We start from the raw sequence: 55,587 nt of genomic DNA on the forward strand, positions 1-55,587 counted from the left end.
ACGACGACGACTGAGCCCACGACGACGACTGAGCCCACGACGACGACTGAGCCCACGACGACGACTGAGCCCACGACAACTGAGGCCTCGACCAACCCTTCGGCGTCGCAACGTCCGAGCAGCAGCGCTTCCCCTGCGACCAACGCAACTTCGCAGACTGAGAGTTCATCTAGCGAAGCAGCCTCCGAGACGACGCAGTCCCCTTCCGAGTCGCAGTCGAGTTCCGAGCCATCCTCGGAGGCCGCGGTTCCGCCGGCTGGACCGTCTGATCCGCAGGGGCCGTCAGCGGGCGGCGGAGCACGTGCACCCTCTGCCGGTGGACCGGCGAACGCTGCGCCGGGCGCAGTCGCAGCACCGTCCGCGCCCGAGGTTCTGGCCGCACCGGCACCCGTAGCTCCCCAGGTACCGTCGAACGCTCCGAACGTCGCGAGTCCCAGTGAGAACCCGCAGGCATTCCCGACGGCGTTCACTCAAGGCCTTCCGCCGATTCTCAACGCTGCCGCCGTCGCAGGCGGTGTGGGCGGAATGGCAGTCGTAGCGGCGGGTGCGGGAGCAATGACTTTCCGCGGAGCATCGTTGCAGAAGGCACGTTTGGCTGCCGCACGTGCCGAATTCCTGGCACCCGGATCACAGGGAGGTGCGTGAGTCGTGCCGGACAGACGTTCACATCGCCGCGTTCTGGCCGCGGTGGATGCCGTATGTGACGCAGCAGCGTCGTCGGAGGCTGTGTCACTGCTTACGGTGGTGCAGACAGTCGCCCGAGAGCGTGGGCGCCCGATCGAGATCGATCTGGAAACCCCGCTCGCCACCGGAGTGTGCGGTCAACGCCGGGCCTACGACGACCACGACGTCATCGTCTTGGCTCCCGGACTACCCAATGTCGAGCGGACTCTGGCACATGAGTTGGGGCACATAGTGTTTCGTCACGAAGGTGCCGAGATCGCCGAGGCGACGCTCGAGGTCAGTGACGATTTGATCGCCTACATGTTGAGTCAACGTTCTCTGCGGCGCAACGAACCCGTGCCGATGGATGACATCGCGGAGTGGGAAGCCGAGACGTTCGCGTCGATGTTGATCATGCGTCTGCGAACGATGAGTGGCCGTGGGACACCGCTGTCGGTGTTGCGGTACGACGAGGCGATCGGATGATCTTTTGGGCTGTGGCCCTTCTCGTCTGGGTTGCAGCCGGCGCGAGACTGGGTCGAGTTGTCGCGCGCACCGCGACGCCGTTGCGAATGTCGATGGTCTTCGCAGGCTTCTCGGTCGCATTGTCGTCGACGGTCATGGTGCCTGCGGTGTGGGACATCGTCGATCGAATTGCGCCGGAGCAACATGCCGCAGCGATGATCGTCATCGTCTTGTGGACCGCGTTGTCCGCGGCCAGCGCAGTCGGCGCCGTGTCTGCCTGGCCGGTGATGTCGCGTCCAGCCATGCGCGGTCTCGCCACGGTGCTGTACTCGGTGGGACTGCTGGTGGCGATCGCGGTTTTCTTCGGCTACCCAGCGCCGGCTCTGATCTTTATCATCGTCGCTCTGTCCCTTGTCATTTCGACGGGGCTACGGCACGTTGCCTGGGCGCCGTTGGGGCGCGGAATCGCATTGATCGTGACAGGTTCGTCGGTCTTGCTTGTCGTAGTCGTCGTGATGCTGGTCGAATCGATCGGTGGCACCAGCGCACTCGAATCGGATATCTGGACGGGCGCAGGGGTGTGGTTCATCGCTGCCTCGAGTGTTCTGATAGCGCTGGGCATCACGTGGGTGCTTCTCGAGACGTGGTTGCGCGCACGACGAGACTTGTATCGCCTACGGCGGATGCATGCGCTTCTGGTGAAGCGATTCCCCGAGGTTGTCGACGCGGACAGTGCCGGAAGTACGTCAGTACTCCGGGCATCGGACATGATCGCTCAGATCATGGATGCGATGTACATACAGTCCGGCGCCGGGATGTTCGACGTCGGTGGTCAGGAACCGCCCCGGGCAGTTACCGCCCATGCAGGAATACTTGCGGGGTGGATCGCGGATCCATTGGCCTCGGATGTGTTGGACACCAGATGGATTGCGCCGCCGGAGCGGATGTCGGCGCGCCGATGGGTCCTACTGTTGGCGAAGGAACTCGATGAAACGACAAAAGTAGGTCGACGTTCGTAGTCGACCTACTCCATGTCAATTCAGTGCTTCAGCACATTTGCATCAGCGTGACGCGTCGGGCGGAACCTCTGGCAAACCCTCACTCGCACGCAGCTTTTCAGCCATCGTGGTGAGCAGATTCTGCGATTCTTCCGACAGGTCGAATGCGCGGCTCGAGAGGCGGCGAAGGCCGTAACCTTGGAGCTGCGAGAGCAGTTCGAGGTCGTGATCGATCTTGGCAGCGTAGATGTCGTTGAAGAAGTAGTCGGGCTTCACCTTGAAGAACCGGGCGAACGCAGCGACTGTCTCGTCCGAGGGGTTGGTGCGCTGTCCCGAGCGGAGCTGCGAGATGTACGGCTTGGAGATCTGATGGCCGTCTTCGATGAGCGCTGCCGCAACCTCGGCGTTGGTGTGGGGTTTGCGCCCCGGAGGATGAACACTGTCGAACAGTTTGTTCAATCGTTCTGCAAAGTCAGCCATTGTGAACCGCCCCGTAATCCTCTCTAGCTAGCAATTGTCCGTTCAGTGAATCCTACGGTATCACGCGGATAACCGATCGGTAGCTCACCGTAGTCTGTTTAGTGGACCAGTTGTCAAATGTGTCCGAGATTCGATTCGTTCGGCCATTGAGTGCTCAGCTATGTCTCAGCGCACATTGAGTATCGGCCGCACGAAGATTGTGCAGCTACGGTCGCGCTATTCGAACCTTCCATTACTTGGTTAATGTGCCCAGTATCAAACCTTTTACCCGTTTTGGCGATATTAGCTAAGCGTTAGCCTGGTTTTTCATATGTGTTCCGAAAGGAAAACCGCAGTTCAGTGACGGTGTGGAGTGATGCGGTTGCAATTATGGCGACTGTTCGCGATGTTGCTCGAATCACTTCGGGGTTGAACCTTGAACGGTTTGCCGGAATGCAATCTGCGCTAGCTAAACCCCCTGCGTAGGTGCAGAATTGTGATATGAAACACACGATGAGCGATGACGAACTGCGCCGCGCGATCCGTGAAATCCAGGATCGAGCCCACGACGCACGCAAGCGTGGGGACGATGTAGCGGCGGAAGAACTCGACCGTACGGTCAGGGGCTATCAAGAGCAGATGGCTCAGCGTCTGTAGCTGACGGTGGGTTCGGCGACTGCCGCCGAGGTCGTGGGTTCTGGCATGCTCACGGCCGCAATGCGTGTTTCGGGGCGGCCGCACAACGCGTGCGTAGACTTTCCCGCATGTCCACAGTACGAGTGCGGGGGAGTGTCGATCCATGTCGGTAAGGTCGCTCGAGGGTAAGAAATGCCTGATCACCGGCGCTGGTAGTGGGATAGGACGCGCAACTGCACTGCGGGCATCCGAGGCCGGAGCCGAATTGTTTCTCACTGATATCAACGACCGTGGATTGCAAGAGACTGCCGCAATGGTTGGTGCCGGAGGCGGCACGGTCAGTTTGGCCAAGGCACTCGATATCTCGGATTACGACGAGGTTGTGAAATTCGGTACCGAGATTCACACTCAATTCTCTCCGATGGATGTCGTCATGAATATCGCCGGCATTTCAGCGTGGGGAACTATCGAGAACCTCGAGCATCGGCACTGGAAGTCGATGGTTGACGTCAACCTGATGGGACCGATCCATGTCATGGAGACGTTCGTTCCGCCCATGATTCGCGCCGGCAAGGGTGGGCACCTGGTCAATGTGTCTTCGGCCGCTGGGCTCTTGGCACTGCCGTGGCATGCCGCTTACAGTGCGAGCAAGTTCGGCCTTCGCGGGGTCTCCGAGGTGCTGCGATTCGATCTGAAGCGGCACGGAATCGGCGTCAGTCTGGTTGTGCCCGGTGGGGTGAAGACGCCTTTGGTGGGAACCGTGGAGATCGCGGGTATCGACCGGGATGACCCGCGGGTCAAAAAGCTCACGCATCGGTTCGAGAAGCGCGCGGTCTCCCCGGAGAAGGTGGCGTCGTGCATTCTGCGGGGAATCGAGAAGAACACGTACCTCGTGTATACGTCCAATGACATTCGATTCGGATACTGGTGGGCCCGCAAATTCGCCCCGCCTTACGAGTTCGTGATGCAAAAAGCGAACGACCAGTTCAGTAAATTGCTCAAGCGATGAGCATTAACTCCGACGGGACTTTTATCTAGTCGAATAGGGACCAAAGTCATGCCGAAGAGTTTTCACTTCGATATCGAATTCAAATATCCGATCGACGACGTGCATCGAACTTTGACAGACCCGAGTTATTGGAAAGTCCGACTCGGAGACCTTTATGCCACCTCGGACATCGAAGTTGGAGACGGATCGATCGAAGTATCCGTGTCCGAGGAAATCGACTCTGCCTCCCTCCCGACCCTGGTCGCCAAGGTTGCGCCGAGTCGACTGGGTCTGACACGGGTCGACCACTGGGGGCCTCTGTCTGACGGGAAGGCCGCAGGGTCGGTCACCGGGATCGCGCACGGACTGCCGATACGAATCGAGACGACGCTCGACCTCACCGCCGCCGAGTCCTGCACGCGACTGGTCGTCGACGGGACGGCCGAAGTGAAGATGCCGATTATCGGCGGCCAGATCGAGAAGTTGCTGAAGAAGACCGTCGAGGACTTGCTGGGGCGCGATCGGGACGCTGTCGAGTCATTTCTCGCCTGAGTCGGCGCCGAAATCCACCTCCAGAACGCGTGCACCTGGGCCGGCGGCAGCGAGTTGATCGTGAGGGTTTGCGAGGGCGCATCCTTCCAATGAGAGACACCCGCAACCTATGCAACCGGTGAGATTGTCGCGTAGTCGTTCCAGTTGCTCGATGCGGAGATCGAGGTGGCGCCGCCATCCGGTCGACAACCGTTCCCAATCTGCGCGGTTCGGGGTACGGCCTTCAGGAAGTGTGCCGAGGGCTTCCCGGATTTCCGACAGCGGAATGCCGACGCGTTGCGAGATTCTGATGAAGGCGACGCGTCGAAGCGTGTCTCGTTGGTATCGACGCTGGTTGCCGCTGGTCCGGCGACTGACGATGAGGCCTTCTCGTTCGTAGAAATGCAGGGCCGAGACGGCGACACCGCTGCGCTCGGAGAGCTGGCCGGGCGTAAGTTCCTTGGCTTTCCACGACGGCATCTCCATGGCGACTACCGGTCCGTCGCCCGGTGGAGGGTGGCGTGGAGATGATGCGTCAGCGGGGTGTCGCCGTGCGCCATCCACAAGTCGTAGGTCAGGGTCTCGCCTTGGACGCGCATGACTCGCCGGACGTCGTGAACCGGTTTTGCGTCGGGCGATGCTGCGAGCGTGAGACGGGTCAAGGCGAGAGTGCCTTCGGAGTCGACGGTGCCGCGATGGATCTCCACAAATCCGGTGGGCTGGCTGACCAGCAGTTCGAGCTCACCACCAGGTGTCGGGCGCAGGTATCCCGATTCCATGTGAAGTGGTCGGCCGTCGGGGAGCCCTCGAGTGCGCGACGAGTAGGTGACAAACGGTTTCGGTGTCGGAGCGAACTCGATCTCCTCGGAGTACTCGAAGTCGTCGATGGTGGGGAAATGTCCGGCTCCAGCGCCGACCCAGCGCCCGGTGAACCTGTCGATTCCGGCGCCGCCCAGCGCCGCCTGATCCGTGCTACTCATTGCGTGGTCCTCTCGCCTGCGTCGGATCAGACGTTACGCGGGAAGATATGGCAGCTGCTCATCCCTGCTGGGTGGGGCCTACGGGATTAGTGTTCACTCATGAACGCTTCTGGCTCCGTCCCCCTCGGTGTCGATTCCGAGGTGGGCCGATTGCGATCGGTCATTCTTCATCGTCCGGGCGACGAGTTGAAACGATTGACTCCGCGCAACAACGACGAGCTGCTGTTCGACGCGTTGCCGTGGGTGGACCGCGCGCAGGAAGAACACGATCAGTTTGCGACCGTCCTTCGTGAGCGCGGCGTCGAGGTACTGCTTTTGTCCGATCTCCTCACCGAGGCGCTCGAGGTCAGTGGCGCAGCGAGGATCCAGGGAATCGCGGCCGCCGTCGACGCACGCAAGATCGGCCACGCGCTCGGGCAACACCTGGCTGCGTACCTGCGAAAGGTAGAACCGAAGGAGCTGTCGTCGATCCTTACTGCCGGAATGACGTTCGACGAGCTGCCGATCGACGCCGGCTCGACCTCGTTGGTGCGCAGGATGCATCACGGCGGTGACTTCGTGATCGACCCGCTGCCCAACTTGCTCTTCACCCGCGATTCGTCGTTCTGGGTCGGGCCACGGGTCATCATCACGTCCTTGGCGTTGTCAGCGCGAGCTCGCGAATCCTCGATCACGGATCTGGTCTACGCGCATCACCCTCGATTCAAGGGAGTGCGCCGCGCGTACGAGTCGCACACGGCTCCTGTCGAGGGAGGTGACGTGCTGCTTCTCGCGCCTGGGGTGATCGCGATCGGTGTCGGTGAACGTACGTCACCCGCCGGCGCAGAAGCATTGGCGCGTAGCGTGTTCGACGACGGTCTCGCCCACACGGTGTTGGTTGTTCCGATCGAGCAACGCCGAGCGTCGATGCATCTCGACACGGTCTGCACCATGGTCGAGGCCGACGCGGTCGTCATGTATCCGGCCATTCAGGACACATTGGCAGCGTTCACCCTTCGCAAGGAAGACGACGGGGTGAGTATTCGCGGTGCGACGCCGTTCCTCGAAGCGGCAGCCGACGCCATGGGAATCGGAAAACTTCGAGTGATCGACACCGGACTCGACACGGTCACTGCCGAGCGTGAGCAATGGGACGACGGCAACAACACGTTGGCCGTCGAACCGGGCGTCGTCGTCGCTTACGAGCGCAACGTCGAAACGAATGCCAGGCTGGAGGCCTCGGGTATCGAGGTTTTGCGAATCGCGGGTTCCGAACTGGGCTCCGGTCGCGGTGGACCTCGCTGCATGTCCTGCCCGATCGCCCGCGATCCGCTGTGAGCGGTAGACGTCAGAGAATCTCTTCCACCTTGGCTGCCGGACGCGCGAGCACCGTGCCCTTGTCAGTGACGACGAATGGGCGTTCGATCAGAATTGGGTGCTCGATCATCGCGTCGAGGATCTCGGATTCGGAAGCGTCGGCGAGTCCGAGGTCCTTGTACTGCGTTTCGCGCTTGCGAACCGCTTGACTGGGCTCGAGGCCGGCGTCGGCGATGAGTTTTTCCAGCTCGGATCGGGTAGGCGGAGTATCGAGGTACTTGACGATGGTGGGTTCGATGCCGGCTTCCCGGATGAGCCCGAGAACGGTCCGCGAGGTGTTGCACCGTTGATTGTGGAAGATGGTTGCAGATGCCATGTTCGTCATTCTGCCTCTGCGTCCGAACTCGTGGGACAAACAGGGGAACAACGGGCCGCTCCGGAGTGCTGCACCTGAAGTACCGACGTGTGAGGAGAAAACGATGACGGAACATCGAAGTGTGGACGAACGACGCGTGGTCATTGCCGGTGGGCACGGCAAGATCGCGCAGCACCTGACGTACCTGCTGGCAGGACATGGTGATCGGCCGGTAGCGCTGATCCGCAACTCCGCGCACGAGGGTGCGGTCCGCACACTCGGCGCGTTCCCCGTGGTGATCGATCTGGAATCCTCCACGGTCGAGGAAGTTGCGAAGGTACTCGACGGTGCCGACGTCGCGGTCTTCGCCGCGGGCGCCGGACCTGGTAGCTCGATCGAGCGCAAGGACTCCGTCGACCGAGCTGCGGCGGTGCTGTTGGCCGATGCCGCCGAGAAAGCGGGAGTACGTCGGTTCATTCAGATCAGCGCCATGGGTGCTGGTGACGAAATACCGGAGAACACCGACGAGGTTTTTGCCGCCTACCTGCGGGCGAAGACGGCAGCGGAGGAAGACCTGAAGACAAGGTCTTCGCTGGATTGGACGATTCTTCGGCCAGGACTTCTGACGGACGACGACCCCACCGGTGAAGTATTGCTTGCGCAGCCGCCCGTCGATCGAGGCTCTGTGCCTCGAGCCGATGTCGCCGCGGTCGTCGAAGCGCTCATCGATGCGCCGTCCAGCGTCGGCAAGACATTGGTTCTGACCTCCGGCCCGCATACGATCCGCGAGGCGATCGAGGGCTTGTGACCGAGAAGATACGACGAGGGTGACGATGAAGATCGCAATCGAACACGATTCCTCCACAGCTCCGTACGACCAACTGCGGCAACAGATTATCGAGCAGGTTCACGGCGGCGGATTGATCGCGGGAACCAAGATCCCGACGGTGCGAGCGTTGGCCTCGGAGCTGGGATTGGCGGCCAACACCGTCGCGAAGGCTTATCGCGCGCTCAGCGATCAGGGCGTCATCGAAACGAGGGGAAAGCAAGGGACATTCATCGCTTCGGGGACCGATCCGGTGCAGGCGCAGGCCGAGCAGGCGGCGACCGCGTTTGCGCATAGGGTCCGCTCGCTCGGGTACTCCGACAGTGAGATCGTCGCCATGGTGGAGTCGGCATTGAGAGGTGCATGACACAATGTTTAAGTTGACGCTTCAACTTAAAGCTGTCAGTCTTGGCTCATGAATTCGTCGATTGCTCGTGACCTCGGACTCCTCATCGCCCGTGTCGGCCTCGGGATCATCTTCATCGCCCACGGTTGGCAGAAGTTCTTCACCTACAAGATCGCCGGAACGCAGGCCGCGTTTGAAGGGATGGGCGCCCCGCTCCCCAAGATTTCTGCGGTTGTGGCTGCATCCATCGAACTCGGCGGCGGAATCCTGCTCATCGCGGGTCTGTTGACCCCGCTCGTCGGCGCGCTGCTGTTCCTCGACATGGTTGGCGCGTTCTTCATCGTGCACGCGGACAAGGGTGTCTTCATCGACAACGGTGGCTACGAACTCGTCGTCGCACTCGGTGTCGGATCGCTCTTGATCGCTGTGATCGGCGCAGGACGCATCAGTATCGACGGATTGATCGGCAAGGGCAACGGTTGGGTTAAAACCCCAGCTTGATCGGGGTGAGAAGGCGGGTTCAACGGACGTTGAGCCCGCCTTCCGGCTTGCTTTTGGCCCATAAAGTGACGAACGTAGTCATCTATGGTGACGAAATCTGATCGATCCGAACAAGATTCCGGGGCCAACGAAGAGCGCCCGGAGACGGGCTTTACTCGAGTAGGCGTTCGGACCGACTACGTGGTGTTTTCCGTGGCGGCTGCCGCGGTGCTGGCTATTGTCGTGTGGGGCCTCGTAGCTCCCGACAACCTCGATTCGGTAACCGGAAGTGTTCTCGGCTGGTTGGTGACGAACATCGGCTGGCTCTTCGTACTCGCAGCTTCGGCTTTCGTGCTGTTTTCCATCTACCTCGCGGTCAGTCGATTCGGCGACATTCCGCTGGGCAAGGACGGTGAGAAGCCCGAGTTCCGAACCGTCAGCTGGATCGCGATGATGTTCAGCGCCGGCATGGGGATCGGCCTGATGTTCTTCGGTGTCGCGGAACCGCTTGCGCACTACGTGACTCCGCCTCCCGGCACCGACGGTGGCGTCGGAACTGCCATGGCCACCACCATGTTTCACTGGGGTCTTCATCCTTGGGCGATGTATGCCGTTGTGGGCCTTGCCATTGCATACGGGTCGTATCGCCGAGGACGCAAGCAACTGTTCAGTTCGGCCTTCATTCCGTTGCTCGGTCGCAAGGCCGAAGGGCCGATCGGCAAGGTCATCGACATCCTGGCGATCTTTGCCACACTTTTTGGTACCGCAGCATCTTTGGGGCTCGGCGCACTTCAGATCGGCTCCGGTTTCGAGGTAGTCGGCTGGATGGAAGAAGCCGGCGTTTTCCTGCTCGTGGCCATCGTTGCGGTGCTGACCCTGGCATTCGTCGCTTCGGCAGTTTCCGGTGTGGCCAAGGGAATTCAGTGGCTCTCCAACATCAACATGGTGCTCGCGCTGATCTTGGCCCTGTTCGTGTTCGTTCTCGGGCCGACCGTGCTGATTCTCAATCTGCTCCCGACGACCATTGGCGCATACGTTTCCGACCTCGCCCAGATGTCCGCCCGCACGGGTGCATCATCGAATCCTGAAACGGGCGCGTGGCTTTCGTCGTGGACGATCTTCTACTGGGCATGGTGGGTGTCTTGGACGCCGTTCGTCGGCATGTTCCTGGCACGCATCAGCCGCGGCCGCACGATCCGCCAGTTCATCGTCGGCGTCATCGCCGTTCCCACGACTGTCAGCTTGCTCTGGTTCGCGATCTTCGGCGGCGCGGGCATCGGCGAGGAACGTGACGGAATCGGCTTGTCCGGCCGAGGCTCGGAAGAGGCTCAACTGTTCGGCATGCTCGACAATCTGCCGTTGGCCGGAGTGACGACTGTCCTCGTCATGCTGCTCGTGGCAGTGTTCTTCGTTTCCGGCGCAGACGCTGCGTCGATGGTGATGGGGACGCTCTCGCAGCGCGGAACGCTCGAACCGAGTCGCTGGGTCGTGGTCTTCTGGGGCATGTTGACCGGTGGCGTCGCGGCGCTTCTGCTGTGGACCGGTGGCTCCGAAGCGCTCGACGGCTTGCAGACCATGACGATCATCGCTGCGGCGCCGTTCGTGCTGGTCATGATCGGACTGTGCTTCTCGCTGTACAAGGACCTTTCGCACGACCCGATCATCATTGCGGCGAAGGAGCAGAAACGTGCTCTCCTACGCCCGAGGCGGGGACGTCGCGTCGGTAAGCCGACAGAGTAATCGCGAAGCGAAGGAGGCACCGAACCAGGTTCGGTGCCTCCTTCGTCTGTCCCACTATTTCCAGCTAGGCAGCCACAGATGGTTCTGCCACGATTCCGGCGTGATCGGCATGGCGGTGAGTATCGGCCAGAGGTAGACGAAGTTGGCCACGACCAGACCGATGTACAGACTGACCGCAAGAAGTCCGGTGGTACGACGCTCGACGGACGCGCTCGCCTTGCCCAGAACATCGCCGAGGACCAGCGCAAATCCCATGACCATGAACGGGGCGAGTGCAACTGCGTAGAAGTAGTACATCTGGCGGTCGAGCGTCGCGAACCACGGAAGGTAAGCGGCGCCGTAGCCCGTCAGGACCACGGCGTATCGCCAGTCCCTGCGCACGAACGTCTGCCAGATCGCCCACGCCAACATCGGTAGTGCCAGCCACCACATCGCCGGTGTGCCGATCAGCATCACGGCCTTGACGCAGCTGGCGGCCCCGCAACCGGTGACCTGCTCGCCGTCGGCGTAGTAGTAGAGCATCGGTCGTAGCCCCATCGGCCACGTCCACGGTTTCGACTCCCACGGGTGGTGGTTTCCGGCGGAGTTGGTCAGACCGGCATGGAACTGGAGAACGTTTCCGCTGTAGTACCAGAGTGAACGCAGTGCGGAGGGAATGAAGCTCCACGTGCCGCCCTCACCGATCTCGTTACCGACGGCGTGACGGTCCACGCCGGTCTCGCTGGTGAACCAGGCCCAGTAGCTCGCGAGGTACACACCGAGCGGAATGACCACCAGCGCATACAGAGCTGGACCGATGTCGCGAACTGCGGTGCCGACCCAGGGGCGCTGCACGCGGTATGCGCGGCGCGCTGACAGGTCGAAGGCAACACTGAGCAATCCGAAGAACAGAATGAAGTACATGCCGGACCACTTGGTTCCGCATGCCAGACCGAGCAGGATGCCGGCGCCGAACCTCCACCACCGGAAACCCAGCCGTGGACCCCAGGCGGAATCGCCGATTCGACCTTCCTCGTACACCTTCGCCATTCGTTCGCGGACTTGATCGCGATCGACCACCAGACATCCGAGGGCGGCGAGGACGAAGAAGGCCAGGAAGATGTCAAGCATCCCCAGGCGTGAGGAGACGAAGGTGACGCCGTCCACGATGAGCAGGATTCCGGCAATCGCGCCGATCAGCGTGGACCGCGTCATGCGGCGGACGATCCGGATGATCAGTAGGACCATCAGCGTTCCGACCAGGGCTGACGAGAATCGCCACCCCCAACCGTTGTAACCGAAGAGTGCTTCGCCGATCGCGATCATCTGCTTACCGATCGGCGGGTGCACCACCAATCCGTAACCGGGATTGTCCTCGATGCCACCGCCGGTCAGAACTTGCCAGCCCTGCGGAACGTAGTGCTTCTCGTCGAATACAGGTGTGCCGGCGTCGGTCGGGTAGGCGAGCATCGTGAAGCGGGTGATCGCCGCGATGGCGGTGATGAAAGCGGTGACGATCCAGCCGCGCAATCTGTCGGTCGGGCCGAAATCAGGATCCGGTACCAGCGGGCCGGGACTACGCACTACCCGATCGCTCGTGGCGGGCGTTGGCCGCTCGTCCGTCTGCACAGTCACCTGGCAATCGTAGGCTGTCAGGTATGACTGGTCGTTTGGTACTCGCCGCAACACCCATGGGAGATGTCGGTGACGCATCCCCGCGTCTTCGGTCTGCTCTCGCAACCGCCGACGTCGTCGCTGCGGAGGACACACGACGCACCAAGTCTCTGGCGTCCGCGCTCGAGGTAACCATCACCGGGAAGATCGTCAGTTTCTACGATCAGGTCGAGATTTCGCGGCTGCCCGCGTTGGTCGCCGACGTGGCCGAAGGCAAGACCGTCCTGCTGGTCACCGATGCAGGCATGCCGTCGGTCAGTGACCCCGGATATCGCCTCGTTGCCGCCTGCGTAGCCGAGAACCTCGCCGTCACGTGTCTCCCGGGCCCGTCGGCGGTCACGACGGCGCTGGCACTCTCGGGTTTGCCGGTGGAGCGGTTCTGCTTCGACGGGTTCCCACCGCGAAAGCAGGGGCAGCGCAAGACCTGGCTTTCGGCCCTGGCAACCGAGCAGCGAGCGTGTGTGTTCTTCGAAGCACCCCATCGCCTTGCCGACTGCCTCGCAGATGCGGTGGAAGTTCTCGGGCCCGATCGCCGCGCGGCCGTGTGCCGGGAATTGACCAAGACCTACGAGGAAGTGAAGCGCGGCACTCTCGGAGAGTTAGCTACTTGGGCGGCCGAGGGCGTTCGCGGAGAGATCACGGTGGTGCTCGAAGGCGCAGTGCTGGTGGCATCTGATCCTGCCGATCTGGTCGACGAGGTGGAAAGGCTGGTTGAGGGGGGAGCACGATTGAAGGACGCGTGTGCTCTGGTCGCAACGGCCGGAGTCTCCAAGCGTGAGTTGTACGAGACGGTCCTGGCCGCTCGAAAGGACTAGCGGGAGCGGTTCACGGCGGGTGCGCCGGGACGCAGGTTGGCGTCGTCGGCTGCAGCCTGGCCGGCGTGCCAGCCTTCGGCGTCGACGGACCGTCCGCGAGTTTTGCGGGTTGTCGGGAACAATCGATCGAATTCGGCGTCGACGGCCTCGGAAGTGGTGGCCAGGATCGGCAGAAGATCCGCGACGTCCATCGATGCCGCGTCGGCCGCTTCGGCGGTGGCTTTGGTGCCGGCGTCTCGCAGACGGTGTCCGATGCGGCTGGCGAACCCGGCCAGGAATCCCTTGCGGAACGAGGTGGTGCGTGAGCCGCCACGATTGCTCGAGTCGGCGAATTGCATTGCACGGGTTGCCTGTACGAGCAAGGAAGTGAACAGCATGTCGACTTGCTGAAGGTCGACCGGAGTGCCGACGACGGTCGCGAGTGCGATGTCGCTGAACCAGACAGTCCTGACTCGATTCGATTCGCCGATCTCGGTCAGGAGGTGAACCTTTTCCTTCACGTACGGGTTCTCGATGTGAATGCGTCGGGCATTCACGGATGTGTCGGTGACCCCGGCGCGAGAGTGGAGCAGCGCGGAATCGATGGCGTACCGGGTCATCAACTCCTGAGCCTTCGCGGTGAAAATCTCGGCTTCTTCCGCGAAGTTGGTGGCTTCCGCTTTGGCGAGTAATCCACGAATTCGCTTGAGTACCTTGGCGTCGACCTCGGTATCGCCGACGCCGGCGTAGCTGGTGTCGGTCCGTTGCGACGGCCAGGTGGATGGTGGCGCGAGCAACACCGTCCACTGAGGTAGGCGCATCCACGATCGTGCGACGTCGACGATCTGCGAAACAAGGAAGTAGGGATCCTGGAACAGAAGGCCGGCCGCGAGGGAGCGAAAAACGTCGTCGTCCACGGTGATTCGAGAAGCGATGCGTCGAGACTTCGCATACTGCTCGCCGATCGTCTGCAACTGCCCCACCCATTCGAGCGGTGCGCGATCGGAGGCGCGCGACGCTTTCGCATCGAACAGGATGGTGGTGGCGGCGAGATCGGCGTCGGACGCTTCTTTGCTTCGACGCGCCAGATGAATCAGATCCGCCGGCTGCCATCCGCGGTCGTACGCTGCGGACAGTTCGGAAACGAGATCTCGCACCGCGGAAACGGATTGAGGGCTGACCTCCTGAGTGGACACCCGCGCTCCGTTCCATGGCAGTGTCTGCGCCGAAGCGCTGGTTCGAATGTATGTTCTATTCGTCGTCATGGCTGGAGTGTGCACGTGGGGTCCGACACATCCGCCTGTAACCGGATATCTCGGACCCCACGTGCGGCACTCTCGCTTAGCTCATTCCTCGACGAAGCGGGGGAAAACTGGCGCCGGAGCAGGCAGTTTCCGGTTGGCGTCGATGCGAACCGCGATGTCGGCGAACTGCCGGTTCTCTTCGCTCTGGCCGAGCAGATCGAGGATGCGTGACGCCGCGTCGGGCATCACCGGCTGAACGAGAAGCCCGACGATACGGACCACTTCGAGCGTCACGTACAGAACCGTCGCCATGCGTGCCGGATCGGTCTTACGCAGAACCCACGGTTCCTGCTTGGAGAAGTACCGGTTGGTCTCGCCGAGAACGCCCCAGATGGCTTCCAGTGCGAGATGCAGAGCCTGCGCGTCGAACTCGCTGCGGCACTTGGCAAGCAGGGCATCCGCCGATGCCAGCATCGCCAGGTCGTCCTCGGTGAACTCGCCGGGGGTGGGTACCTGGGCGTCGCAGTTCTTCGCGACCATCGTCAGCGAACGCTGCGCGAGATTGCCGAGTTCGTTCGAGAGATCAGCGTTCATGCGCGTCACGATCGCTTCGTGACTGTAGCTGCCGTCCTGACCGTACGAGATCTCGCGGAGCAAGAAGAAGCGGACCGCGTCGAGGCCGTACTGATCGACCATCGCGATTGGGTCGACGACGTTGCCGACGGACTTCGACATCTTCTCGCCCTTGTTGTACAAGAAGCCGTGGACGAACACCCGCTCCGGCAGTTCGATGCCGGCAGACATGAGGAATGCCGGCCAGTACACGGTGTGGAACCGCGTGATGTCCTTGCCGATGATGTGCAGGCTCGCGGGCCAGAACTTCTTGAACTCCTCCGAGTCGACGTTCGGGTATCCGACGCCCGTCAGGTAGTTGGTGAGGGCGTCTACCCAGACGTACATGACGTGGTCCGGGTCGCCCGGCACCTTGACGCCCCAGTCGAACGTGGTGCGCGAGATCGAGATGTCCTTGAGGCCGCCCTTGACGAAGCTGACGATCTCGTTGCGGCGAGTCGTGGGGGCGATGAATTCGGGGTGCTCTTCATACAGCGCGAGGAGACGCTCCCCGTACGCCGAGAGACGGAAGGTGTAGTTCGACTCCTCGGTCCACTCCACCGGGGTGCCGGTCTCGGTGGACTGACGGGTGCCGTCCTCCAGAAGCGTGGTCTCGGCTTCGGTGTAGAAGGCCTCGTCCCGAACCGAGTACCAACCCGAGTACGTGTCGAGGTAGATGTCGCCCGATGCGGCCATCTTCTCCCAGATCGCCTTGCTGGCGACCTGGTGATCAGCGTCCGTGGTGCGGATGAACCGGTCGTACGAGACGTTCAGGACTTTGTCGAGGTTCTGGAACACGTCGGAGTTGCGAGCCGCGAGTTCGCGTACGTCGATGCCCTCTTTGATCGCTGTCTGCTGCATCTTCAGACCGTGCTCGTCGGTACCGGTCATGAAGAACACTTCATGACCGTCCAAACGCTTGAAGCGGGCAAGCGCGTCCGAGGAGATGTACTCGTACGCGTGGCCGATGTGCGGAGCGCCGTTGGGATACGCGATCGCTGTCGTGATGTAGAACGGCGATCGTTCCGCGCCTTCCGGGGCGGCGGAGTCCGGGCGCGGGGTCTGGGAGGGTGAGGCAGGCACAGTCATGGTGGGCTTACTCTATCGGGCGTGAGCAAAGACCGTCCCGCCCCCGATGCCCCTGAGCCCTTGTCGCCTCTGATCGACGCCCATACGCACCTCGACGCGTGTGGCGCACACGACGCTGCGACCGTGGCCGAAATAGTCGATCGAGCCGAGGCCGTCGGCGTCGGACGGGTCGTCACGGTGGCCGACGACCTCGATGCTGCACGCTTTGCCGTCGACGCTGCGAACTGGGATTCGAGGGTTTACGCAGCCGTCGCAATCCATCCGACCAGGGCGAACGTCCTGGATGCCGACACCAGGGCCGAGATCGAACGGTTGGCGTCCAATCCGCGGGTCGTCGCGGTGGGGGAGACCGGGCTGGATCTCTACTGGCCAGGCAAGCTCGAAGGGTGCGCCACGATCGAGGAGCAGGTCGACGGTTTCCGGTGGCACATCGACCTCGCGAAGCGTCTCGGTAAGACGCTGATGATTCACAACCGCGAAGCCGACCAGGACTTGCTGCGGGTGCTGAACGAGGAAGGCGCGCCGGAGACAGTGGTGTTCCACTGCTTCTCCTCGGATTCGGAGATGGCGCGGGAGTGCATCGCCGCCGGGTACGTGTTGAGTTTTTCGGGAACCGTGAGTTTCAAGAATGCGAAGGCGCTGCGTGAGGCCGCGCTGTTGGTGCCGTCGGATCAGCTGATCGTCGAGACGGATGCGCCGTTCTTGACGCCGCACCCGTTCCGCGGTGCGCCTAACGAGTCGTACTGCCTGCCGTACACAGTGCGTGCACTCGCAGACATCCGCGGCGAGGATCCGCAGGCCCTGGCAGCGGCGTCCACGGCGACAGCGGAGCGCGTCTACAAGATCTGACGCTATTCTGGTTCGACAGGTAACTCCGCGCCCGGGATCGTCGTGTCCCGGTCCGTCTACTGCGCGGGGTATTTCAGATGAATGACTACAACGTGGTCACAGTCCGCATCGAAACGTGGGAATTCGAGTGCTGTGCACCGTTGCCGGTGGTCGGTGAAAAATCTTCGTGGGCTTTGCACCCGATACCTGACTCGTTGTGGTTCGACGGGTCGGTTCACGGAGGAATCTTTCCCGACGACGTGGAACCTACTGCCGGGATCGTTCTCTCGATCCGACTCGAGCGCGGCGAATTTGTCGAACAAGAACCCAGACACTGGGTGTTGGTACCTGGAAGCACCGATCACGTTCGAGTCGAGAAGGTCCCACCACATTTTCGCGGCATGTCGTCGCTGGTTGCCGGTCGGCGTGGCTGGATGGAGACGGCCGTTGTCGTCGAATTGGCCACCACCCGTGCGCCTTTCCGGTAGTCCCCACTACCAAAAAGGCGCACAGGGGGCTTGCCCCTACAGGACCTTCGCCAGGAAGTCCTGGGTGCGCTGCTGCTGGGGGTTGCCGAACAGATTCTCCGGCTTGCCTTCCTCGACGATGTATCCATCGGCCATGAAGATGACTCGATCGGAAACCTCACGGGCGAAGCCCATTTCGTGGGTTACGACGACCATGGTCATGCCCTGCTTTGCGAGGTCACGAAGCACCTGCAGAACCTCTCCCACCATCTCCGGGTCGAGGGCGCTGGTGGCCTCGTCGAAGAGCATGATGTCCGGGCTCATCGCCAGTGCGCGGGCAATGGCCACACGTTGCTTCTGCCCACCGGACAGGCTGGCGGGCTTGGCATCTGCCTTCTCCGCGAGACCGACCTGGCCCAGCAGTTTGACGGCGATCTCGCGAGCCTGATCCTTGGTCGATCGCCCGGTCTGCACCGGGGCGAGCATCACGTTTTCGACGACGCTCATGTGTGGGAACAGGTTGAAGTGCTGGAACACCATCCCGATGTGCTGGCGCACCTTGTCGATGTCGACGTCCTTGTTCGTGAGGTCGAACTGGTCGACGCGCACGGATCCGGCGGTGATGTCTTCGAGGCGGTTGAGGCAGCGCAGGAAGGTGGACTTACCCGAACCGGAAGGCCCGATGACGCAGACCACTTCACCGCTCTTGATGTCGACGTCGAGGCCTTTGAGGACCTCGTTGTCGCCGAACGACTTCTTCAGTCCCTTGACCGAAATCTTGACCTCGGTGTCGGACTTGCCCATGTTGATGGCTGTTTCGGTCACTTGTTGATCCTCTTCTCGAGGCGGTTCGACAGCTTGGTGAGCGCCATGATGATGATGAAGTACATGACGCCGATGATCAGCCACATGTTGAACGACTGGAAGTTGCGCGCGATGATGATGCGCCCCGTCTGAGTGAGCTCGGCGAGTCCGATGACCGACAGGATCGACGTGTCCTTGAGGGTGATGACGAACTGGTTGATGTACGACGGGATCATCGTGCGAATTGCCTGCGGCATGATGACTTTTCGCATCGACTTCATGTAGCTGATGCCCAGGCTTCGTGACGCCTCCATCTGTCCCTTGTCGACGGACAAGATGCCGCCGCGGACGATTTCAGCCATGTACGCACCGGCGTTGAGCGAGAGCGTGATGATGCCTGCGGTGAAGGCGGACATCTGGAAATGCAGGGCTGCCGGGATGCCGAAGTAGATGAAGAACGCCTGCACCAACAGCGGTGTGCCGCGGAAGATGTCGACGTAGGTCGTGCCTATACCTCGGACGAACATGTTGGTGGACACGCGGCAGAGACCGAAGATCGCACCCAGGACCAGAGCGATCGCGATCGAGACGACCGAGAGAACGATCGTCAACCACAGGCCCTTGAGGAGCTGGGGATAGGTGCTCTTGATCAAGCCGATGATGGAGTTGTCCGACGTCGACGCGCCCTGACCGAGGTAGGTCGAGACGATTTCGTCGTACTGGCCGTCGTCGCGCAGGTTCTGCAGTCCAGCGTTGAACATCTGGAGCAGTTCGGCGTTCTGGCCCTTGTTGACTGCGAAGCCGTAGCTCGCGCCCACCTCTTTTTCGGTGACCGTCTTGAGGCCGTTGCCCTGTGTGATGCCGTAGGCGAGGACGGGGTAGTCGTCGAAGACTGCGACGGAGTTTCCGGTGCGGACCTCGTCGTACATGCTGGCGGAGTCGGCGAAATAGACTGTGGTGAAGCCGTATTGGTCCTTGATGGACTCGGCGAAGCTGGCGCCCTCGGTGCCGTTCTTGACCGCGACGCGCTTGCCCTTCAGATCCTCGTACGCCTTCACGTCGTTGTCGGTCTCGAGGACCGCCATCTGCACGCCCGACTCGAAGTACGGGTCGGAGAAGTCGAAAACCTGCTTGCGGGCGTCGGTGATGGACATGCCGGCGATGACGCCGTCGGCCTGCCCGGCCTGCACGGCCTGAAGCGCAGCGTCGAAGCCGAGCTGCTTGATGTCGACCTTGAAACCTTGGTCCTCGGCGATCGCGTTGAGGAGATCGATGTCGATGCCGACGAGTTTGCCGTCTTCGTTCTCGAATTCGAACGGGGCGAATGTCAGATCGGTGGCGATCGTGTAGGTGCGACCGGGTTGCGCGCTCGCGATTCCGGGGGCGAACAGCGCTGCGATCAGCGCCAGCAGGATGGCCAGGATCGGCCACCTGGCATTACGTGGTCTGTCGAATCTTCTTCGCACTATCGCCCAGCTTTCTTCTGTCGCGCCCGGGATCGCCGGACTGCTTTGAACCAGACGAGAACATACTGCGCCCAGAGCTGAATCGATACACGGGTATCGGAGCCGGAAAGTGCAGAACACACGACACGCCGTTGCCGTTCCGTGACAAAAGTCGCATTTCGTTGTGATTTGGTTGCCGATACAACGCTCGGTCGTTACCGTATTGTGATCGAACGTCGTCTGCCTTGGGATTTCCTGTGTCGCCTTTTGCCAAGATCAACTCCACGAAGTCACCACTTCTCTATTCAGTGGTGGGTGCGTTGCTTCTGACGCTCATTGTCGGAGGTGCGCTCGCCGTGGTTCGGCACAAGACGATCACCCTCGACGTCGACGGCGACATGATTTCGCTGTCCACGATGTCGAGCAGCGTCGGTACCGCTCTCGAGGACGCCGGATACCCGGTCGATCCCAAGGACGCGCTCGCTCCCAGCGCCGATTCCTCACTGTCCGACGGCGATACCGTCGTACTGCGCCGTGCCCGTGAGTTGGCGCTGACCGTGGACGGTCAGCCGACGACCATCTGGACCACCGCATTGACGGTCGACGAGGCATTGAAGCAGGTAGATGTTTCCGACGACTTCGCAGTCTCGGCTTCGCGCTCGCATCGTCTGCCCCTTGAACGCACCGAGCTCGACGTCGTCAGCCCGAAGACCGTCAGCGTCAGCGACGGTGGTGCTCCGGCGGCCGAGATCAAGCTCGCCGCCGTAACCGTCGGTGATCTTCTCGCGGCCAAGAATGCGCCGCTCGAGCAGGCCGACTCGGTGGTTCCCACCGCTGACACACCCGTTACCAACGGCTTGACCATTCAGGTCACCCGCGACCGCACGGACACTCGCGTCGAGACGCAGCCGATCGCGCCGCCCGAGAACAAGGTCGAAGATCCCGAGCTCGAGAAGGACAAGACCGTCGTCGAAAACCCGGGTGTTGCCGGCGAGCGCACGGCCACCGTCGAGGTCAAGACCGTCAACGGCGTCGAGGCTGGACGAACCGAACTGTCCGCGACCGTGATCAAGGAACCGGTCGCAGCAGTGGTGAAGGTCGGAACCAAGCAGACGTCCGCGCCCGCTGTGTCCAACGCGTCGACGTGGGACTCCATTGCTCAGTGCGAAGCGACCGGAAACTGGGCCATCAACACGGGCAACGGTTTCTACGGAGGACTTCAGTTCACCCAGAGCACCTGGGAAGCATTCGGCGGCGGTCAGTACGCAGCGCGCGCCGACCTCGCATCACGTGAACAGCAGATCGCGATCGGCGAGAAGGTCCGCGCCGGTCAGGGCTGGGGTGCGTGGCCGTCCTGCACCAGCAAATTGGGCCTGCGCTGACGCGCCGACACTCCACACAGAACTCAGGAACCCATGTCACCGTTCGCCAAGATCAACTCGACCAGGTCGCCGTTGTTGTACTCGGCGATTGCCGCTCTTCTCCTGACGGTTCTCGTGGGTGGCGTTCTGGCCGTCGTCCGGCACAAGACCATCACCCTCGACGTCGACGGTGAGCAGATTCACCTGAGCACCATGTCGACCAACGTCGACGGCGCTCTCGAGGACGCGGGTTACCCGATCGGTGACAAGGATGCGGTTGCTCCCGCGGCCGACGCGTCGCTGTCCGACGGCGACACCGTGGTGCTTCGTCGTGCTCGTGAGATCACGCTGACGGTCGACGGTCAGCCGCAGAAGCTCTGGACCACCGCCTTGACCGTCGACGACGCGCTCAAGCAGTTGGATGTCTCAGCGGATGTGCACGTGTCGGCGTCGCGCTCGCAGCGTCTCCCGCTCGACGGCGCCGCGCTCGACGTCTTGACACCGGTCGTCGCAAAACTGGTCGACGGCGCAAACGCGGCGGCCGACGTGCGTATCGCGGCACCGACGGTGGGCGAGTTCCTTACGGCCAACGGCACTCCGCTCGAGCAGTCGGACACGGTGGTTCCCGCCGCCGACGCTCCGCTGACCGAGGGCCTCGAGGTCACGGTGACGCGCAACCGCACCGAGAACAAGGTCGAGACCTTGCCGCTCGATCCGCCGGATCAGCGCATCGAGGATCCGACGATGAACCAGAGTCGCACGATCATCGAGAATCCGGGCGTTCCCGGCGTGCGTGACGTGACGTTCGCCGTGAATCTCGTCAACGGTGTCGAGGCCGGACGTACACAGGTATCGGAGACGATCACCACACCGGCGCAGCCGAAGGTCGTGCGCGTGGGAACGAAGCCGGGCACCGAGGTGCCGCCCGTGGAGAACGGTTCGACGTGGGACGCGCTCGCACAGTGCGAGGCCACCGGCAACTGGGCTATCAACACCGGCAACGGTTTCTACGGCGGCGTGCAGTTCGACCAGAACACGTGGGAACGGCAGGGCGGGTTGAAGTATGCGCCTCGCGCCGACCTCGCAACCCGTGAAGAGCAGATCGCGATCGCGACGCAAACGCAGCGCACTCAGGGCTGGGGCGCATGGCCGTCGTGCTCGGGTCGCCTCGGACTGGGATAAGTTCTACTGGTGTCAGACGCCGAACAATCGAACGAACCCATCGCTACTCCGCGCGGGCAGGCAGCCCTGCTCGGTCCGGTCGAGGTGCGCGCTCTTGCCGAGGAATTCGGTGTCCGGCCCACGAAACAGTTGGGGCAGAACTTCGTTCACGACGCCAATACCGTGCGACGCATCGTCACCACGGCAGGCGTCACTCGTGACGATGTCGTTCTCGAGGTGGGGCCGGGTCTCGGTTCGCTGACGATGGCGCTGATGGACGTCGTCGATCGTGTGATCGCGGTCGAGATCGATCCCAACCTCGCGGCTCGCCTTCCCAAGACGGTCGCCGAGCGAGCGCCGGAGTTGGCCGATCGACTGACCGTCGTCGAAGCGGACGCGATGCGTGTGCTGCCTTCACAGATTCCAGGCGAGCCGACCGCGCTGGTTGCGAACCTGCCGTACAACGTCGCGGTGCCGGTGCTGTTGCATCTGTTCGCATCGCTCCCGAGTCTGCGGACCGCACTCGTGATGGTGCAAGCCGAGGTTGCCGATCGCCTGGCGGCTGATCCGGGAAGCAAGATCTACGGCGTTCCCAGCGTCAAGGCCAACTTCTTCGGCGAGGTTCGCCGCGCCGGTGCCGTCGGACGCAACGTGTTCTGGCCGGTGCCGAAGGTGGAATCAGGTCTGGTTCGTATCGACCGGTACGCGGAGCCGCCGTGGCCGATGGACGAGAAACACCGCAAGCAGGTTTTTGCTGCCATCGACGCCGCATTCGCGCAGCGCCGCAAAACTTTGCGTGCCGCGCTCAGCGGGTGGGCAGGTTCGCCTGCCGAGGCCGAGCGACGGCTCCTCGCTGCCGGCATCGAGCCACAGACGCGTGGCGAGATGCTCGACGCAGCAGCCTTCGTTCGGCTGGCTGGAGGCGAATAGCCCCGTGCGCGGTTAAGGAGTGCAGGGACTCCCTAACCGCGCACAGGGGCTTGCCCCCTTACTTGAACCGCCGCAACCTCAGGCTGTTGCTCACCACGAACACACTGCTGAATGCCATTGCGGCACCAGCGAGCATCGGGTTGAGCAGGCCGGCCGCAGCCAGCGGGATCGCTGCCGTGTTGTAGGCGAATGCCCAGAACAGGTTGCCCTTGATGGTCTTGAGCGTCTTGCGGGACAGTCGAATTGCATCGGCTGCCGACCGCAGGTCACCTCGAACCAGGGTGATGTCGCTGGCCTCGATTGCAACGTCGGTACCCGTGCCCATCGCCAGACCGAGATCGGCCTGAGCCAGGGCCGCCGCGTCGTTCACGCCGTCGCCGACCATGGCTACGACGCGTCCTTCCGCCTGCAGCTTCTTGACGGCGTCGACCTTGTCCGCCGGCATGACCTCGGCGAAGACGGTGCTGATCCCGACCTGATCCGCCACGGTGCGGGCAACGGTGGCGTTGTCACCGGTCAGCAGAACCGGTTCGAGGCCGAGTGCCTTCAACTGCGCGATTGCTTCGGCGCTCGTGTCCTTGACCGCGTCGGCGATCACGAGGACGCCGTGCGCCTTACCGTCCCAGCCCACCGCGATTGCGGTGCGCCCGGCCTTCTCTGCTTCAGCTTTCGCGTCACGGAGATTTTCCGGCAACGGCATCGACCAGTCGGCGAGCAGCGCGTCTCGGCCGGCAACAACGGCATGACCGTCGACCATTCCCTGCACGCCGCGACCGGCGACGTTCACGAAATCCTCGACCGCAGGCAATTCGCCCACGGCTTCGGTCGCACCCTTCGCGATCGCAGCGGCGATGGGGTGCTCGGAGCGATGCTCGAGTGCACCGGCCAGCCGAAGGACCTCGTCGACGGTTGTTCCTTCGCCCACCACGGTGTCCAGCAATGTCATCTGACCGGTGGTGACGGTCCCCGTCTTGTCGAGCACGACGGTGTCGACTGCGCGCGTCGATTCGAGCACCTCGGGTCCCTTGATGAGGATTCCCATCTGGGCTCCGCGGCCGGTGCCCACCAACAGAGCTGTGGGCGTTGCCAATCCGAGAGCACAGGGGCACGCGATGATCAGGACGGCGACCGCAGCGGTGAATGCCATCTCGATGGGGTTGCCGGTACCGAGCCAGTAGCCCAGTGTCGCAACGGCAATCGCGATGACGACCGGTACGAAGATGCCGGCGATTCGATCGGCGAGGCGCTGAACTTCGGCCTTGCCGTTCTGGGCGTCTTCGACCAGTGCCGCCATCTGGGCGAGTTGGGTGTCGCTCCCGACTCGGGTGGCCTCGACGGTCAAGGTTCCACCGACATTGACGGTGGCCCCGACGACGGTGTCTCCGACACCGACCTCCTCCGGGACGGATTCGCCGGTCAACATGCTCATGTCGACGGCTGAGCGGCCTTCGGTGATGATGCCGTCGGTGGCGATTTTCTCGCCGGGCCGAACGATGAAGGAGTCGCCCGCTGCCAGTTCTTCGGCGGGGATTCGTACTTCGACGCCGTTTCGCAGTACCGCGACGTCTTTTGCACCGAGTTCCATGAGCGCGCGTAGTGCGGCGCCGGACGTGCGCTTGGACTTGTGCTCGAAGTAGCGTCCGGCGAGCACGAACGTGATGACGCCCGCGGCAACCTCGAGGTAGATGTTGGCGCTGCCGTCCATCCGGTCGACCGTCAGTCTGAACGCGTGTTTCATTCCCGCTTCGCCCGCGGTGCCGAAGAACAGTGCATACAGCGACCAGACGAACGCTGCGATGGTGCCCAGCGAGATGAGCGTGTCCATCGTTGCGGCGCCGTGACGCAGGTTGACCCAGGCAGCCCGGTGGAAGGGAAGGGCCGCCCACACGATGACCGGTGCGGCCAGCGTGAGGGAGAGCCACTGCCAGTTGTCGAACTGCAACGCAGGAATCATCGCCATCGCGATGACCGGCACGGAGAGCAGAGTCGAGATGATCAGGCGGGTACGAAGCTCGCGCAGATCACGATCCTGCGGGGTTTCCGCATCCGGGTCGACGGTGTCTGGCGCGCTGGGCGGTTTCGGGAGCGCGGCAGCGTAACCGGCATTCTCGACGGCGGTGACCAAATCTTCGACGGGTACCCCGTCCGGGAAGGTGACCTTGGCTTTTTCCGTCGCGTAGTTGACGGTGGCTGTGACGCCGTCGATCTTGTTGAGCTTCTTCTCGATTCGTGACGCGCAGGAGGCGCAGGTCATTCCGGTGATCGCGAGTTCGACGCTGCTCGAGTTGGCAGCATTGTCGACCGCAGTCGGTGACGTCATCAGTGCCCTCCCTCGTGATTGTCTGGAACTGAAGCTGCGGAAGTGCCTGCATCAACAGTGAATTCGGCGGTGCGAACCACGCCCTCGTGCTGGAAGTCGAGGAACAGTCGGTATGTGCCTTCGCTCGGCGCCTGTGCGTGGAAGGAAACGTCAGGACCGGGAGAAGTGACGCCGTCGCCCGGTTCACCCTCGGGGTGAACGTGCAGGTAGGCGAGGTCGCCGGTGCGAAGCGCAACAAGATGACCGTAGGCACCGAGGTACGGATCGAGATCGGTGACCGGGGCTCCGTCGCGAGCAACGCTCAGCGTGATCGGGCCGCCGGCAGTGGTCAGATCACCGTCGAGAGTCACGGTGTATCCGTCGACGGTTGCGGTCGCGCTCTTCGCGGGCAGCGGCGCAGGAGTGAATTCGCCTGCCACGTCGAAGTTTCGGCCGAGCGTCAGTTGGGTGCCGTCGGCGGGATCGAAGTCCGCGAAGACTCGGTAGGTGCCGGCGACGGGCCAGGTCCAGTCGATCGACCAGGTGCCGTCTGCGGCGAGAGAAGGATGTACGTGGCGGAATTCGCTGGTGTCGTTTCGGACGACGATGAGGTGGAGCTTCTTCTCGTGCAGGTGGTCGAAATCGACGACGGGCTTGTTGGTGCTGTCGAGAATCCGGAAGGTCAAGGTTCCCGGCTCCCCAGCTCGACCGGGTGCGGTCACGTCGGTGAGTGTGTATCCGCCGGAAGAGACTTCGAGCCCTGCGGGTGTCGCCGAATCCATGCCTGGCATCGATTCAGCGGTTGATTCGTGGGTGCTGTGCTGGGTAGTGGACATGTCTATCGGGCTTCCGATTGCGGCCCCCACGCCGAGGGCGGCGCCGAAGACGGCGACCAACCCTACGGCGTAGGTGGCAAGTGTTGTCGAGGTGGGCACGGCTGACTCAGCTTGGTACGACTGCGTAGCCGGCTTCGTCGACTGCTGCGACGACGTCGGCTGCGGAGACGGGGGCATCGCTGGTGACAACGACGCGTCCGCTCGCCAATTCGACATTCACCGCGGTTACGCCCGCGATGTTGCCGATCTCTTCCTTGACGGATCCGACGCAGTGTCCGCAGGTCATTCCGGAAACGGTGTATTCGGCGGTGGTCATCGCAGATCCCTTCGCTTGTGTAAAACTCATTTTACGGATACCCGGTGTAGGTATCTCCCTGGGACTGAAGGTACCCCCAGGGGGTATGCCTGTCAACGGGTTGGGCAGTGACGAAGGCCTCAGGGGAGACAACAGGGCGGATGTGTGGTCTACTTGTGTTGGTCGTAAGTGTTTGTGTTTGTGTTTCCACGCTCGCAAATGGTTAGGTTGCGAGCGTTTGGACATCCTCCACGGATTTGTCTCAGAACGGTCGTAGTAAGTGACCCGGGCGGTCGAAGCGACTGCCTGTTGACACTGTGTTAGAGGAGATTTACATGGCAGAGGGCATCGTGAAGTGGTTCAACTCCGAGAAGGGGTTCGGCTTCATCGCTCCCGAAGACGGCAGTGCTGACGTCTTCGTTCACTACTCCGAGATCCAGAGTGGCGGCTTCCGCACTCTCGAGGAGAACCAGCGCGTGGCGTTCGAGATCGGTCAGGGCAACAAGGGCCCGCAGGCCACCGGCGTTACCATCGTCTAAGACGTCCATGTGAGTCGGGCAACCGACGCATGACGTACTGACAGGACCCCAACTCTTCGGAGTTGGGGTCTTGTTGCATTTTGGGTGAAAAGTGCTCTCACGCATCGAGATAACGCTGAGCGGCCACTGCGGTTTCTGCTGCGATCGCGCGGCATTCCTCTCGGAGTTCGGGCGGATTCACAACGGTGAAATCGACGTCGAAAGCCCTGAGCCACATTGCGATCGACCGTAGGGAAGTGCCCGAAAGCACTATGACGCAACGCCCTTCGTCGGTGGACTCCACTGATCCCCACTGCTCACTGACCATGGGCGCTATCTGCTCGATGGGTGCATGCAGTAGAACTGTTGCGCGCGTGGAGGAATAAGCCCGGGCGACGCCGCGCGAAACGAAGTCTGCCGCACCACCGGCTGGTAGTTCCCGCGGCGTGAACCGCGGACCGGTGGGAATCTTGGGTTCCATCCGGTCGACGCGGAACGACCGCCAGTCTTCGCGAGATAGATCCCAAGCCACCAGATACCACCGAACACCCGACCGCACGAGCCTGTACGGTTCCACCTCGCGTCGGCTCTGGGTGCCGTCGTGAGTGCTGTAGTCGAATCTCAAACGCTCGTGGTTGTGGCATACGGACGCGATGGCGGACAGTACCGACGCATCGACTGCGCTCGCGGCCGGCTCGCGTGGCACGACGTCGATCGACAGCGACTCCAGACGGTGTCGCAGCCTCGACGGCATGATCTGCCGCAGCTTCGCCAGCGCGCGCATCGAAGCCTCGCCGATGCCGACCACAGAGCCGGTCGCTCCGGACTGCAAAGAGAGCGCCACCGCGAGCACTTCTTCGTCATCGAGCTGTAGCGGGGGCATCTCCGCGCCCGCTCCCAGGCGATATCCACCGCCGACGCCGACCGTCGCGTCGACCGGGTAGCCGAGATCGCGGAGGCGGTCCACGTCACGTCTGACTGTGCGCGGGGTGATCGCGAGCTTGTCTGCGAGTTCGGCACCGGACCAGTCTCGACGTGTCTGGAGCAGTGACAGCAACCGCAGTAGGCGAGCCGATGTCTCCTTCATGGCAAGAAGTCTGCCAAACATTTAGGACCCAATGCGTCCTCAATTGAATTTAGGTTGGTCCACATCCGACCAGTCGAGAAGAAATTGGGGCACATCATGAGTCGCATCAACAACGGCAGACCGATGATCGAGACGGAGGCGCTCACCAAGCACTTCGCCCAGGGCAAGAAACTCGTGGAAGCAGTCAAGGGAGTCACTCTCGACGTAGCGGAGGGCGAGTTGGTTGCCTTGCTTGGGCCGAACGGTGCCGGAAAATCGACGACGTTGCGCATGCTGACCACCTTGCTCGAGCCCACTTCCGGTACTGCGCGGATCGCAGGATTCGACATCGCTGCGGCACGAAACGAGGTGCGCTCCAGCCTCGGATACGTCGGACAGGGGAACGGAGCCGGCCACAACCAGCGGGTTCGCGACGAGTTGGTGACGCAGGGGTTGTGCTACGGAATGCCCAAGGGCGACTCGCAGGTCCGGGCCGACGAATTGCTGCGTGATCTCGAACTCACCGAATTGGGTACTCGAAAGGTCAGTACGCTGTCCGGCGGGCAGCGACGGCGGCTCGATATCGCTCTGGGCCTGGTCCATCGCCCACCACTCCTGTTCCTCGACGAGCCGACCACGGGCATGGACCCGCAGAGTCGGGCCAACCTCTGGGACCACATCCTGCGGTTGCGGCGAGAGATGGGCACGACGATCGTGCTGACCACGCACTACCTCGAAGAAGCGGATTCGATGGCAGAGCGGGTCATCGTCATCGACGAAGGCACTGTCATCGCGGACAACACCGCTGCCGCACTCAAAGCGGATCTCGCGGGGGATCATCTTCTGCTCACCTTCGACAGTGCCGAAGCGGCCGCCATCGCGGCGTCGGTGGCCGAGCAACTTGTCACTGTGCGTGACGTCACGGTCGAGGCAAGCTCGGTGAGTATCCGTGCCGGCGAGGGTGATTCGACGCTACCGGTATTGCTGCGTGAAGCCGATACCCACGGCGCCCGCGCAGTCACTGCGGACATCACCAGGCCGACTCTCGACGACGTTTTCCTCACTCTCACCGGCCGCAGCCTGCGCGAGAGCGCCGCCGCGGTTGCTTCCTAGAACTACGACGAAGAACTACGACGAACAGGAATCCGCCATGACAATCACACTCGATACCCCACGTAGCGCGCACGGCAACATTGTTCGAGACAGCGCGATCGTGATGGGCCGTGAACTGCGGCCGATGTTGCGTGACCCGGTCAGCGTCATCTTCAGCCTCATCCAGCCCCTGATCCTGTTGGCCCTGTTCGGGCCTCTGCTCAAAGGGGTCCCGGGTACCGGTGACGGCGTATGGAATTGGTTCATCCCCGGTGTATTGGTGATGATCGCGATCTTCGGCACGACGATGACCGGTTCCAACCTTCTGATGGAGATGCAGCAGGGATCCCACGAGCGAATGTTGGTGACTCCGCTCAGACGCTCTTCGTTGTTGATCGGGAGGGCATGCAAGGAGATGGTTCCGCTTGCCGCGCAGGCGATTCTGATCATCCTTGTTGCTCTACCGCTCGGATTGGACGTCAATGCAGCGGGCGCCGCGCTCGGAATCGTCCTGCTGGGAGTGTTCGGCGTCGGACTCGGTGCGCTCTCGTACGCTCTCGCTCTGGCTGTGCGGGAGCAGGATTGGATGTTCTGGGTCGTTCAGCAGACGCTGATGTTCCCGCTCCTGATCCTGTCGGGAACCATGCTTCCGCTCGACGACGCACCAGGTTGGATGAAGGTCCTCGTGAACATCAATCCGCTGGGCTACGTCGTAGATGCCGAGCGGGCTCTCTTTGCCGGTGACTTCGCGTCGGGCAGCGTTCTGGCAGGAATCTTCGCTGCCGTCAGCGTGGCTGTGGTCGGGCTGGGGATAGGCGTGCGCGCGGTGAAATAGCGTGGGTGTGCCGACTGTCGGACGGGGCGCGGTGGACGGTGCCCCGGTCGCAGGTTTTCGCCCAGGTGTTCGCAGCGCCTATTGTTGTTCCTTGTGCTCTCCGTCGTTCCTCGCCCCGTAGTTGTCCGGGCCCCGTCCAAGGTGAATCTCCACCTTGCCGTCGGGGACCTGCGAGACGACGGCTATCACGAACTGGCGACCGTTTTTCAGGCATTGTCGCTGGCAGACACCGTCACGGTGGCGCCTGCGGACACCTTGACCGTGCGGGTGATCGGCGACGACGCCGCGGCCGTACCGACCGATCGCACCAATCTCGTGTGGCGTGCCGCCGAGATGCTGGCGGCCGAGGGTGGCGTGGCCCCGAATGTCGAGATCGTCATCGAGAAGGGCATTCCCGTCGCAGGCGGTATGGCCGGCGGGAGCGCCGACGCGGCAGCCGCGTTGGTTGCGCTCAATTCGTTGTGGAAACTCGACTTCTCGCGGCCTGATCTCGACGCCTTCGCGGCACGTCTCGGGAGTGACGTTCCGTTCTCGCTGCACGGTGGCACTGCCCTCGGAACCGGTCGCGGTGAACAACTTGTCCCCGTCTTGACGCGCCGCACCTTTCACTGGGTGTTGGCGCTGGCCAAGGGAGGCTTGAGCACGCCGGTTGTCTTCCGGGAACTCGACAAGCTTCGCGCCGAAGGCACACCGAATCGATTGGGTACCGCTGACGAGTTGATTCACGCGCTCACCACCGGTGACCCTCATGTGCTCGCTCCGCTGCTCGGAAACGATCTGCAGGCGGCAGCACTCTCACTCAACCCGGATCTACGACGGACGCTGCGAGCGGGTGTCGAAGCCGGAGCTTTGGCCGGCATCGTCTCCGGCTCCGGACCGACGTGCGCCTTTCTCTGCGCCGACGCACAGTCCGCGGTGGAAGTGAGCGCAGAACTTGCGGGAGCGGGGGTGTGCCGCACCGTTCGCGTGGCGAGCGGACCCGTTCCCGGAGCACGAATACTCGACAATGCGGCAAAGGGACAGCACTGATGGCGAATCTGATCAATCTGGAAAACGTGTCGAAGTCTTTCGGCGTCAAGCCGTTGCTCGACGGGGTCTCCCTGGGCGTGGAGGAAGGCGAGCGCATCGGTGTCGTCGGCCTCAACGGTGGCGGCAAGACGACCATGCTCGAAGTCCTCGCGGGTGTGGAGCAGCCGGATTCGGGACGCGTGAGCCGCGTCGGCGGATTGCGCATGGCCGTCGTGACGCAGCGCGGTGTGTTGCCTCCCGGCTCCACGGTCGGTGAAGTGGTCCTGGGGCCGCTCGGAGTGGCTCAGCACGAGTGGGCCGGCGACGCGCGCATTCGTTCGGTGCTCTCGGGTATCGGCATCGACAACTTGGGCGCCGGCGGCGAGCGGTCCGCATTGGACGCCAAGGTCGACGGCTTGTCCGGCGGTGAGCGTCGCCGCGTGGCTCTCGCTGCGGCTCTGGTTCAGGACCTCGATCTGCTGGTGCTCGACGAGCCGACCAACCACCTAGACGTCGAAGGTGTTCAGTGGTTGGCCGAGCACCTCGTCTCGCGTCGCAGCGCGCTTGTCGTCGTGACCCACGATCGCTGGTTCCTCGACACCGTCGCCACCCGCACCTGGGAGGTTGTCGGTGGCGGCGTCGAAAGCTACGAGGGTGGCTACAACGACTGGGTGTTCGCCCGCGCCGAGCGTTCGCGTCAGGCCGACGCTTCCGAAGAGCGTCGACGCAACCTTGCGCGCAAGGAACTCGCATGGCTGCGCCGCGGTGCGCCGGCCCGTACATCGAAGCCGAAGTACCGCATCGAGGCCGCGGAGGCCTTGATCGCCGACGTTCCGGCACCTCGTGACGCGGTGGCACTTGCGTCCTTCGCCCAGCGTCGACTCGGCAAGGTTGTCATCGAACTCGAAGACGCGCGTCTGGAGACCCCGGACGGCCGCGTACTCGTCGAGGATCTGACCTGGCGGCTCGCTCCGGGGGAGCGTGTAGGCCTGGTCGGTGTCAACGGCTCGGGCAAGACGACTCTGCTGCGGACGCTGGCCGGTGAACTCGAGCCCGCAGCAGGCAAGCGCATTCAGGGGCAGACCGTCCACATCGGTTGGCTCAAGCAGGAACTCGACGATCTGCCGACCGACATGCGCGTACTCGACGCGGTCAAGGACGTAGCCGAGCGAATCACGCTGGGGGACAAGGAAGTGTCAGCCGGTCAGCTGGCTGAGCGGCTAGGCTTCACACCGGCGCGTCAGCGCACCCCCGTCGGCGATCTGTCCGGTGGTGAGCGCCGCCGTCTGCAGTTGACGCGTGTCCTCATGGCCGAGCCCAACGTTCTGCTTCTCGACGAGCCCACCAACGATCTCGACATCGACACGCTTCAGCAACTCGAGGATCTGCTCGACGGCTGGGCGGGCACCATGGTGGTCATCTCGCACGACCGGTACCTGATCGAGCGCATCTGTGACACCACCTGGGCTCTCTTCGGTGATCGCAAGCTCACCAACCTGCCGGGTGGTATCGAGGACTACCTGCGTCGACGCGCAGCGATGGGGGACGGCGACAACCCGTCGGTGGCCTCGACGGCGAGTGGTGCGTCGAAGAGCAAGCAGGTCCGCGACGGTGCCGCGGATCGCGCTGCACGCAAGGAACTTTCGAAGCTCGAGCGATCCATTGCGAAGTTCGACGACCGCGAGAAGAAGCTGCACGCTTCCCTCGCCGACGCAGCCACCGACCCGGACAAGCTGCAGAAGCTCGGGGCTGAACTCAAGCAGGTCATCGCGGACAAGGAAGCCGCCGAGGAGCAGTGGATGGAGCTGTTCGCCGAGCTGGACGGCTAGGGGAATTTCGCTCCGAACTTCTTGAAGATTCGCTCTGGATCCACACTCTCCGGTGCTTGCTCGCGTAGCAGTGCGTCCAGCACGATCCCGTCCAGTGCTGCGACCAACTCCGTTGCATCGGACGATGTCATGCCGCGTTCGACCAAGATGTCGACAAACCGATCCCGACCACGCACCAGTTCCACTGCGAGGTCGGGATCGTGGAATGACGCGATGATCAGTTCGTAACGCGGCCGGGTGCGGCCGGATTCAGGCCCCAGCCACCGGGCCACTTGTTGCTTCGGCGTCTCGCCTGGGCGAGGAAGATCGCCGTCCAGAAGGTGTCGCACCACCTCGACTATCAGTCCACGTTGATTTGCGAAGTAGTGCCGTGCGCTGCCGTGTGGCACGCCTGCCTCGTCTTCGACGCCTCTCATCGACCAGGCTCGAAACCCAATCCGGCCCGTCTTTTTCGACATCCTGCTCGTGCTGTGTGTTGTTGCGATTGTGTGTTTTGCGGGGTATGTCTTCTATCGCGTGATATTGGACGACTAGGTGAATGTTGATGTACTTCAACAGGTCTCGAGTCTTCATGTTCCCGAAGTTGTCCGCTTTGTCTCTGGCTATCGAAAATATGTTCGATTAAACTTTCGGTATGGATAGTCGGGAAGCATGGCAGCTGGATGGTGAGGGCCTCAAGGGTGAGGTTCTGGATCTGGTGCGTGCCCGGCACGAGTTGCAGTCGCGGTTGGTGTTGCTGATCGTGGAGATGTTTTCCCGGGAGGTTCTCGGTGGGAAGGGTTTTCGGGCGATCGCGCAGTGGTTGCATGGTTCGACGAATCTCGAGATCGGTGAGTGCAGTCTGCTGGTCGGGTTGGCGCGGTTGTTGATGCTCGAACCTGTTGTGGCGGATGCGTTTCATCGTGGTGACGTTGATGCGTTGAAAGCCCGTCAGGTGGCGTCGTTTTGTCAGCATCCGCCCAAGAACATGACCCTGGCGGACGTGGACAAGGCCCGCGGGATTCTGCTTGATCTGGCATCGAAGAACATTGCGGATTGTGATGCGGTGCGGGCAGCGATCCGGAGGATCGAGAAGCAGTACGGAAAACGCGAGGATGGCGTCCCGGTCGGCGAGGATTCCGAACGTAACGAGTTCTACGCCTCTAAAGGCCTGTACGGCAGAGTGACGGTGAAGGGCGACTTGGATGCTGTGAACGGGGCCCGTCTGATCACGTTGTTGTCGAGTTTGTCGGCGCCGACGCCGGAGAAGGACGGTGTCAAGGACACGCGTACTCCGGCATTACGGCGTGCGGACGGGTTTTGTGAATTGTTGCGCCGGTATGAGCGGGCGGGGTTGGGTCCGATCGAAGGCGGAGTGAAACCACACATCACGGTGACCGCGTCGGCCAAGGACATGACGGACCTTAAAGTTCTGAAAGACCTCCTGCCGTCCACTGAGGAGTTGGGGTTCGCGTGGACGGATTGGGTGGGTTCGATCAGCCTCGACACTGCCCGGATGCTGGCGTGCGACTGCACCGTGACGCGGATCTTGTTGGATGAGAACGGTGTTCCGCTCGACTGCGGTAAGGAAGTAAGAACAGCGACGGTGCCGCAGCGGCGGGCGTTGGCGGTTCGGGATGGTGGGTGTGCGTTCCCGGGGTGTGGGACTCCGTCGGGGTGGTGCGATGCTCACCATATTGTTCACTGGAACGATGGTGGCCCAACGGATCTCGACAACCTGGTCTTGTTGTGCGGTCATCATCATCGGACGATGCATCACACGGAGTGGCGGGTCGAGATCGGCCCGGATCGGAAGACGGTGTTCTACCCGCCGATGTCGATCGATCCGCACCAGCATCCGATCGGCGGGAACAGTCCGCCCACCGCGGCGTGAATCGCGACAACTGAAGACGTGAGCGCCGGGGCACAAACATGCCCCGGTGCTCACGGCTGTCGACCGTCAGAACGTGAGCGTGAGCTTCCCGTTCTCGTCGCTGATATGAACGGTCCGCCCGATCGCCGCCGGGTTGTCACCGCGAAGCTGGGTCAGTTCGGCGGCATTCTCGGGACCGGTGTGACCGGCGACACGGCCGCCGTCCGGCGTTGTTGCAATCACGAACCCGATCTCAGGTTCGCCAGTGCGACCGTATTCGACAGAGGCAGTGACGATTTCCGCAGTGCCCTGGTAATCGGTGATCAGTTCCGGAGGCTCCGCGGTCAAAGCGCGCGCGTCGGGATCACCGACGTACCCGTCGGCATGAGCGGCGGCCGACAGCAGTACGCAGTGCTGGTATGTGAGGAATCCACCGTTGGCGTGGACGAGGGCAAGGTTCGCGCCCTCGCGAATTCGCCTGGTGACTTCAGCGACGGAATGCAGGGTGTAGCTGTTGAGCGGTCCGCCGAAGAACGAGTGACCTCCGGTGACGCTTGGGATCGCGGTATCGGGAAGTCCGAGTTCGCGGATCAACAGCTTGGGCACGATCGGGAAGCAGCTGTAGGCATCGACGATGTCGAGTGCGTCGGCGCCGACTCCGGCACCATCGAGTGCGCGATGTACGGCGTCATGCATCGCGGCCGAGCTGTCGAAGCTGTTGCGGCTGAGGATGTCCAACGGATCACTCGCACCAGCGCCGCCCCAGAGGTACACCAGTTTGCTTTCATCGATCCCGAACTCGCGGGCCGTCGACAACGAGCAGACGACAACGGCCGCAGCCTGATTGACGAAGGGCATGGCGTTGAGCATCAGCGGGTACGGCTCGGAGACCATCCGATTGCCAGGTCCGACGGTGCCGATCTCGTCTGCCGATCGGATCTCCGACGTCCAGGAGGCGGGATTCTTCGATGCCAGTTCCGAGAATGCGGCGTACATCTTCGCGGACCAGGCGAGCGATTCGCGGCCGCCGTGGCCCTCGGAAGCACTGAAACAGTTCTCGAAGAGCGGGTAGACGCGCGTCGGCACGATGAAACCGGCGCGCTGCATTTCAGGGCTTCCCAGGTCGGCCGGATCGAATCCGGGAGGCCCACCGGGCGCAGCGGTCCACCCGATCGAGTCGGGAGCGACTCCGGACTTTCGCAGCGCGGTGCTGCTGGCGTGCGATTCGCCGCCCACGAGCAGAGCAGCCGAGGATTCACCGCGAGCGATGGCCGCGCCGATCCGATCGAGGAGTGCCGCCGGCCAGTGGCCACCGATCGGCGAGGTAGAGGTGACAGTGGGGGTCGCGCCTAATCGTGAGGCAAGCAGCCCGGGGAGATCGTCGTACGACCAGCTGACCGTCTTGATCGCGAACACGGAATCGATCTGTGTTCCCAGCTCAGCGCGTCCACTGTCGTTCAATGCGGCGACGGTGGCGTCGTGAATCAAGTCAAGAGGTTCGCGGTGCCCGTCGGCAGGATTCCAGCGCAGATCGCCGACGCCGACGATGACCGGGATTCGTGATGCGTCAACCATCATGTACCTCTCGTTGCCGACCCGTAGCCGGGAGTTGCAGTCACGATATCGGGGACCCTGGTATGTGTAACTCTGGGGTCACAGTCAACAATTTTCGGGTTCCTATTTAGGTATGCCTAACGAAAGTCCTATACTCGTCTTCATGACAGCTGTGGCAGAGAGAATTTCGGTGCCCGTGGGGCCGCGTTCCATCGATCACCCCTACTCGATGACAACGGTGACTCTGAAGCTCTCTCATCAGCGGCAGTGGGCCCCGCATCGTCATCCTGAACATGAGCTGATCTGGGGAAACTCCGGTGGAATGCTCACCGTTGTTGCCGACGGCATCACTTGGGAGGTGCCGCCTTCGGCCGGACTGTGGCTGCCTGCCGGTGCGTTGCATGCCGTGAAGGCGGGCCCAGGTACCGAGTTCTTCTGCACGTACTTCCGGCCTGAGGCGCACGCCGCGCCGTCGGGTGTTCCGGGCTTGTTCGGTGTCAGCGCTCTCCTGCGTGAGGTACTCCTGCACATGCATCGGCGGAACATGCCCGACGAGGCGCGCAGTCGCGCCGAGCGGGTGGCCTTCGACATGTTGCAGCCGCTCGAAGTTGCTGCGGTGGAGGTTCCGATGCCGACCGATCCGCGAGCGTTGTTCGTTGCCGAAGCGTTGGTCGCCAATCCGGCAGACCAGCGGTCGCTGTCCGAATGGGCGCTGACGGCCGGCGGTAGCGTCCGTACGCTGACGCGTGTGTTCGCTCAGGGTACGGGAATGACCTTTGCGCAGTGGAGAATTCAGGTTCGAGTCCGCGCAGCACTGACGTACCTGGCTGCTGGCGTGCCGGTTTCGGTTGTCAGTAGGCGGGTCGGATACGAAACTCCGAGTGCTTTTGTCGCAGTGTTCCGCCGGGTCACCGGCCGGACACCCGGCAGCATGATGAACAAGGGGAGCGTGGCTCCCGAATCGGTGCCGTATCTCCTGCACGCTTGAGTTGGGTTGCACCGGGCGGAAGTGCCCGGTGCAACCGTCGCGGTCAACGCCGCGGCGCGGACCACGCTTCCCACAGTTCCGCGTACCGACCCCCGAGGTTGACCAACTCGTCGTGAGAGCCGTGCTCGACGACACGGCCGTCGTCCATCACCAGGATCTGATCGGCGTCGACGGCCTGTGAGAGTCGGTGTGCCACTGTGACAGCAGTGCGACCCCGGGTCAGAGCCAGAGCGGCATCGTCGAGGACCTTGGCTCCGGCGCTGCCCGCTTCGGCGGTCGCCTCGTCGAGAATCAGCAGCGGCGGATCCAACAATTCGATTCTTGCCAACGCAAGTTGTTGGGCCTGTGTTGCGGTCAGCCGGTGTCCACCGTCTCCGACGACGGTTTCGAGTCCGTCCGGGAGTGCCCGCAGCCAATCGGAGGCGCCGACGGTATCGAGCGCTGCGATGATGTCGCTGTCGGTTGCCGACGGGTCGGCCAGCCGCAGATCGTCGGCCAACGTGCCGGCAAAGACGTGGACCTCCTGAGTCACGAGGGCCACCGCGCTCCGAGAGGTCGACGGTGGCAGTTCGTTCCGGGGCACCGTCCCGATCTTCACGACGCCTTCGGTCGGTTCGTAGGTCCCCGCGACCAGCTTTGCGACTGTCGATTTTCCGGCTCCGGTAGCGCCGACGAGTGCCGTGACGGTTCCTGCCGGAAGGGTGATGTCGATGTCTCGCAGAACAGGAGCGTCGCCGCTTCGGTACGAGAATGTGACGCGTTCCAAAGACGCCGAGCTGTCGACAGGTTCCTGCGGATCGGTCGGTGCGGATGGCACGGGCGCAAGGGTGACTCCGACCAGGCGAGCCAACGCGATTGTGCCTTCCTGCAATTCGTCGAACACGCTGAGAACCGCGCCCACCGGATCGAAGAGGCGGTGGAAGAACAGGGCTGCGGCGGTGGCGGCGCCGATGCTGATCTGACCGTCCTTCACCAGCCAGAAGCCGGTGATCAGCACAGCGGACAGGCCGATGAACTCCGCGATGTTGAGCCGGCCGAAGAACCTGGTGCGTAGACGCGTGGTCAACAAGCTCAGGCGGACGGCGGCCATCGATCGAGATTCGATCTGTTCGAGATGCGGCTGGGCCAGGCGAAGCGATCCGACGGTGTCGGAGTTGCTCAGCGAGTCCAGGAGCTGTTGCGCACGTGCACCTTCCGCCTCTCGCTCCTCGCGATAGACCGGTGCCGACCTCGAGAGGTACCAGCGCAGTGCCTGGATCTGGATGGGTGCCGCGATCACCGCGGCGACGGCGAATCTCCAATCGAGGCTACCCAATCCGATCAGCGTCAACACGATGGTCAGTGCCGCGGTGGCAAAAACCGGAAGTGCTTCGGATACGGCCCGAGTCACCAACCGCACGTCGCCGGTGATGCGGGAGACCAGGTCTCCGCGCCCGGCGCGTTCGACGTCGCTCTGGGGAAGATCGAGAACCCGGACGACAACTTCTTCGCGCAGGTCGGCGACAACACGTTCACCGACACCGGCAAGCAGGTAGTTGCTCACTCCGACGAGAAGGGATGAGGCAACCGCGATGCCGACCAACGCGAGAGTCAGTGTGCCGATGCGAGAGACAGCGTCGCCGTCTCCGTCGGTCACGGCGTCGACCATGGCGCCGAGGACCAGCGGTGTGAGCAGACCGATCGCGGTCGCGGCGGTCAGGGTGACGACTGCTGCGATCGCGGAAATCCGGTGGGGTCCCATCAACCGAAGTGCCGCGCGGCGAGCTTGTTTCGGTGTTGCGGTGGGGAGTAGTTCGTTCACAGCTCGATCACCCGATCGCAGATATCGAGCAGCACGGGGCTGCTGGTCAGGAGTATTGTGGCGTGCGCCCCGCGTACCTCGGCGATCCCGCGAGCAATGCGCGCTTCGGTGACGGAGTCGACGGCAGTGGTGGGATCGTGCAGCACCAGGACGGGCGCTTCGCTCGCCAGTGCCCTCGCCAACGCGATGCGCTGACGCTGTCCGCCGGACAAAGAATTCCCTTGCTCGGTGACTCGGGTGGCGAGGCCGAGCGGCAGTGCCGAGATCACTTGATCTGCGGCGGCAGCGGCGATGGCCTCGTCGTTGCGGCGACCGATCGGTGCGAGGGCGTCGATGTTGTCGCCGACTGTGCCGATGAACAGTGCCGCGTCGTGCGGTGCTGCCAGAACGTGAGTGCGAAGTTCGTCGATGTGCAGCTCGTGAATGGCGTTGTCGCCGAGATGAATTGTTCCGCTCGAAGGCTCGATTCGACGCGCCAGTGCGTCGACCAACGCATCCGCCCATGCGGCATTCTCGGTGACGATGCCGATGATCTCGCCGCGTTTGACGTCGAGATCGACTGGTGACGCTCCGGCCAACACGACGTCGCGCAGCGTCAGGAACTCGGAGTGATTCAGGGGCACAGGTTCACCCGCGGGAGTCACAGCCTCGGTGGTCCCGAGAAGTGCTGCGACGCGGTTGGCGGAAGCACGCGCCCGTGCCAGGCCGGCGCCGAAGTAGATGATGTCGATCAACGGACCGCGAAGGAACTGTGCCAGACCAACCACGGCAACGAATTCACCGACCGAGATGCTCCCGGACGCTGCCATCCGTCCACCCACGTACGCGATGACAGCGAGGAAAGCGCCGGCGATCGCAACATTGGCGGCGGAGTACATCGCTTGGTATCTCTGTGCGCGAAGGGTTGCTTCCAACGAAGTCCGGCTGGCTCCCCGATACCGCTGCGCTGCAGCATCTCCGGCGCCGATGCCGGAGAGGATTCGGAGTCCGGAGAGCAGATCTGCGGCCAGGGCACCGGCCTTGGCGCCCTGCCATTGATCGGTTTCGGCTCGGCGTTCGAGCGGCCGACTGACCAACTGCATGAGAGCCAGCACCGGGGGAGTGCCGAGGATGACGAGCAGGCCGAGTGGCACCGAAATCACCAGCAGCGAGATCGCGGCGGTCAGCACTCCGCAAGCCGCGGCGAGCTTGGTGCTCAGCGTGTGGGTGAATCCGGCCACCGAACCCGCGTCGGATGTTGCAATCGAGTAGACCTCGCCAGGCATGCGCCGCGGCGACATGCCGTGCGGATCGAGGCCTCGGCGCGCGATGTCCATCCGCAAGCGATGTGCACCGTGCTCGGTGACGGAATCGGAGATGCGTGCAGCGAAGCGCCAACTGAGCAACAAGCCGGTGAAGAGAATTCCGAGAACGAGGATCCACTTTCCGAGTGCGGCGGCATCGCTGGTCGCGACAGCACGGTCGATCACCGCACCGATCACTACCGGCACCAACGCTTCCGCGACCTGGTGGCCGGTGAAGCCGACGGACGCCGCCGCCAGCTTGGCTCCGCGACCTTCGGAAGCGATCGCGCGAGTGATTACCTGGCGCGGCGTGATCGCCGGGCCGGTTGGGGGACCGTTTGTCTCGGCCGAAAGAAGTGGTGTCGAAGGCACTGGGTCCACGCTAGGGATCGTGGGCGGTAGTCAGAAGTCACACCGGTGCCAATACTTGTCGTGAACAGGCCATATGTATTGCGTTGGCCGAATTGCGATAGTAGTTGGCCCCGTTGCAGCTGAGAAGGCATCGACTCATCGACAACACTGCAATAAATTAAGGTCTACCTTACTTAGCGCGGGTTAACTATGTCCGGAAGTCGGATTTGATCCTCGTGTTCGGGTCCGGTTCATGTTCCATCGATGTTGGAGATTGTTGTGAGTCTTGTGTTCGGCGAGGTACTTCACAAGGAGTACGTGACCCCGGGAATGGTTCGTATCGTGTTCGGAGGGGAGGAGCTGACCGCCTTCGAAACCACCGGTACCGGTGACGAATACCTGCGCCTCCACTTCCCGGTCCCGGCTACAGGCGAGTTCGTTCTACCGGCGGAAGATCCGGACGCACCGCGCGGTTGGCGGTACCCGGAGGGCGAGGAACCATCCCCGTGCCAGCCGTACACCGTGCGACGGTTCGATGCCGAAACCAGCCGAATGACAATCGACTTCGTCGTTCACGAGGGCGGAATCGCCAGCGACTGGGCGCAGAAAGCCGAGATCGGTGACAAGTTGGCGATCGGCGAGTCTCGTGGCCTCTACGAGCCGCCGGCCGACGCACGCTGGCAGGTGTTCGTCGCCGACGCAACCGGACTCCCCGCACTCGGTCGTTTGATCGAACAGTTGCCGGCCGGTATGTCGGCCAAGGCGATCGTCGAGGTGGTGGACGAGTCGCACAAGCAGCAGATCACCTCGGACGCCGACGTCGAGTTCATCTGGCTGGTCGGCAGTGGCAACGGTGTTGCACCGTCGAAGCTGCCGGACGCGGTTCGCGCGATGAACCTGCCCACCGAACTCGGATACGTGTGGGTTGCAGGCGAGAGCACGATGCTCCGTGACATCCGCAAGTACCTTCGCCACGAACTGAAGTTGCCGGGTGAGCAGTACAAGGTCATCGGCTACTGGACGTACAAGGCCGAGGTCTGGAACGCGAAGTACGAGGCCCTCGACGAGAGTGTCCGCGCGGCACTCGATGCGGCCTGGGAATCGGACCGCGACGAGGAAGAGATCCGCGACGAGGTCGAGAAGACTCTAGAGAGCGCCGGCTTGTGACCGTTGGATTAGACAAGAGTGCCGTCGACCAGAGTGCGGCTGACGAGAGAGCCGTCGACAAACACACCGAAGAACTGATCGACGAGTCGCTGCAAGAGAAGCAAAAGCAACCGGACGGCCTGGTATCGACCAACTCTCGTCGTATGGCGGGTCTTCTGGTGTGCCTGGTGGTGCTCGCCGCCGTGCTCCTTCTGAGTATCGCGGTGGGATCGAAGACCATTCCGTTCGGGACCGTGATCGACGCGCTGGTGAACTACGACGACTCGAACGATCACGTGATCATCCGTGACCTGCGGCTGCCGCGTACTCTGCTCGGTCTGATAGTCGGCATGGCGCTCGGCGTGGCCGGTGGCCTCATCCAGGCGATGACACGAAATCCCTTGGCTGACCCCGGAATTCTCGGTGTCAATGCCGGAGCAGGCTTTGCGATGGTTGTCGCCGTCGCGGTCTTCGGCCTGACCAGCATCTGGTCGTACATCTGGTTCGCGTTCCTCGGAGCGGTGATAGCCACGGCGATCGTCTACACGCTGGGCTCGATCGGCCGAGGTGGTGCGACGCCCATTCGGCTGACGCTGGCCGGTGTTGCCATCGGCTCCGTGCTCGGCGGCATCTCGTCCGGCATCACCTTGCTCAACCCGACCGCCTTCGACCAGATGCGCCAGTGGAATGCCGGCTCACTCAGCGGACGTTCGTTGGAAATCGTTCTGGCCGTTGCCCCCTTCATTCTCATCGGACTCTTCCTGGCGCTCGCGTTGGCGCGCCAACTCAACGCGGTGGCCTTGGGTGACGATCTGGCACGTTCGCTCGGTGCCAACATCACTCGTACTCGTATCCTCGGTGTCATCGCGGTGACCTTGCTGTGTGGCGCAGCGACAGCGGCGGCCGGCCCGATCGGATTCGTCGGTTTGATGGTTCCGCACGTCGCGAGATGGTTCGTCGGACCGGATCAGCGATGGATTCTCCCGTACACATTGGTGTGCTCGCCGATTCTTCTTCTCTTCTCCGACGTCGTCGGCCGAATCGTGCTGCGCCCGGGTGAACTTCAGGTCGGCATCGTCACGGCATTCATCGGAGCTCCGGTGCTGATCATGCTGGTGCGTCGAAGCAAGGTGAGCGGTCTGTGAGCATCGATTTCGGGCGCCCCACCACGGTGGTGCGCTCACCCAAAGAAGGGTGGTCCGCGCGGATCGACGTCCGCACGGTCACGGTCTGCCTCATCCTCGTTGCGCTTGCACTGGCGATCGGTGTCATCGCCCTCGGTAGTGGTGACTACCAGGTGCCGATCGGGGACGTCCTCGGCGCACTGTTCGGCGAAGCGCCCGCGCGTATCCACATGGTCGTCGTGGAATGGCGTCTGCCCCGAGTTCTGTTGGCGCTGATGCTCGGTGCGGCACTCGGCATGAGCGGTGCGATCTTCCAATCGCTCACCAGGAACCCGTTGGGTAGCCCAGACATCATCGGCTTCAACTCCGGTGCGTACACGGGCGCTCTTGTGGTCATCCTCCTCATCGGTGGTACTTACTACGAGATCGCAGTCGGTGCTCTGGTGGGCGGAATCGCGACCGCAGCAGTGGTTTACCTCCTTGCGTACAAGCGTGGTGTGCAGGGATTCCGGTTGATCATCGTCGGTATCGCCATCAGCGCGATGTTGGGCTCGGTCAACACCTGGATGATTCTCAAGGCGAAACTTGACGACGCCATGGCCGCCGCAGTGTGGGGTGCCGGTTCGTTGAACGGTCTCGGCTGGACTCAGGTGTGGCCGGTGGTCGTCGTGCTGGCCATCCTCGTTCCGCTGATCCTGGTGTTGGGCAGGCGGATGCAGATGCTCGAGATGGGCGACGACGCCGCCAAGGCGCTCGGCGTCCGGGCCGAACCCACGCGGCTTTCCCTGGTTGTTCTCGGAGTCGCTCTGACGGCCATGGTGACAGCAGCGGCCGGACCGATCGGGTTCGTCTCGCTGGCGGCTCCGCAATTGGTGAGGCGATTGACCGGTAGTGCCGGAGTGACCCTGCTGCCGTCGGCAGCAATGGGTGGCGCGTTGTTGATGGTCAGCGACTGGGTGGCGCAGCGAGCTTTTGCACCGACACAGTTGCCGGTCGGCGTCGTCACGGTCTCCATCGGTGGCATCTATTTTGTATGGCTTCTCGCGCGAGAGGCCCGTAAGCAGTGATCGGTGAAGGAACGAGGAACAGCGTGAACGAGGCAAGTGCGGCGGGCGTCGTGGCTGAGAAGACGAATCGGCTTCGCGCCGAGGACGTCACGATCGGGTACGACAAGCGCGTCATCTCGGAGCACCTCGACGTCGAGATCCCCGACGGTGGCTTCACCGTCATCGTCGGTCCCAACGCCTGCGGCAAGTCGACACTTCTGCGTGCGTTGTCCCGGTTGCTCAAGCCGACCACCGGCAAGGTTCTTCTCGACGGCAAAGCGATCACGTCGTACCCGGCCAAGGAAGTTGCGAGGCGGCTCGGGCTTCTGCCGCAGACGTCGATCGCCCCGGACGGTATCAAGGTCGCCGATCTGGTTGCGCGAGGACGTTATCCGCATCAGAAGCTGATCCGTCAGTGGTCGCGAGAGGACGAGGCCGCCGTCATCAAGGCGATGGAGGCAACCAAGGTCACGGATCTGTCGGCAAGGCCGGTCGACGAACTGTCCGGTGGTCAGCGCCAACGTGTCTGGGTCGCGATGGTTCTCGCGCAGCAGACTCCGTTGGTGCTGCTGGACGAGCCGACGACGTTCCTCGACATTGCGCATCAGATCGAGCTTCTGGAGTTGTGCCGCGATCTGAACGAGAACGACGGGCACACGCTGGTGGCTGTGCTTCACGATCTCAATCACGCGTGCCGCTACGGAACTCACATCATCGCGATGAAGGACGGCGCCGTGGTCGCCGAAGGCCCGCCCGCGGAGATCATCACCGAAGAACTGGTGCAGGAGGTGTTCGGCATGGCGTGCCGCATCATCGACGATCCGGTTTCCCACACACCACTTGTCATTCCGCTGGGACGCGAGCGTCAGCGAAACATCGAAGGAGCAAAGGTATGACACTCGTCCTGGATACGCAGGTCACCGATTCGGAGTGGGCTCAGATCGTCGACCGCATTTCACGGCGCCGATTCTTCGGTGGCGCAGCCGGTGTGGCTGCAGCACTGGCGCTGAGTGCGTGTGGAACTTCCGATGCCGAGTCGGACTCGGCCAGTGACACTCTCCCGTACACGTGGGGCGAGTTCAGCGGCGACGTTCCGCGCGACCCCAAGCGCGTTGTGGTGCTGGACGGACGCGTCGACCTCGAATTCGCGATGATGATGGACTACCCGATCGTCGGTTCGGGGAACTTCTGGTTCCCCGATGCCAAGGCAGGATTCCAGTTTCCCGGCCGCACCATCGAGGACGCGAGCTTCGTCAACGTAGCCGGCGATTTCTCCACCAATTTCGAGGCTCTGCTCGCTCTCGAACCCGATCTGATCGTGATCACTGCGATCGGTTACACGAGTGACTGGTACGGCACCGAGCGCTTGTCTTCGATCGCGCCACTGTTGGTGGTCGGCGACGACGTCGAACCGATCGCCGGACACCCGGTCGACTGGCGAGGTGCGCTGATGGCGCAGGCGAGCCAACTCGACCGTGTGGCAATCGCCGAGGCTTCCATCGCGGAGTACGACGACAAGCTCGCGAGACTGCGACCCATGTTGCAGGAGAAGCTGGGCGGAAAGAAGATCGTGTTGGGTGTTCAGACGCCGACCGGATTCCTTGTGCATCAGCGGAATCTGCGGATCAGTGTTGCAATCGATGCCGGCCTGGACGTGCTTTTCCGTGACGACGACAATGCAGAGAACTCGTTCGAGTTGTCGTTCGAGCAACTCGACACCTTGGCTCCGGCGGATGTGATCATCGCCCAAGCTCGCGATCAGGAAGCGCTCGACGCGATCAAGTCGCAGCCGACGTGGCAGCGGTTGCCTGCAGTTCAAGCGGGCAACGTGTTGACCAGCGACGCGCGATACAACCAAGGATTTGCGCTCACCGCGGCCATCTTCCTCGACGTTCTCGAGGAAGCGGCCGGGCGAATCACTGCTGGGCAGTAATTCAGGCGACGTTGCGGGCCTGGTCGAGTAGTTGTGCAACCTGCTCGAACCAGGCGCCGTAATTGGCGTAGGTGTTGGGACGCTTGTCGTCGAAGTCGATCACCTGGTTCGCGGTCACCGCGGGCAGCTTGACGAACACGGGTGATGCTGCGAATGCTTCTGCCGACTTCGCGAACTGGAACACGATGTCCGCCGGGTAATCCGGCACCTGCTCCCAGCTTAGATCGGCCCAGCCTTTGTCGCCTCCCGGTCCGGTGAACTTCACACCGAGTTCCTTCAGATAGCCGAACTGGGCGAGCGCCGTTGTGCCTGCGTACAACTCGGAGCTGTCACCGTTCAGGGCGAGGACTTCGATGTCGTCGAACTTGGCCGCGGCAGTTCGGATTCGCTCTGCACCGGATTCGAATGCTTCCTTGCCCTCGCGTGCTGCGGCTGTGTCGGTGTTCCCGCCGAGAGCTTCGGCGAGTGAGGCGTATTCGCTCAACACGTCCGGTGTCGAGGCTCCGGAGAACTTGACGCCGACAAACGGTGCAACATTGTTGACGGTGTTGCCCATCGGCTCGTCCCACCAAGTCCATCGCGTCGGGTCGTCGCTGTTGCCGTACCCGATGACGAGGTCGGGGTCCAGTGCCGCAAGTGCTTCCGCGCTGAGTTCGCCTTCACGGCCGACGACCGTCATGGTCGACTCGTCGGCATGATCGGTGACGTCGGGATTGCCGACGCCGTAACCGAAGATGCCGACCGGCCGAATACCGTAGTCCCACAGCGCAGCAGCGGAATACGCGTCGACGACGATCCGCTCCGGGGCGTGATCGAGGGTGATCGTGTTTCCGTATCCCGTTGTGTAACTCCAGGACTGGTCGGCGGACCTGGTCTCGGTAGAAGGTGATGCGTCGCTACTTCCGCAACCGGTGAGCAGGAGTGCGGCGACGGCGGGTAGTGCGGCGAATCCGGCGAACCGGCGGGTGAGTTTCATGAAAACCTTCCGAACATGGCGAACTAAGCTAGGTAAGCCTAACCTGATGTTCCGTTCGGGTGTTCTCCGGGTCAGGCGCCCTGCCACATCTGAAGCCATTCGCTCCAGGATGGGGGAGTGATCGACGGTTGAGGTGTTCCGCCACGAAGTCCGTCGAGCATGAAATCGAGATAACGCGTGTGTATTTCGGTGGCTCGATCGCCCTCGATCGGCAGAGTCGGCCGCAGATGCACTGTCATGAGCATGACGTCTGCAGCAGTGAAGCCGGGCGGGACTTCGCGAGCGTCGACGCAGACGTCGACCATGGATTGCAAGGCGGCCTCCAATTCTTCGGCGGCACGAGTGACTTCGGCGTGTTCAGGCAACCTGCCGCCGAGGACCGGAATGAGCGGTCCCACCGATTCGGTGAGATATCGCGAGAAGAACGTCTTCAATACGGCTTCATCGGTTTTCGCGGTGCTCACGCACTCTCGGGCAAGGGTGGCGAGGTGATCGATCGCCCAGACGCGCAGGGATTGCGCCAGTTCCTCCTTGCCTCGGTATCGGCGATAGATGCTGCCGACGCCCACTCCGGCCCGTGCGGCAATCGCCGATACCGGTGCATTCCAACCCTGTTCGGCAAAAATCTCGCGCGCTGCTCGCAGCACGGTGACGTCGTTGTCTGCGGCTTCTCGGGCGCGTCCGGGGAGGCTCGCATTCTCTTTCGCCATTCCCACAGGCTAGCAATGCGTGGTTTACTCAATCGGAACGGAGTGTTCCGTTCCGATTCGATTCATGATTGGAGGAAGGTGTCGATGACGACCTTGGCAGAGGCGCCCACGCGATCCGGGAGCCGGGTGATCGCAGCCCTGGCTGGAGCGGTACTCGTCTACTCGCTCATGCAGACCATGCTGGTACCGGCGTTGCCGGTGTTGGGTGAGCATTTCGACACGTCCGTGGCGGTGACCGGGTGGATTCTTACGTCCTATCTGTTGGCGGCCGCGGTGATGGCTCCGATCGTCGGGGCAATGGGTGACCGGTTCGGCGACAAGCGAGTTCTGGTGATCGTTCTGATCATCTTTGCCCTCGCCACATTCGCCGCCGCGGCAGCGCCGAACATCGGGGTGCTGCTCGTCGTTCGGGCCGTCCAGGGAGTGAGTATGGCGAGCTTCCCGCTCGCGATGGCAGTGCTGCGGAGAACGGTAGTGGGCGCCGAGTTGTCTTCGGGGATAGGTTGGCTCGCTGGGACTTTGGGAATCGGTGCCGGAAGTGCACTGGTGATCGGCGGTGTCATTCTCGAGTATCTCAGTTGGCAGTGGTTGTTCGTGATCACCGGGATCTTGATCGTGCTCGCATTGGTCGCGGTGGTGGCCGTGGTTCCGGGTTCGCATCGCCGGCCGGGTATGCCGACGGACTGGGCCGGTGCCGGAGCACTGGCGTTCGGGTTGGTGAGCCTGCTCCTGGCGATCACCAAAGCCTCCGACTGGGGAGTTCTGTCGCTCGGATTCTGGGGTCTGGTTGTGATCGCGTTAGTTTCGTTCGCGACACTGATTGCCGTCGATTCCCGCCACGACGCGCCGATTGTCGACATGCGAGTCTTTCGGGACAAGCCGATGATGATCACCAGCGCACTCACTCTGGTGTTCGGATTCGTGCCGTACATCTTTTACCTCTGCCTGCCGCGGATCCTCCAGGCGCCGGACACGTCCACGTACGGAAGCGGATTCACTGTCGTGCAGACCGGGTTGGCGCTCTTGCCTGCCGCTGTACTCGTCTTTCTCGGCGGGCGTTTGACGCCGGCTCTCGCGCGGCGATACGGGCCGCGAGTACCGGCGGTGACAGCGCTGGCACTCATGGCGACGGGCGCGATCGGACTTGCAATCTGGCCGAGTTCGGTGGTTGCGATCGTGCTGTTCTTCTCCCTCGTCGGGTTGGGGAACGGCGTGGGGTTCGCGGTCTGTGCTCTGTTGGTTGCTTCGATCGTCCCGCCATCGGAGATGGCAGCGGCCAGTGGTGTCAACAGCGTGATCAGGACCGTGGGATCGGCGGTGGGTGCGCCGGTGACCACAGCAGTCCTGGCGATCGGTATTTCCGGTGATTCGTTCGGGGCGGCGTTCGTGATGGGCGCAGTCATCAGTGTTGTCGCGTGTCTGCCGGCGTTTGCACTTCCGGTGACGAGGGCTGCACAAACGGCCTGAGTTATTGTAGGCTCCCCTAATCGAGACAGTGTGTAACTAAAGCGGGGAGAGAAGGATGCGGCAGCAGTGGGGCGCACTGGACGAGTTCGCAGCACTCAACGCGCTCACGCTCGGGGTCAAGCCCGATACGGTCTTTGCCACCCTGCAATCACAGGCGGCGAAGGAGATCTTGCAGAGCGAGGGCGTAGAGGTCATCGACAAACCGACGTTCTTCGAGTCACCCGACGTCGAACAGATCGCAGCAGTCGATCCTGACAGAATCCTGCTCAGTGACGTCGGGTCGCTGACGTCGATCACGGCTCAGGCCAACGAGATTGCCCCGACGACGGTGCTCGCCTATGCGGCGCCGTGGCGCGAAGTTCTGAATACCGCGGCGACTGCTCTGGGTCGAGAGTCCGAAGCTCGCGAAATCGTGTCGAGGCTCGAGACCAAATTTGCCGAAGTATCCGGAACGGTCGAGGCGCAACCGCAGACGTTGTCCGTGCTGGTGGAATTCTCCGGCGGCATCTACACCGTCATCCCACAGTCGCCGATGTCCTCGATCATCGAGGAAGCCGGTTTCAGGCGTCCACAAGCCGAACTCGACGCGAAGATCGGACCGAACACAGGTGTTGCCACGTCTTCGGTGTCGGGCGAGGAGGTCGGGCAGCACGCGGCGGACGCGATGGTCGTGACCTCGGAAAACATCTACGACGGCGCACTGGTACACGCAAATCCGTTGTTCAACGAGATCCCTGCGGTGCAGGCCGGGCGCACGGCAGACGTCAGCGGCGAACTCTGTTTCGGCAGTTATCCCTTCGCGGTCTACTGGATCCTCGAAGACCTCGAGGCACTTGCCGATCGCACACTCACCGGCGCGGAGCTCCAAGGACGCATCGCATCCGACGCAGTTACCCGATGGAAGGCGTTCTCGAAATGACGACGACACAGGCCACGAAAGCAGACATTTCATCTGAAGAGGCCGACGTATCACAAGGAGCGGCGGCCGAAGCCTCGCAAGCCAAAGCTGAAGCGGCGGAGCACAAGAGCGCGCTTCGCGAACTCCTTGCTCCAGTGCGCACGCGGACCACCATCGCGATGGTGATGCAGGTGATCGCCGCGGTCGCCGCCATCGTGCCGTACGTGGCCATCGCCGAACTGGGTAAGACGCTGATCGTGGGCGGTGACGTCGACTCGTCCCGTGTCTGGACGATCGTGTGGGTGGTCGTCTTCGGTCTGGGTATGCGTGCGTTCTTCGGAGGCGGTGCGTTGATCGTGACGCACTTCGCCGATGTGAATCTGCAGGCGGTGCTGCGGCGTCGAATCGCAGCGACTCTCGGTCGACTTCCCTTGGGCTGGTTCACCTCCCACTCGTCCGGAACCGTGCGCAAAGCCGCGCAGAACGACATCTCCGATCTCCATTACCTGGTTGCGCACAGCGCCGTCGAGACCACCGGAGCCATCGCAGTGCCGCTCGTCGGACTCGGCTACGTGATCTCGATCGACTGGCGTCTGGGATTGGTCGCGATTGCCACGCTCCCGATCTACATGATCGCCTACGCGATGATGACCAAGGACATGGCCGTCAAGATGAGCCGGATGAATGAGGGCATCGCGGCCATCAGCAACACCATCGTCGAGTTCGTCACCGGTATCGCAGTGGTCAAGACCTTCGGTCAGGACAAGCAGTCACACTCCCGGTACCGCGACGCCGCCAAGGCATTTGCACTCTCGTACGAGGGCTGGGTTCGCCCGATGCTCCGGACCGAGGCGCTGGCCTCGATTGCATTGAGCGCACCGGTAGTGCTGGTGGTCAACCTTGGCCTCGGCTCGTGGTTCGTCCACTCCGGATGGGTGTCACCCATCGATGTGCTGACCAGTTCTCTTGTCGCGATGGTGATTCCGGTGTCGGTGACGACCATCGGTTTCGGTATGCAGGCTCGCCGAGAGGCAGCCGCCGCTGCGGCGCGACTGATTGCGCTGTTCTCGACCGAGGCGCTGCCGGAAACCGATCATCCGAAAAGTCCCGCGGGGAATGAAGTTCGATTCTCCGGAGTTTCTTTCGCCTACGACGACGGCGCCGACGTTCTGACCGACATCGATCTGACGCTGCCGGAGGGCACGGTGACGGCGTTGGTCGGACCTTCGGGTTCGGGTAAGTCGACGCTGGCAACGCTGGTTCCGAGGTTCCACGACGTGCGTGCCGGATCCGTGGCCATCGGTGGTGCCGACGTCAGGGACGTGGCGACCGACGAGCTGTACCGCCACGTCGGATTCGTTCTGCAGGACGTGCAGCTGGTCGAAGCGACCGTGCTCGACAACATTCGGCTTGCCCGACCGCAGGCGACTTCGGCCGAGGTGAAGGCCGCTGCCGCAGCCGCGCAGATCGACAACCGAATCGAAGCGCTCCCGAGAGGCTACGACTCCGTGGTCGGGGTCGACGCCAGATTCTCGGGTGGTGAAGCCCAAAGGGTCTCCATTGCGCGTGCGATTCTCGCGGACACTCCTGTTCTCGTGCTCGACGAAGCAACCGCTTTCGCCGATCCGGAGTCCGAAGCCGATATCCAGGAGGCGTTGTCGCGCTTGACGGTGGGGCGCACCGTGCTGGTGATCGCGCACCGGTTGGCTTCGATCGTGAGCGCCGATCAGATCGTGGTTCTCGACGCCGGACGGATCGTGGAGAAGGGCACACACGATCAGCTTGTGGCGAGTGGTTCAACCTATGCCCGGATGTGGGCGAGTCACAGTCGGGCCGACAGCATCGCTGGTACGTCTGACGCAGCAGGAAAGGCCAACTCATGATTCGCGACCTCTTCCGGATACTCGGCCCGCAGAATCAGGGCCGCTATCGCGAGTTCTTGGTGTGGGCAGTGTTGTACGGCGTGATGCAAGGTTTGGCAGTGGCGCTACTGGTCCCGGCGGTGCAGGCACTGTTCGATCAGGACTGGGGCAGTTTCCTTCGGTGGCTCGCCGCAATGGCCGTGTGCGCCGTGATCAGTTCGATTGCGCATTACCTGCAGGCGATGAAGGGATTCGAGTCGGCCCTCACGCTGCTGAGGACTATGCATCTGCGCCTGGGAGATCATCTCGTCACTCTGCCGCTCGGCTGGTTCGGTGCCGGCCGACTCGGCCAGGTATCGCAGGTTGCCAGCAAGGGCACCATCTCGGTGATGGGGGCGGCTGCGCACCTGATGACACCGATCATCTCCGGAATTGCCAGCCCGGCAACCATTGTCGTGTGCATGCTGTTCTTCGACTGGCGGCTCGGGTTGGCACTGATGGTCAGCGTTCCGATTCTGTTCGCGGCAGCAAGATTTGCCTCGACGATGACTGCCAAGGCCGACGATCGGGCACATGCCGCAGCCGTCGAATCGAACAATCGAGTGCTCGAATACGCTCGTTGCCAACCGGTCCTGCGTGCTTTCGGACGCACACACGGGGTGTACGAACCGCTCGACGACGCGATCGAAGCGCAACACACTGCGGGTCGTTCACAACTGTGGTTCGTGGTGATCGGGTCCGTGGTCAACGGGATCGCCCTGCAATTCGTCTTCTCTGCAGTGATCATCCTGGGTGCATTCCTCGCGCTCGGCGGCGACATCGACCCTGTCACGTTGATCGCGCTACTCGGCCTGACCGCACGGTTCATCCAGCCGCTGGGTGAGATCGGCGAGTTCGGCGGTGCAATCAGAATGGCACGCAACGAAATCCGTCGGATGTCCGAGATCCTCGAAGTGGAACCATTGGTAGAACCCGATACCAGCGGGCAGCCGACGGGGGAGACGGCCGTGCAGTTCGACGCCGTCGACTTCGGCTACGCGGACGGTGGGCAGGTGCTGCGGGACATCTCCTTCGAGGTGCCGCGGAAGTCGCTGACGGCGTTGGTCGGTCCGTCAGGGTCTGGCAAAACCACCGTCACTCGGCTGATCTCGCGCTTCTACGACGTCGACTCGGGGGTGGTACGTGTCGGCGGCGTCGATGTGCGGGACCTCACGAGTGCCGATCTGATGTCGCAGTTGTCCTTGGTTTTCCAGGACGTGTACCTCTTCGACGACACGTTGATCGCGAACATCCGCCTCGGTCGCCCCGAAGCCACGGACGATGAGGTCTTCGACGTGGCTCGGATCGCGGGCGTCGCGGAAATCGTCGAGCGACTTCCGCGGGGTTGGGACACCCGCGTCGGTGAGGGCGGGACGGCACTGTCCGGTGGAGAGCGGCAGCGGGTCTCCATCGCGCGCGCACTCCTCAAACGCGCGCCTATCGTTCTGCTCGACGAGGCGACGGCCGCGCTCGATCCCGAGAACGAGGCCCATGTACAGCGTGCGATGCAGGAACTCGCCAATGAAAGCACACTGCTCGTGATCGCTCACAAACTGTCGACCGTCGTGGCCGCAGACCAGATCATCGTGCTCGGTGACGACGGATCGATCGTCGAAGTGGGAACCCACGAAGTTCTGCTCGCAGCCGGTGGGAACTACGCCGCGTTCTGGAACCAGCGCCACCGTGCGTCGGGATGGCGGTTGGTAGCGGGCTGAGCAGGTGGCAGGCTGAGCAGAATGCAAACCGGAAAGAAGACGGGGCGGCCGCCGACGTTGTCGACAGTGGACATCGTCGAGGCCGCCCTGGCTGGTGATCTGAGTGAATTGACCATGCCGAGTGTGGCAAAACGTCTGGGCGTCAGTCATTCTGCACTTTATCGCTACTTCGCGGACCGTGAAGCGCTGCTGCGGGCTTGCGCGGATCACGTTGTGCGTCAGACTGTATGGCCGGACACGGATCGTCCGTGGCGTGAGTTTCTGAAGGATTTGTGCGACGTTCTGTGGTCCTCGTTCGAGCGCTATCCAGGTCTAGCCCAGGTCGGTCTCGCAGTTCCGGGCACGCCACCGGCGATAATCGAGATCGTGGAGAAACTGGTCGGTTCGTTGACTGCGCAGGGTTTCACACCACATGACGCGGTCCTGGCGGTGGACTTCATCTCCGAGGTGACCATGACGCAGTTCGCAATGATGGCGGCGATGGACAAGACCGTGAGCTCCGCGGATTCGCGTTCTGCGCGCCAGGCGTATCAGGAGAGTTGGAATGCGTCGGAGTCGTTGGTCGAGGGGATCGGCGACGAATCGACGTGGCACGGGCGAGGTTGGTTGGACGAGAAGATCACGATCATGCTCGACGGCCTGGAAAAGCGTGTTATCGGCTGACATTTCTACTAGCTTTGAGAGTAATGCCCGTTTCGGCGTGATACAGGCTAATGTGCACACATAGGACGGGTGGTTGCTGCACCGGGAGGCGGGGATCATGGATCTCGAAGCGATTGTTCTCATCCAAAGACTCAAGTACCGATACGCACGCGCCTTGGACACCAAATCGTGGGTCGAATTTGCCGACACTCTGACCGTCGACGCCACCGCGATCTACGGAGAACAACTCAGTTTCGATTCCCGAGATTCGTTCGTCTCCTTCCTCGAGAACACCCTCGGATCACACGTCATCACCGAACATCAGTGCGGGCAACCCGAGATCGACGTCGATGGAGACACCGCAACCGGGATCTGGTGCCTCGCGGACACTGTGGTGATCCCCGAAGACGGCATGCTTCTTCGCGGATCGGCCTTCTATCACGACAGATACACCCGCTGCAGCGACGGTGAATGGCGAATCTCCCACACGAGCTACGAGCGAACCTGGGAATCGGTGGTGGCGCTCGCCGACATGCCGAGTTTCCGATTGACGTCCAACAAGTGGGCACTGCTGCAGCAACCGTCGTTCGGCGACTCGGTAGTTCGCAACGTCTCCTGAGGCCGCCCGCGATTAGAGTCGGCTCATGGTTGATGCAGATTTTTCGCTGCCTGACGTACGGACGTGGATTCGCGGTATCCCCGCACTGACCGGAACTCCGCCGCCCGCGCCTGAACATTTTCCGGAAAAGCCGGGAGAGCTGTTCCTCGACTGGCTCCGTGCGGCCGTGGCCTTCGGCGTCGTCGAGCCACACGTATGTGCGCTCGCGACCGTCGACAGTGACGGTATGCCCGATTCCCGCTTCCTCATCCTCAAGGACGTGACCGAGGGCGGGTTCTGGTTTTCTGGTTCAGCTGCTTCGCCGAAAGGCATTGAGCTGAAAGAAAATCCGCGAGCATCGCTCGCCTTCTACTGGCGTGAGACGGGCCAGCAGGTCCGGATCCGCGGGTTGGTTCGCGAGGGCGACGACGCACTTCGAAGCCGAGACTTCGTCGAACGCTCCGTCACTGCGAGAGCGGTGGCGACCGCAAGTAAGCAGAGCGAGGTGCTCGAAGACTTAGGGGCGTACGACGCCTCGGTGGCGGCTGCGGAAGCAAGAATCAGTGACGACCCAGGGTTCGTGTCGAAGGACTGGCGTGCGTGGTGCCTCGAGCCGGAGTCTGTCGAGTTCTGGCAGGCAGACTCCGGGCGTCGGCATCAGCGATGGTTGTAC

Annotated in this window: 54 protein-coding genes and 1 pseudogene (1 of these 55 only partly in view); 35 read left to right on the plus strand and 20 right to left on the minus strand. The window is 62.6% G+C overall.

What is annotated here, in order from left to right; all coding sequences use genetic code 11:
* Positions 1–470: pseudogene (locus AC2ETI_RS17755) on the minus strand (hypothetical protein); the annotation flags it as partial.
* A gap of 178 nt (positions 471–648) precedes the next feature.
* On the opposite strand from AC2ETI_RS17755, the gene AC2ETI_RS17760 reads away from it, so the two are divergent.
* A complete protein-coding gene (locus AC2ETI_RS17760) occupies positions 649–1,149 on the plus strand; it encodes an ImmA/IrrE family metallo-endopeptidase (protein WP_003946241.1) in 501 nt (166 codons plus the stop codon).
* Positions 1,146–2,147 (plus strand): hypothetical protein, encoded by a 1,002-nt coding sequence (locus AC2ETI_RS17765; RefSeq protein WP_092763132.1) that lies wholly within the window; start codon positions 1,146–1,148, stop codon positions 2,145–2,147. The genes AC2ETI_RS17760 and AC2ETI_RS17765 overlap by 4 nt, the downstream gene beginning before the upstream one ends.
* Positions 2,148–2,189: 42 nt before the next feature.
* Here AC2ETI_RS17765 and AC2ETI_RS17770 read toward each other — a convergent pair whose 3' ends face one another.
* A complete protein-coding gene (locus AC2ETI_RS17770) occupies positions 2,190–2,606 on the minus strand; it encodes a helix-turn-helix domain-containing protein (RefSeq protein ID WP_003946231.1) in 417 nt (138 codons plus the stop codon).
* Between the two features lie 492 nt (positions 2,607–3,098).
* On the opposite strand from AC2ETI_RS17770, the gene AC2ETI_RS17775 reads away from it, so the two are divergent.
* From AC2ETI_RS17775 to AC2ETI_RS17785, 3 genes are all read left to right on the plus strand, one after another.
* Positions 3,099–3,242, plus strand: a complete 144-nt coding sequence (locus tag AC2ETI_RS17775) for a hypothetical protein (RefSeq protein ID WP_162267916.1) — start codon at positions 3,099–3,101, stop codon at positions 3,240–3,242.
* Between the two features lie 142 nt (positions 3,243–3,384).
* Positions 3,385–4,230: an SDR family oxidoreductase gene (locus AC2ETI_RS17780; protein WP_019744717.1), complete on the plus strand. Its 846-nt coding sequence runs from the start codon at positions 3,385–3,387 to the stop codon at positions 4,228–4,230.
* Between the two features lie 48 nt (positions 4,231–4,278).
* A complete protein-coding gene (locus AC2ETI_RS17785; RefSeq protein ID WP_029255916.1) occupies positions 4,279–4,761 on the plus strand; it encodes a DUF2505 domain-containing protein in 483 nt (160 codons plus the stop codon).
* Here the strand turns inward: AC2ETI_RS17785 and soxR are convergent.
* Positions 4,747–5,226, minus strand: coding sequence for a redox-sensitive transcriptional activator SoxR (gene soxR / locus AC2ETI_RS17790; protein WP_019744715.1), 480 nt, complete (start codon positions 5,224–5,226; stop codon positions 4,747–4,749). The two genes, AC2ETI_RS17785 and soxR, sit on opposite strands and share 15 nt — an antisense overlap.
* Positions 5,227–5,231: 5 nt before the next feature.
* Positions 5,232–5,720 (minus strand): heme-binding beta-barrel domain-containing protein, encoded by a 489-nt coding sequence (locus tag AC2ETI_RS17795; protein WP_483634175.1) that lies wholly within the window; start codon positions 5,718–5,720, stop codon positions 5,232–5,234.
* 99 nt (positions 5,721–5,819) lie between these two features.
* On the opposite strand from AC2ETI_RS17795, the gene arcA reads away from it, so the two are divergent.
* Complete coding sequence (gene arcA / locus AC2ETI_RS17800) at positions 5,820–7,037, plus strand: arginine deiminase (RefSeq protein ID WP_019744713.1); 1,218 nt, start codon at positions 5,820–5,822, stop codon at positions 7,035–7,037.
* A gap of 10 nt (positions 7,038–7,047) precedes the next feature.
* On the opposite strand, the gene arsC is transcribed toward arcA, so the two are convergent.
* On the minus strand, positions 7,048–7,401 hold the full coding sequence (gene arsC, locus AC2ETI_RS17805; protein WP_020970331.1) for an arsenate reductase (glutaredoxin): 354 nt from the start codon (positions 7,399–7,401) through the stop codon (positions 7,048–7,050).
* A 94-nt stretch (positions 7,402–7,495) separates the two neighbouring features.
* On the opposite strand from arsC, the gene AC2ETI_RS17810 reads away from it, so the two are divergent.
* The 4 genes from AC2ETI_RS17810 (at position 7,496) to AC2ETI_RS17825 (ending at position 10,763) form a co-directional block, all read left to right on the plus strand.
* Positions 7,496–8,179, plus strand: a complete 684-nt coding sequence (locus AC2ETI_RS17810; protein ID WP_020970330.1) for an SDR family oxidoreductase — start codon at positions 7,496–7,498, stop codon at positions 8,177–8,179.
* A 25-nt stretch (positions 8,180–8,204) separates the two neighbouring features.
* Positions 8,205–8,564 (plus strand): GntR family transcriptional regulator, encoded by a 360-nt coding sequence (locus AC2ETI_RS17815; protein WP_020970329.1) that lies wholly within the window; start codon positions 8,205–8,207, stop codon positions 8,562–8,564.
* 48 nt (positions 8,565–8,612) lie between these two features.
* The gene (locus AC2ETI_RS17820) at positions 8,613–9,044 is read left to right on the plus strand and encodes a DoxX family protein (RefSeq protein ID WP_020908616.1); all 432 of its coding nucleotides are present in this window, start codon (positions 8,613–8,615) and stop codon (positions 9,042–9,044) included.
* A gap of 84 nt (positions 9,045–9,128) precedes the next feature.
* Positions 9,129–10,763, plus strand: a complete 1,635-nt coding sequence (locus AC2ETI_RS17825) for a BCCT family transporter (RefSeq protein WP_019744709.1) — start codon at positions 9,129–9,131, stop codon at positions 10,761–10,763.
* Positions 10,764–10,817: 54 nt separating this feature from the next.
* Here the strand turns inward: AC2ETI_RS17825 and AC2ETI_RS17830 are convergent, their stop codons facing one another.
* Complete coding sequence (locus AC2ETI_RS17830; protein WP_019744708.1) at positions 10,818–12,326, minus strand: dolichyl-phosphate-mannose--protein mannosyltransferase; 1,509 nt, start codon at positions 12,324–12,326, stop codon at positions 10,818–10,820.
* A 74-nt stretch (positions 12,327–12,400) separates the two neighbouring features.
* Here AC2ETI_RS17830 and rsmI point away from each other — a divergent pair, with 74 nt between their 5' ends.
* Complete coding sequence (gene rsmI / locus AC2ETI_RS17835; protein WP_021332320.1) at positions 12,401–13,231, plus strand: 16S rRNA (cytidine(1402)-2'-O)-methyltransferase; 831 nt, start codon at positions 12,401–12,403, stop codon at positions 13,229–13,231.
* Here the strand turns inward: rsmI and AC2ETI_RS17840 are convergent.
* Positions 13,228–14,475, minus strand: a complete 1,248-nt coding sequence (locus AC2ETI_RS17840; RefSeq protein ID WP_202022975.1) for a DUF2786 domain-containing protein — start codon at positions 14,473–14,475, stop codon at positions 13,228–13,230. The two genes, rsmI and AC2ETI_RS17840, sit on opposite strands and share 4 nt — an antisense overlap.
* Before the next feature lie 81 nt (positions 14,476–14,556).
* Positions 14,557–16,155 (minus strand): methionine--tRNA ligase, encoded by a 1,599-nt coding sequence (gene metG, locus AC2ETI_RS17845; RefSeq protein WP_483634176.1) that lies wholly within the window; start codon positions 16,153–16,155, stop codon positions 14,557–14,559.
* A 21-nt stretch (positions 16,156–16,176) separates the two neighbouring features.
* Between metG and AC2ETI_RS17850 the strand changes: the two genes are divergently transcribed.
* Together AC2ETI_RS17850 and AC2ETI_RS17855 are read left to right on the plus strand one after the other, a co-directional pair.
* Positions 16,177–17,004: a TatD family hydrolase gene (locus AC2ETI_RS17850; protein ID WP_317830639.1), complete on the plus strand. Its 828-nt coding sequence runs from the start codon at positions 16,177–16,179 to the stop codon at positions 17,002–17,004.
* 77 nt (positions 17,005–17,081) lie between these two features.
* Complete coding sequence (locus AC2ETI_RS17855; RefSeq protein ID WP_020970326.1) at positions 17,082–17,471, plus strand: DUF6578 domain-containing protein; 390 nt, start codon at positions 17,082–17,084, stop codon at positions 17,469–17,471.
* Between the two features lie 36 nt (positions 17,472–17,507).
* Here the strand turns inward: AC2ETI_RS17855 and AC2ETI_RS17860 are convergent, their stop codons facing one another.
* On the minus strand, positions 17,508–18,254 hold the full coding sequence (locus tag AC2ETI_RS17860; RefSeq protein WP_020908610.1) for an amino acid ABC transporter ATP-binding protein: 747 nt from the start codon (positions 18,252–18,254) through the stop codon (positions 17,508–17,510).
* A 17-nt stretch (positions 18,255–18,271) separates the two neighbouring features.
* Positions 18,272–19,720, minus strand: a complete 1,449-nt coding sequence (locus AC2ETI_RS17865; RefSeq protein ID WP_019744701.1) for an amino acid ABC transporter substrate-binding protein/permease — start codon at positions 19,718–19,720, stop codon at positions 18,272–18,274.
* Positions 19,721–19,956: 236 nt separating this feature from the next.
* Here AC2ETI_RS17865 and AC2ETI_RS17870 point away from each other — a divergent pair, with 236 nt between their 5' ends.
* The 3 genes from AC2ETI_RS17870 to rsmA are packed head-to-tail and all read left to right on the plus strand — an operon-like array spanning position 19,957 to position 23,151.
* Positions 19,957–21,081: a resuscitation-promoting factor gene (locus tag AC2ETI_RS17870; protein WP_019744700.1), complete on the plus strand. Its 1,125-nt coding sequence runs from the start codon at positions 19,957–19,959 to the stop codon at positions 21,079–21,081.
* Positions 21,082–21,114: 33 nt separating this feature from the next.
* The gene (locus AC2ETI_RS17875; RefSeq protein WP_483634177.1) at positions 21,115–22,242 is read left to right on the plus strand and encodes a transglycosylase family protein; all 1,128 of its coding nucleotides are present in this window, start codon (positions 21,115–21,117) and stop codon (positions 22,240–22,242) included.
* 9 nt (positions 22,243–22,251) lie between these two features.
* The gene (rsmA, locus tag AC2ETI_RS17880) at positions 22,252–23,151 is read left to right on the plus strand and encodes a 16S rRNA (adenine(1518)-N(6)/adenine(1519)-N(6))-dimethyltransferase RsmA (protein ID WP_003946263.1); all 900 of its coding nucleotides are present in this window, start codon (positions 22,252–22,254) and stop codon (positions 23,149–23,151) included.
* 58 nt (positions 23,152–23,209) lie between these two features.
* Here the strand turns inward: rsmA and AC2ETI_RS17885 are convergent, their stop codons facing one another.
* Genes AC2ETI_RS17885 through AC2ETI_RS17895 form a run of 3 tightly spaced genes read right to left on the minus strand, consistent with a single transcriptional unit; the run spans position 23,210 to position 26,602 of the window.
* Entirely contained in the window at positions 23,210–25,471 is a 2,262-nt protein-coding gene (locus AC2ETI_RS17885) for a heavy metal translocating P-type ATPase (protein WP_060939745.1), read from the minus strand.
* A complete protein-coding gene (locus tag AC2ETI_RS17890; protein WP_483634178.1) occupies positions 25,471–26,385 on the minus strand; it encodes a hypothetical protein in 915 nt (304 codons plus the stop codon). Before AC2ETI_RS17890 ends, AC2ETI_RS17885 begins: the two co-directional genes overlap by 1 nt.
* A gap of 7 nt (positions 26,386–26,392) precedes the next feature.
* Positions 26,393–26,602: a heavy-metal-associated domain-containing protein gene (locus AC2ETI_RS17895; RefSeq protein ID WP_483634179.1), complete on the minus strand. Its 210-nt coding sequence runs from the start codon at positions 26,600–26,602 to the stop codon at positions 26,393–26,395.
* 314 nt (positions 26,603–26,916) lie between these two features.
* Between AC2ETI_RS17895 and AC2ETI_RS17900 the strand changes: the two genes are divergently transcribed.
* Complete coding sequence (locus AC2ETI_RS17900; RefSeq protein ID WP_003946232.1) at positions 26,917–27,120, plus strand: cold-shock protein; 204 nt, start codon at positions 26,917–26,919, stop codon at positions 27,118–27,120.
* 97 nt (positions 27,121–27,217) lie between these two features.
* Here the strand turns inward: AC2ETI_RS17900 and AC2ETI_RS17905 are convergent, their stop codons facing one another.
* Positions 27,218–28,186 (minus strand): helix-turn-helix transcriptional regulator, encoded by a 969-nt coding sequence (locus AC2ETI_RS17905; protein ID WP_060939755.1) that lies wholly within the window; start codon positions 28,184–28,186, stop codon positions 27,218–27,220.
* A gap of 96 nt (positions 28,187–28,282) precedes the next feature.
* Here AC2ETI_RS17905 and AC2ETI_RS17910 point away from each other — a divergent pair, with 96 nt between their 5' ends.
* The 4 genes from AC2ETI_RS17910 to AC2ETI_RS17925 all read left to right on the plus strand — a co-directional run bounded on the left by AC2ETI_RS17910 (position 28,283) and on the right by AC2ETI_RS17925 (position 32,929).
* Entirely contained in the window at positions 28,283–29,278 is a 996-nt protein-coding gene (locus AC2ETI_RS17910) for an ABC transporter ATP-binding protein (protein ID WP_037119705.1), read from the plus strand.
* 37 nt (positions 29,279–29,315) lie between these two features.
* Positions 29,316–30,092 carry an ABC transporter permease gene (locus AC2ETI_RS17915; RefSeq protein WP_019744694.1) on the plus strand — a complete coding sequence of 259 codons (777 nt, stop codon included), beginning with the start codon at positions 29,316–29,318 and terminating at the stop codon, positions 30,090–30,092.
* A 93-nt stretch (positions 30,093–30,185) separates the two neighbouring features.
* Positions 30,186–31,121 (plus strand): 4-(cytidine 5'-diphospho)-2-C-methyl-D-erythritol kinase, encoded by a 936-nt coding sequence (locus tag AC2ETI_RS17920; protein WP_283383931.1) that lies wholly within the window; start codon positions 30,186–30,188, stop codon positions 31,119–31,121.
* Positions 31,121–32,929, plus strand: coding sequence for an ABC-F family ATP-binding cassette domain-containing protein (locus tag AC2ETI_RS17925; protein ID WP_003946255.1), 1,809 nt, complete (start codon positions 31,121–31,123; stop codon positions 32,927–32,929). The genes AC2ETI_RS17920 and AC2ETI_RS17925 overlap by 1 nt, the downstream gene beginning before the upstream one ends.
* Here AC2ETI_RS17925 and AC2ETI_RS17930 read toward each other — a convergent pair.
* Positions 32,926–33,345 (minus strand): TetR/AcrR family transcriptional regulator, encoded by a 420-nt coding sequence (locus AC2ETI_RS17930; RefSeq protein ID WP_387402740.1) that lies wholly within the window; start codon positions 33,343–33,345, stop codon positions 32,926–32,928. The genes AC2ETI_RS17925 and AC2ETI_RS17930 overlap by 4 nt on opposite strands.
* A 218-nt stretch (positions 33,346–33,563) precedes the next feature.
* On the opposite strand from AC2ETI_RS17930, the gene AC2ETI_RS17935 reads away from it, so the two are divergent.
* Entirely contained in the window at positions 33,564–34,802 is a 1,239-nt protein-coding gene (locus tag AC2ETI_RS17935; RefSeq protein ID WP_483634180.1) for an HNH endonuclease signature motif containing protein, read from the plus strand.
* A 66-nt stretch (positions 34,803–34,868) separates the two neighbouring features.
* Here AC2ETI_RS17935 and AC2ETI_RS17940 read toward each other — a convergent pair whose 3' ends face one another.
* Positions 34,869–36,359, minus strand: coding sequence for an acetyl-CoA acetyltransferase (locus AC2ETI_RS17940; protein ID WP_047890208.1), 1,491 nt, complete (start codon positions 36,357–36,359; stop codon positions 34,869–34,871).
* A gap of 139 nt (positions 36,360–36,498) precedes the next feature.
* On the opposite strand from AC2ETI_RS17940, the gene AC2ETI_RS17945 reads away from it, so the two are divergent.
* Positions 36,499–37,323: a helix-turn-helix domain-containing protein gene (locus AC2ETI_RS17945; protein WP_003946247.1), complete on the plus strand. Its 825-nt coding sequence runs from the start codon at positions 36,499–36,501 to the stop codon at positions 37,321–37,323.
* A gap of 43 nt (positions 37,324–37,366) precedes the next feature.
* Here the strand turns inward: AC2ETI_RS17945 and AC2ETI_RS17950 are convergent, their stop codons facing one another.
* Together AC2ETI_RS17950 and AC2ETI_RS17955 are read right to left on the minus strand one after the other, a co-directional pair.
* Positions 37,367–39,124 (minus strand): ABC transporter ATP-binding protein, encoded by a 1,758-nt coding sequence (locus tag AC2ETI_RS17950; RefSeq protein WP_483634181.1) that lies wholly within the window; start codon positions 39,122–39,124, stop codon positions 37,367–37,369.
* Complete coding sequence (locus AC2ETI_RS17955; protein ID WP_230091197.1) at positions 39,121–40,779, minus strand: ABC transporter ATP-binding protein; 1,659 nt, start codon at positions 40,777–40,779, stop codon at positions 39,121–39,123. Before AC2ETI_RS17955 ends, AC2ETI_RS17950 begins: the two co-directional genes overlap by 4 nt.
* Before the next feature lie 258 nt (positions 40,780–41,037).
* On the opposite strand from AC2ETI_RS17955, the gene AC2ETI_RS17960 reads away from it, so the two are divergent.
* Genes AC2ETI_RS17960 through AC2ETI_RS17980 form a run of 5 tightly spaced genes read left to right on the plus strand, consistent with a single transcriptional unit; the run spans position 41,038 to position 46,007 of the window.
* A complete protein-coding gene (locus AC2ETI_RS17960) occupies positions 41,038–41,925 on the plus strand; it encodes a siderophore-interacting protein (protein WP_020970316.1) in 888 nt (295 codons plus the stop codon).
* Positions 41,922–43,049, plus strand: a complete 1,128-nt coding sequence (locus AC2ETI_RS17965; RefSeq protein ID WP_020970315.1) for a Fe(3+)-siderophore ABC transporter permease — start codon at positions 41,922–41,924, stop codon at positions 43,047–43,049. The genes AC2ETI_RS17960 and AC2ETI_RS17965 overlap by 4 nt, the downstream gene beginning before the upstream one ends.
* Entirely contained in the window at positions 43,046–44,095 is a 1,050-nt protein-coding gene (gene fepG / locus AC2ETI_RS17970; protein WP_019744683.1) for an iron-enterobactin ABC transporter permease, read from the plus strand. Before AC2ETI_RS17965 ends, fepG begins: the two co-directional genes overlap by 4 nt.
* A 23-nt stretch (positions 44,096–44,118) precedes the next feature.
* Positions 44,119–44,970 (plus strand): ABC transporter ATP-binding protein, encoded by an 852-nt coding sequence (locus AC2ETI_RS17975; RefSeq protein WP_044479581.1) that lies wholly within the window; start codon positions 44,119–44,121, stop codon positions 44,968–44,970.
* Positions 44,967–46,007, plus strand: coding sequence for an ABC transporter substrate-binding protein (locus AC2ETI_RS17980; protein WP_029255904.1), 1,041 nt, complete (start codon positions 44,967–44,969; stop codon positions 46,005–46,007). Before AC2ETI_RS17975 ends, AC2ETI_RS17980 begins: the two co-directional genes overlap by 4 nt.
* A gap of 1 nt (position 46,008) precedes the next feature.
* On the opposite strand, the gene AC2ETI_RS17985 is transcribed toward AC2ETI_RS17980, so the two are convergent.
* Together AC2ETI_RS17985 and AC2ETI_RS17990 are read right to left on the minus strand one after the other, a co-directional pair.
* Positions 46,009–46,983, minus strand: coding sequence for an ABC transporter substrate-binding protein (locus tag AC2ETI_RS17985; RefSeq protein ID WP_279218103.1), 975 nt, complete (start codon positions 46,981–46,983; stop codon positions 46,009–46,011).
* Between the two features lie 71 nt (positions 46,984–47,054).
* Positions 47,055–47,693, minus strand: coding sequence for a TetR/AcrR family transcriptional regulator (locus AC2ETI_RS17990; RefSeq protein ID WP_047890214.1), 639 nt, complete (start codon positions 47,691–47,693; stop codon positions 47,055–47,057).
* 84 nt (positions 47,694–47,777) lie between these two features.
* Here AC2ETI_RS17990 and AC2ETI_RS17995 point away from each other — a divergent pair, with 84 nt between their 5' ends.
* The 7 genes from AC2ETI_RS17995 to AC2ETI_RS18025 all read left to right on the plus strand — a co-directional run.
* Positions 47,778–49,160: an MFS transporter gene (locus AC2ETI_RS17995; protein WP_047890218.1), complete on the plus strand. Its 1,383-nt coding sequence runs from the start codon at positions 47,778–47,780 to the stop codon at positions 49,158–49,160.
* A 55-nt stretch (positions 49,161–49,215) separates the two neighbouring features.
* Positions 49,216–50,079, plus strand: coding sequence for an ABC transporter substrate-binding protein (locus tag AC2ETI_RS18000; protein ID WP_483634182.1), 864 nt, complete (start codon positions 49,216–49,218; stop codon positions 50,077–50,079).
* Positions 50,076–51,941, plus strand: a complete 1,866-nt coding sequence (locus AC2ETI_RS18005; protein WP_230091195.1) for an ABC transporter ATP-binding protein — start codon at positions 50,076–50,078, stop codon at positions 51,939–51,941. The genes AC2ETI_RS18000 and AC2ETI_RS18005 overlap by 4 nt, the downstream gene beginning before the upstream one ends.
* A complete protein-coding gene (locus AC2ETI_RS18010) occupies positions 51,938–53,674 on the plus strand; it encodes an ABC transporter ATP-binding protein (protein ID WP_483634183.1) in 1,737 nt (578 codons plus the stop codon). The genes AC2ETI_RS18005 and AC2ETI_RS18010 overlap by 4 nt, the downstream gene beginning before the upstream one ends.
* A gap of 21 nt (positions 53,675–53,695) precedes the next feature.
* Positions 53,696–54,337: a TetR/AcrR family transcriptional regulator gene (locus tag AC2ETI_RS18015; protein ID WP_020908585.1), complete on the plus strand. Its 642-nt coding sequence runs from the start codon at positions 53,696–53,698 to the stop codon at positions 54,335–54,337.
* A gap of 97 nt (positions 54,338–54,434) precedes the next feature.
* Positions 54,435–54,935, plus strand: a complete 501-nt coding sequence (locus AC2ETI_RS18020; protein ID WP_020970307.1) for a nuclear transport factor 2 family protein — start codon at positions 54,435–54,437, stop codon at positions 54,933–54,935.
* 25 nt (positions 54,936–54,960) lie between these two features.
* On the plus strand, positions 54,961–55,587 hold the 5' portion of the coding sequence (locus tag AC2ETI_RS18025; RefSeq protein WP_046378961.1) for a pyridoxine/pyridoxamine 5'-phosphate oxidase. 48 nt of this gene lie beyond the right edge of the window; only the first 627 of its 675 coding nucleotides appear in the window; it begins with the start codon at positions 54,961–54,963; its stop codon lies off the right edge, out of view.

Source organism: Rhodococcus sp. MurmanLake-1, assembly GCF_056945715.1.

Bases quoted from the DNA above. Each gene is read 5' to 3' on its own strand.
- AC2ETI_RS17765 (WP_092763132.1), top strand. From the start codon at position 1,146: ATGATCTTTTGGGCTGTGGCCCTTCTCGTCTGGGTTGCAGCCGGCGCG.
- AC2ETI_RS17770 (WP_003946231.1), bottom strand. From the start codon at position 2,606: ATGGCTGACTTTGCAGAACGATTGAACAAACTGTTCGACAGTGTTCAT.
- AC2ETI_RS17775 (WP_162267916.1), top strand. From the start codon at position 3,099: ATGAGCGATGACGAACTGCGCCGCGCGATCCGTGAAATCCAGGATCGA.
- AC2ETI_RS17780 (WP_019744717.1), top strand. From the start codon at position 3,385: ATGTCGGTAAGGTCGCTCGAGGGTAAGAAATGCCTGATCACCGGCGCT.
- AC2ETI_RS17785 (WP_029255916.1), top strand. From the start codon at position 4,279: ATGCCGAAGAGTTTTCACTTCGATATCGAATTCAAATATCCGATCGAC.
- soxR (WP_019744715.1), bottom strand. From the start codon at position 5,226: ATGGAGATGCCGTCGTGGAAAGCCAAGGAACTTACGCCCGGCCAGCTC.
- AC2ETI_RS17795 (WP_483634175.1), bottom strand. From the start codon at position 5,720: ATGAGTAGCACGGATCAGGCGGCGCTGGGCGGCGCCGGAATCGACAGG.
- arcA (WP_019744713.1), top strand. From the start codon at position 5,820: ATGAACGCTTCTGGCTCCGTCCCCCTCGGTGTCGATTCCGAGGTGGGC.
- arsC (WP_020970331.1), bottom strand. From the start codon at position 7,401: ATGACGAACATGGCATCTGCAACCATCTTCCACAATCAACGGTGCAAC.
- AC2ETI_RS17810 (WP_020970330.1), top strand. From the start codon at position 7,496: ATGACGGAACATCGAAGTGTGGACGAACGACGCGTGGTCATTGCCGGT.
- AC2ETI_RS17815 (WP_020970329.1), top strand. From the start codon at position 8,205: ATGAAGATCGCAATCGAACACGATTCCTCCACAGCTCCGTACGACCAA.
- AC2ETI_RS17820 (WP_020908616.1), top strand. From the start codon at position 8,613: ATGAATTCGTCGATTGCTCGTGACCTCGGACTCCTCATCGCCCGTGTC.
- AC2ETI_RS17825 (WP_019744709.1), top strand. From the start codon at position 9,129: ATGGTGACGAAATCTGATCGATCCGAACAAGATTCCGGGGCCAACGAA.
- rsmI (WP_021332320.1), top strand. From the start codon at position 12,401: ATGACTGGTCGTTTGGTACTCGCCGCAACACCCATGGGAGATGTCGGT.
- AC2ETI_RS17840 (WP_202022975.1), bottom strand. From the start codon at position 14,475: ATGACGACGAATAGAACATACATTCGAACCAGCGCTTCGGCGCAGACA.
- metG (WP_483634176.1), bottom strand. From the start codon at position 16,155: ATGACTGTGCCTGCCTCACCCTCCCAGACCCCGCGCCCGGACTCCGCC.
- AC2ETI_RS17855 (WP_020970326.1), top strand. From the start codon at position 17,082: ATGAATGACTACAACGTGGTCACAGTCCGCATCGAAACGTGGGAATTC.
- AC2ETI_RS17860 (WP_020908610.1), bottom strand. From the start codon at position 18,254: ATGGGCAAGTCCGACACCGAGGTCAAGATTTCGGTCAAGGGACTGAAG.
- AC2ETI_RS17875 (WP_483634177.1), top strand. From the start codon at position 21,115: ATGTCACCGTTCGCCAAGATCAACTCGACCAGGTCGCCGTTGTTGTAC.
- AC2ETI_RS17885 (WP_060939745.1), bottom strand. From the start codon at position 25,471: ATGACGTCACCGACTGCGGTCGACAATGCTGCCAACTCGAGCAGCGTC.
- AC2ETI_RS17895 (WP_483634179.1), bottom strand. From the start codon at position 26,602: ATGACCACCGCCGAATACACCGTTTCCGGAATGACCTGCGGACACTGC.
- AC2ETI_RS17900 (WP_003946232.1), top strand. From the start codon at position 26,917: ATGGCAGAGGGCATCGTGAAGTGGTTCAACTCCGAGAAGGGGTTCGGC.
- AC2ETI_RS17905 (WP_060939755.1), bottom strand. From the start codon at position 28,186: ATGAAGGAGACATCGGCTCGCCTACTGCGGTTGCTGTCACTGCTCCAG.
- AC2ETI_RS17910 (WP_037119705.1), top strand. From the start codon at position 28,283: ATGAGTCGCATCAACAACGGCAGACCGATGATCGAGACGGAGGCGCTC.
- AC2ETI_RS17915 (WP_019744694.1), top strand. From the start codon at position 29,316: ATGACAATCACACTCGATACCCCACGTAGCGCGCACGGCAACATTGTT.
- AC2ETI_RS17925 (WP_003946255.1), top strand. From the start codon at position 31,121: ATGGCGAATCTGATCAATCTGGAAAACGTGTCGAAGTCTTTCGGCGTC.
- AC2ETI_RS17930 (WP_387402740.1), bottom strand. From the start codon at position 33,345: ATGAGAGGCGTCGAAGACGAGGCAGGCGTGCCACACGGCAGCGCACGG.
- AC2ETI_RS17935 (WP_483634180.1), top strand. From the start codon at position 33,564: ATGGATAGTCGGGAAGCATGGCAGCTGGATGGTGAGGGCCTCAAGGGT.
- AC2ETI_RS17940 (WP_047890208.1), bottom strand. From the start codon at position 36,359: ATGATGGTTGACGCATCACGAATCCCGGTCATCGTCGGCGTCGGCGAT.
- AC2ETI_RS17945 (WP_003946247.1), top strand. From the start codon at position 36,499: ATGACAGCTGTGGCAGAGAGAATTTCGGTGCCCGTGGGGCCGCGTTCC.
- AC2ETI_RS17980 (WP_029255904.1), top strand. From the start codon at position 44,967: ATGACACTCGTCCTGGATACGCAGGTCACCGATTCGGAGTGGGCTCAG.
- AC2ETI_RS17985 (WP_279218103.1), bottom strand. From the start codon at position 46,983: ATGAAACTCACCCGCCGGTTCGCCGGATTCGCCGCACTACCCGCCGTC.
- AC2ETI_RS17990 (WP_047890214.1), bottom strand. From the start codon at position 47,693: ATGGCGAAAGAGAATGCGAGCCTCCCCGGACGCGCCCGAGAAGCCGCA.
- AC2ETI_RS17995 (WP_047890218.1), top strand. From the start codon at position 47,778: ATGACGACCTTGGCAGAGGCGCCCACGCGATCCGGGAGCCGGGTGATC.
- AC2ETI_RS18000 (WP_483634182.1), top strand. From the start codon at position 49,216: ATGCGGCAGCAGTGGGGCGCACTGGACGAGTTCGCAGCACTCAACGCG.
- AC2ETI_RS18005 (WP_230091195.1), top strand. From the start codon at position 50,076: ATGACGACGACACAGGCCACGAAAGCAGACATTTCATCTGAAGAGGCC.
- AC2ETI_RS18010 (WP_483634183.1), top strand. From the start codon at position 51,938: ATGATTCGCGACCTCTTCCGGATACTCGGCCCGCAGAATCAGGGCCGC.
- AC2ETI_RS18015 (WP_020908585.1), top strand. From the start codon at position 53,696: ATGCAAACCGGAAAGAAGACGGGGCGGCCGCCGACGTTGTCGACAGTG.
- AC2ETI_RS18020 (WP_020970307.1), top strand. From the start codon at position 54,435: ATGGATCTCGAAGCGATTGTTCTCATCCAAAGACTCAAGTACCGATAC.